We start from the raw sequence: 55,154 nt of genomic DNA, 5'->3' as shown, positions 1-55,154 counted from the left end.
GACCTTGCCGGCGGTAGCCACATCCTGCTCGAGGCAGAGCGGGACGAGGTGGCCGCCATGAGGCTGGAGGACCTGGAAGAAAGCGTGCGCAACGCCATGCGCCGCGCAGAGCCGCGCATCCGCATCGGCGACGTTTCGACTGCCGACGGCCAGCTCAGCTTCCTGCTCGACGATGTCGCCGACGTGGACCGCGCGCGCGCCGAGATCGAAGACATCATGAACGGCACCGGTCCGGTCCGCGAATGGGACTTGCAGGTCGTCGACGGGCAACGTTTCGTCCTGACCCAGACCGCGGCTGGTCTCGACAACGCGGTCGATGCCGCGATGGAAGGCGCGCTGCGCACCGTGGGTATTCGTATCGACGGTCTCGGTACACGCGAGCCGACGATCTTGCGCCAGGGCGACACCCGCATTGTGGTGCAGGTGCCCGGCCTGCAGGATCCGGAACAGTTGAAGGAACTGCTCGGCAAGACCGCCAAGCTGGAATTCAAGCTCGTCGAACGCCAGGCTAGCGCCGAAGAAGTGGCGCGCGGTTTCGTCGCAGGCGGCGAAGTCTATCCCTATGCCGAAGGCGAGGGCTTCCCCAACGGGGTGGTCGTCCAGCGGATCGGCGGGATCGACGGCGAAACGCTCACCGGGGCGCAGCAGAATTTCGATGCGCAGACGAACGAACCGGTCGTCTCGATTACTTTCAATCCCGACGGCGGTCGCCGCTTTGCGCGGATGACCACGCAGTACACGGGTCGCCAGTTCGCGATCATCCTTGATGACGAGGTGATCTCGGCTCCCGTCATGCGCGATCCGATCCAGAACGGTCAGTCACAGATTTCGGGCGGCTTTACGGTCGAAAGCGCGAACAACCTCGCAATCCAGCTGCGCTCCGGCGCGCTGCCCGTTGATCTCAGCGTGGTCGAAGAACGTACCGTCGGACCTGACCTTGGCGCCGATTCGATCAAGTCGGGCATGATCGCCATCGTGATCGGCACGCTACTGGTCATGGGCCTCATGATCTTGACCTATGGCCGTTTCGGTATCTTTGCGACGATGGCGCTGGTCATCAACGTGTTGATGTTGCTGGGCATCATGGCAGCGCTCAACATGACGCTGACCTTGCCCGGAATCGCGGGCTTCGTCCTGACCATCGGTGCGGCTGTCGACGCCAACGTGCTGATCAACGAGCGCATTCGCGAAGAGCGAAAGCGGGGGAGGCGCGTCATCGCCGCGGTGGAAAACGGCTACAAGGAAGCCAGCCGCGCCATCTATGACGCGAACATCACCAACTTCATCGCAGGCGTACTGCTGTTCAGCTTCGGCTCCGGACCGATCAAGGGCTTCGCCGTGGTCCTCGTCGTCGGCCTGTTCACCAGCGTCTTTACCGCCCTGCCGCTGACCCGCATGTGGGTCGCCGGATGGCTGCGCAAGACGCGCCCATCCGACATCAATCTTTGAGGAAACGGACGATGAAACTTCTCAAGCTCGTCCCCGACGACACCAACATCAAGTTCCTCAAGTGGCGCATACCCTTCTTCGTCGTCAGCATCCTGCTGATCGCGGCGAGCTGGGCGCTCGTGGCGACCAAGGGCCTCAACTACGGCGTCGACTTTGCCGGCGGTCTGGAAGTGCGGGCGACCTTCACCGAACGGAGCGAAGCCCCGGTGGCGCAGCTGCGCGACGACGTGGAAGGGCTCGGCTACGGGTCACCGGTCGTCCAGCGTTTCGGCGAAGACAACCAGGTCTCGATCCGCGTGCGCCTGCCCGACGAGATCGCTGCCGACAAGGACGCCGCGCAGGCTGCGGCCAACGCGGTGGTCGATGAACTGCAGGGCAATTACCCGGACTTCCGCCTCGACGGGAACGACAACGTTTCGGGTAAGGTCTCGGGCGAATTCCGCAAGGATGCGGTCTTTGCGCTGGTGGCCGCGATGCTGGCCGTCGCGCTCTACATCTGGATCCGGTTCGAATGGCAATTCGGGGTCGGCGCATTGTTCGCGCTGTTCCACGACGTCAGCCTGACCCTGGGGATGTTTGCGCTGTTCCAGCTGGAATTCAGTCTGCAGATCATCGCGGCCATTCTCGCCATCATCGGCTATTCACTGAACGATACGATCGTCGTCTACGACCGCATCCGCGAGAATCTGAAGAAGTATCGCAAGATGCCCGTGCCCGAGCTTCTCGACCTGTCGGTCAACGAAACCTTGGCGCGTACCGTAATGACCTCGCTGACGCTGCTGGTGGCGCTGCTGCCGCTGCTGCTGGTGGGCCCGGCCAGCCTATTCGGACTGACTGCCGCGATCACGCTGGGTCTTTTCGTGGGTACCTACAGCTCGGTCTACATGGCCTCGCCGCTGCTTATCTGGATGGGCGTCAATTCCGACAGCTTCGTTCCTGAAGAGACGATTGCGGACAAGCAGGAACGCATCGCTCGGGGCGAGGTCTAGGCCCCGACAAGGCGATCGTAATGCGCGCCTAGCGCCTCGCCGTTCGCCTCCCAGCTATAAACATCGACACAGGCGGCAACCTCCAGGGGTGGCCGCCTGTTTTGCAAGACCAGCCTGATCCCTTCGCGAACCGCATCGGTACGCCGAGCGACGATGACTCCCGCGGCGGAAGTATTCACCACTTCGCGCGCACCGCCTGCGTCGGTGATGACGAGGGGCGTACCGCAGGCCAGTGCCTCGATCCACGCATTGGCGAGCCCTTCGCTGGCAGATGGCAGGGCCATCACGTCGGCGGCGGACAGTATGATCGGCAACAGATCGTGATCCACGCTGCCGAGGAGGTGGACGCGATCGGCCACGCCCTCCGATCTTGCAAGGGCGCGCAGGCTCGCCTCGTCCTCTCCCTTGCCGACCAGCAGGAGGCGGGCGTCAGGCAGGTCCGTAAGAGCCTTTATGACCAGCGCCTGCCCCTTGCGTTCGATGAGCGCCCCGACGGTGGCGATGAGCTGGTCGTCTTCGCCGATTTCGATGCCGAGCTCGTCGCCGAGGCGATTACGCAATTGGGTATGGCCGAGCGGCCGGAACCGGTCACGGTCGAGGCCCGTGCGATGGATCGCGATCTTGGAGCGGTCCATGCCCAGCGCAGCCATGTCGTCCGCCAGTGCTTCGGAAACGCTGAGCAGACCGGCAGCCTGTTGGGCAGCAGTTTTAAGAGCGTGCGCGCCATAGCTGCGGCCGCCCCAATAATGGATATCCGCCCCCCGCGCCTTGATCGAGAGGGGAAGGCTGAGCTCTGCTGCGATGCGCGATGCGGCCGGCCCGTCCGGATAGAAAAACTGCGCATCGATCAGGTCGAACGGCTGCTCTTCGTGCAGTTTCTTCGCGAGAGGCATTACGGCCTTGGCGATCAGGCGGGGATTGAGACGTCCGCCGACCTTGGGAAGCAGGCGAAATGTCGGTCGATGGACGGCAACACCGTTTTCCACCCCATCGACGGCGGCTTCCTTCGCCTCGCGATATCGTCCAAGCGCCAAGGGTGGCAGGCCGATAGGGTTGATGACGACAGGCTCCCAGTCGGTATGCCTTCCGAGTGCCTCGATAGAGCGTGCGACGAAGGTTCCGAACCTCGGCGCCGATGCATTGGGCCACAATGTCGACAGGACCAGTGCCCGCCGGGCTTTGCCAGAGGTCACAGTCGGCGGACCAGCATTTCGGCGACACCGATCCAGGGCGGGCTGTCCACCACCTGCTGCTTTTCGCCGTGGCCAGGCGGCAAGATACCCACGAGGCTGCCCTGCCGATCGATCAGCCGTCCGAAGGAGAAGCGCCCGGCCTTGCGCGGGACGAGGACGTCGCGGTTGACCGCGCGCCCGGCATCTTCCGGATCGATCTGGCGCAGCCACAGCTGGTCTCCGGGACGATATTCCCCGTGGGGGTAATCGATGGTCAGTACCATCAGGGCGCCGTCGGCGCCGAGGTCGGTGGCCAGAAGCGCGTCGCGAGTAGTATCGAGGGCTTCAGGACCATCCTTGCCGAGCGTGGCGACGACCTGCGGGTGGGCGGCCTTTTCGGAGCGGACCAGAACTTCGGGCTCGACCCCGAGTGCTGCGGCAATCCGTTCCATCCATTTCAGCGAGAGATTCCGCATCCCCGTTTCCAGCCGCCCGACAGTCTGTGGCGTGGTGGGCGGGTCGCAAGCCTCTGCCAGATCGGCCAGCGTCCAGCCTTTTTGCTTGCGAATGTCGCGGATGCGGTTGATCACCGGATCTCTCCCAATAACCGAAATGGTTTTTCATCTTTCCTACACTAACCGAAAATATGCAAGCGGTCTCTCCACAGGCATGGAGAAGAATAGTGCGCAAGCAACTGGTTGAACGCGAACTCACCGATCAGGGGCCTAGCGTAAAGGGCTCGATAAAAGGGAGGAAGCGAACCGTTACGGTAAACGTGGCGGAATCGCCGCTCTCATGGCTGCACGCTCGCGGGCATCTCGACGACCGCCTGTTCGATGCAGGCGAGCGGCTTCGTGCGGACTACGAACGCTCTCAGGTCGCGCCCGGTATCACCATGCGCTGGGATCCGGTCCGCTTGGACGGGGGCGGCGGTGACGGCATGACGCCGAGCGAACGCCAGATCGCGGCGCGAACCCGGTTCGACGGTGCGATGGCTCAGGCAGGCAGGGGTCTGAAAGATGTGCTGTGGCACGTGGTCTGCAATTGCGAGAGCCTGTCTCATGCCGAGAGGGGTCTCGGATGGCCTGCAAGGAGCGGCAAGCTGGTGCTCCGGCTTGCGCTGGACCGGGTGGCCGACTTCTATCGGATCCGGTGAGAGACCAGGTCACGCAATTGCGGGAGGACCTCGTTTTCGAACCACGGGTTCTTGCGCATCCAGAGCGTCGATCGCCATGCGGGGTGGGGTAGGGGAAGGAAATCCGGCAAATAGTGCCCGAAGTTTCGTACCCGCTCCGTCATCGACAGCTTGCGCGCCTGCGGCAGGTAATAGGCCTGCGCATAGGTGCCGACGAGTAAGGTCAGACGGTTTTCGGGAAGGACGTCCAGCACGCTTTCGTGCCATTGCGGCGCGCATTCCGGTCGGGGCGGCTTGTCGCCCCCGCTGGCTTTGCCTGGATAACAGAACCCCATGGGCACAAGCGCGACCTGCGCGGGATCGTACATCTGATCCTTCGTCAGTCCGGTCCATTCGCGCAGCCGGTCGCCGCTCGCGTCGTCCCACGGAATGCCGCTTTCGTGGACTTTCGATCCGGGTGCCTGGCCGATGATGAGCAGGCGCGCATCGGGCGAAAAGCTGACGACGGCGCGTACCCCGTGGGGCAGGTGCTCTTCGCATAGCCTGCAGGCGGCAATCCGTGATGCAAGCGCTTCTGCGCTCAAAGTGCCTCTGCCATTTCCGCCAGCATCAGCCAGCGTTCTTCTGCCGCATCCTTTTCGGTGCGAGCATTCTCGATCCCTTCGCTGATCGTGGCGAATTTCTTGGGATCCTTGGTGTAGAGATCGGGGTCGGAAAGGATCGTCTCGCCCTTGGCGATCGCTGTTTCCAGTTCCTCGATACGTGCAGGCAACAGCTCCAGATCGCGCTGGTCCTTGTAGGATAACTTTGTCGGCTTCGCTTTGGCTTGTTCGGCAGGTTTCGCAGCGGGCTTGTCCTGCCGCTTCTCCTTGCGCTCGACAGGTGCGCGGCGTTTCTTTTCCCAGTCTTCGTACCCGCCGGCCACGACATCGACCTTGCCCGTGCCGTCGAGGCCGAGCGTGATGGTGACGGTGCGATCGAGGAAGTCGCGATCATGGCTGACGATCAGCACGGTGCCTTCGTAATCCGCGATGACTTCCTGCAAGAGGTCGAGCGTTTCGAGGTCGAGATCGTTGGTCGGTTCGTCGAGGACGAGGAGATTTGAGGCCTTCGCGAATTCACGCGCCAACAACAGCCGCGAACGCTCGCCGCCGGAAAGGACCGACACCTTCATGTCCACGATCTTCGGGTCGAACAGGAACTCCTTGAGATAGCCCTGAACGTGCTTGCGCACGCCGCGCACATCGATCCAGTCGCCGCCTTCCGCCAGCACGTGGCGAACGGTCTTGTCGTCGGTCAGCAGTTGGCGCTGCTGGTCGATCATCACGCCTGTCAGCGTCTTGGCGATTTCCACCGTGCCGCTGTCGGGTTCCAGTTCGCCGGTCAGCATTTTCAGCAGTGTCGTCTTGCCAGCGCCGTTCGATCCGACGATGCCGATCCGGTCGCCTCGCTGGATGCGCAGGTTGAACGGCTTGATGATCGTGCGGTCGCCGTAGGCCTTGGTGATCCCTTCAGCGACGATGACCGACTTCGACTTGAAATCTTCTTCCGTCGCGAGCTTCAGCTTTGCGGTGCCTGCACTGGCGATCATCGAGGCACGCTGGGCGCGCATCTGCCACAGTTTCTCCAGGCGGCCCTGATTGCGTTTACGCCGTGCGGTGACGCCGCGTTCGAGCCAGTGCGCTTCGAGCTTCAGCTTCGCGTCGAGCTTTTCCGCTGCGCGCGCTTCTTCGGCGTAGACCTGTTCTTCCCAGGCCTCGTAGCCGCCGAAGCCGACTTCCTTACGGCGCAAATTGCCGCGGTCGAGCCAGATGGTCGCGCGGGTCAGGCGTTTGAGGAATGTTCGGTCGTGGCTGATGACCAGGAAGGCGCCGCGATAGCGGTCCAGCCAGCCTTCGAGGAATTCGATGGCGGCGAGGTCGAGATGATTAGTCGGTTCGTCCATCAACAGCAGGTCGGGGTCTTGGGCCAGCGCACGGGCAATCGCTGCACGGCGCTTTTCGCCGCCGCTTGCGCCGTCGGTGGCGCGGCTCATGTCGATGCCGAGCTGGCCGGCGATGGCTTCGACCTCGTGTTCCTGCGGGGCATGCGTGCCGTCCAGCGCCCACTGCATCAAGGTGGCGTGGCCGGAAAGGTCGGGATCCTGTTCAAGCAGTACAATCCGCGTGCCGGGCTTGATCTTGCGAGTGCCCGCATCGGTTTCCAGCTGGCCGTCGATCATGCGAAACAGGGTGGTCTTGCCCACGCCGTTGCGGCCGATCAGCGCCATCCTGTCGCGGGGCCCGATATGCAGGTCCAGCGGGTCGTGATCCGGCCCGCCGAACAGCCACTTGCCGCCCTGTTGCAGGGCCATGCCTTCGAGGCTGAGGATAGGGGGCTGTGCCATAACGCAGCGCGAGGTAGTCGCGCGGCCCCCAAGCTGCAAGCGCCTATGGTGTGGCTTTGCGCGAACCCCTCTGCATTTCCACCATTGCAGCGACGCTTTCGAGAAGCTTTGGCGCGTCGTAGATAATCCCGTCCTTGATTGTCCAACGCACGCCGCCGACCTGCTCGATATTGCCGGTTTCGTAATTAAGCTTGGTGTGGCCGGTGCCATAGAGCAGCTTGAGGTTGTCGAGAGGGTTGCCCGGTACGATGACGAGATCGGCCAGCTTGCCGACCTGGATCGTGCCCATCGGCGCATCTTCACCACGCGGATCGTAAATCTCCTGCGCCCCGGCAGTTGTGGCTGCTCGGATGACTTCGAGCGGGCTGAGGCCGGCTTCGCGCAGCATTTCAAGCTCACCGATATAGGCGAAGCCCCATGTCTGATAGATGTAGCCCGGATCGCTGCCGGCAGTCACGCGTCCGCCGCGGCGGTGGAATTCGGCCGTCAGGTCGAACCAGTAACGGTAGAACTTGCGCCAGGCGACCTCGTCTTCCGTGCTCCAGTCCTTGTAATAGCTGCCGTGATTGGTGGCGCTCGGCGCATAAAAATCCATCAGCGAGGGAAGGCTGTAGCGCGCGTGCCAGTCGCGGTTCTTCGCAGCCATGACATCGCGGCTGGCTGAATAGATGTTGAAGGTCGGGCTAAGGGTCACGCCGCTTTCGATGAGGAAGTCGATATAGGCGTCCCATTCCTCGCTATGCGGCTCGACGACCTGGTCGGCGAGGCGGGCTACCCACGCGAAACGCGATTGCTCGTCGAAATAATTGTAGCCCTTCGGATAGCGCGGCAGCGCATTGTCATCGAGCAGGCTTTCGAAGTGACCGTAGAAGTGCGTGATCCCGTCGAGACCAAGTTCGACAGCTTTGCGAGCGTTGACGCGCTGTACACCCGGCTGGGCGAGGTGGGCGACCGTTCCGAGGCCCTGTTTTTCGGCCTCGTCGAGAGCTGCGCCCAGCACGTCGGGCATCGCGGAATTGAAGAACTTGATCCCCCAGAACCCCTGCGCCTTGGCCCAGCGAACCCATTCGCGCGCTTCGGCAGGCGTTGTCGGAGCGCTGCGGCCCCATTTGTCGCCGAACACGGCGTAGGGGAACAGGCGCGGGGCGACGATCGCATTCGCTTCGCTGCGCTGGCGGTCGGTCAGATCCGGCTGGCCTGGCCCGAAGTAAAAGCTCACCCCGCGCACGCTGGTCACGCCGTGCGCAAGCCAGAGGCGATAGCCGTAGGAGGGCTGCGCAGCCTTGGACGGATCGCCATTGTGCCCATGCGCGTCGACGAAACCGGGCATGACCGTCATGCCGGTGGCATCGACCACGCGGTCGGCCGCCGCCTTCACATCTGCTGGTGCGCCGCCGCCATGGATGGCTGCGATGCGATTGCCTTCGATCACGATATCGACAGGTCCCATCGGCGGCGCGCCGGAGCCTTCGATCATGGTGGCGCCCGACACGATGAGTGTCCCGAACGGCCCTTCCGCTTCGCCCGGCTGGATATCGGGCACCGGCTCCATCTGCGCCGATAGCCCGCTCCCGAGCGTCGCCGCTGCCATCGCGATGAGATATTTGCCAAGCCGCATTCCGGTCCCCCTCAACATGTACTCTGCGCTAACGTCATCGGACGAAGATGAAAAGAAGGGAACCTGCGCGTTCAGCCGTTGGTAAAGGTGGGGAGCCGAAAAACGCGTCTCAACAAAAGGAGTTACGCCATGATCCGCCACACCGTCCCAGCTCTTGCAGCGCTCGCCATGGCCGGAACAGCCCAGGCCGCCGAAGTTCAGATCGCCTCGACCGGCCCCGTCGTGGAGCTCAGTATTTCGGAGCAGATCGAAGCGGAGCCCGACATCGTCAATGTCGGTGCGGGCGTGGTGACCAATGCACCCACCGCAGTCGAAGCCCTGCGGCAGAATTCGGTCGAGATGCGCAAGGTAATCGAACGGATCAAGGCGCTCGGCGTGGCGGAGCGGGACATCCAGACCTCGGGTATCAATCTCAACGCGCGCTACGATTACGACCAGCGCCAGCAGCGGCAGGTGTTCCGTGGCTACCAGGCGATGAACCAGGTGAGCGTGAAGCTGCGTGATATCGACGAGACCGGCAAGGTGCTGGATGCACTGGTCGTAGCTGGGGCCACCAATCTGGACGGTCCGCGCTTCAGCCTCGAAGACGACACCGATGCCAAGGCGCGTGCGCGCGCCACGGCGATGCAGCGTGGCCGCGAACAGGCGCTTGAATACGCGCAGCTTGCCGGCTTCACCGGAATCCGCCTGCTCGAGGTGAACGAGACGATTACCGGTCGCTCGCCGGGCCCCTATCCGGTCGTACGCACGGCCTCTTTGGAAGCCGCTGCAGACCAGTCGGCGCCCGTCCAACCCGGCCTCGTCAGCACCGGCGTCAATGTAACGGTCAAATACGAGATGACGCGCTGAACGATTGTGAACGTCCACATTCACGACTTGTTCAATGGCTCGGGAGTAGTCACTACAGCATCATGAAACGCCTGCTTGCATCCTTCCTCGCTTTCGGTCTCGTCGCCGGTCCGCTGCTGGCGACCCCGGCAGAGGCACAGCGTCGCACCGACCAGGGCGAAGCGCGCAAGGAAATGCGGGCAGGCAACATCATGCGCGCACGCGAAATCGAAAATCGCATCGTCCCTTCGATGGGCGACGCGGAATACCTCGGTTTCGACTACGATTCGACCGCGATGGCCTACCGCCTGAAGTTCATCAAGAACGGCAAGGTGAAGTTCGTCGACGTCGACGCGCGCACCGGCCGGGTCCTGCGCCGCAGCCGCTGAGGCGGTCCGGCACCGGGCACAAGAAACTCCGTTCATCTTGACGCGTTCATCTACATGAACGACACGCATTACGCAGATAACAAGGACGGAAATTCATGCGGATCCTGATTGTCGAGGACGAACCCACGCTCGGCCAGCAGCTCAAGAGCACTCTCGAGCAGAATGGCTATGCGGTCGATTTGTCGACCGATGGCGAAGACGGGCATTTCCTCGGTTCCACCGAAGATTACGACGCTGTCATCCTCGACCTCGGCTTGCCTGAGATCGACGGCCTGACGGTGCTCGGTATGTGGCGCAAGGAGGGGCGCAAATTCCCCGTCCTCGTGCTTACTGCGCGCGACAGCTGGTCGGACAAGGTGGCTGGCCTCGACGCAGGCGCTGACGACTACCTCGCCAAGCCATTCCAGACCGAAGAGCTGATCGCCCGCCTTCGCGCGCTCATTCGCCGTGCGTCGGGCAATACCTCCAGCGAACTGACCGCAGGACAGGTACGCCTGGACACCCGTTCGGGCCGCGTCACCCTGGCTGGCGAGCCGGTCAAGCTGACCGCGCAGGAATACAAGCTGTTGAGCTACCTCATGCACCACAAGGGCAAGGTGGTCAGCCGCACCGAGCTGATCGAGCACATCTACGATCAGGATTTTGACCGCGATTCCAACACGATCGAGGTCTTCGTTACGCGCATCCGCAAGAAGCTGGGTGCAGAGGTAATCACGACTATCCGTGGACTTGGGTACAGCCTCGACGACCCCGCTGACGCGCCCCGAGCCTGAGGACACTCCGGCTGGCGAGGCGCGTCGCGCGGCGGACATTCCGCCCGGTGACGCGTCTGCGCTGCCCGAAGACCCCGTGACATTGCCGGAAGGCAAGCCGCCCCAGCGCAGCCTTGCCAAGCGCATGATGGTCATTGCGGCCGTCTGGATCGGGTTGCTGCTGGTGGGCGGCGGATTTGCGCTGGACCGCACTCTTACTCGGCTGGTGCAGAACAATTTCGACGACCAGCTGGAATATGTGCTGACCGCGCTGATTTCCTCGGCCGAGATCGACAATAATGGCGAGGTCTGGACCTATCGCTCGCTCGGCGACCAGCGCTTCCTCGAACCCTATAGCGGCGTATACTGGCAGATCAGCGGCGACGGGCGCGAGACCTTTCCCAGTCGCAGCCTGTGGGATCGCACGCTGACGGTCGATGGATCGCATCGCGACGACGATCCGCATTTCTACGATTCCTACCAGTTCGACGGCGAACCGCTTCGCGTGGCGGAGCGCAATGTCGAACTACCCGACAGCGATGTGGTGTGGACCTTCACCGTCGCGTCCGCGCGCGAAGAACTCGACTTCCAGATCGCGCGGATCCGTTCGATCCTGATCTGGAGCTTTGCCGCACTCGGCTTGGGGTTGCTGATCATGGCGATCCTGCAAAGCTATTACGGCTTGTCGCCGCTCCGCCGCGTGCGTGCCGCGATCCAGTCCATGCGTTCGGAAGGCGCGAACCGGATTACCGAGCCACTGCCGCTGGAGGTCGAGCCCCTGGTGCAAGAGATCAACGGGCTGCTGGCGCATAGCGAGAAGCAGGCAGAAGAAGCCCGCATGCACGCGGGCAATCTCGCCCACGCCCTCAAGACCCCGCTGACCGTGCTGACCAATGCCGCGACCGCACACGACCCCAAGCTGTCGGACCTCGTGTGCCGCGAAACCAAAACCATGCAGCGCCATGTCGAACACCACCTTGCACGGGCGAGGGCGGTCGGGCGGCGCGCGAGCGGCCATGCGCGCGCCGATGTCTGGCCCAGCGCGGAAAGCGTGCTGCGCGCGGTCACACGTATCTACGAGAATACGCGCTTCGACCTCGACGGGAACAAGCTGGCCGCCGTTTCGATCGAGCGGCAGGACCTCGACGAAATCTTGGGCAATCTGATCGAGAACGCAGCCAAGTATGGCGGCGGCAGCGTTTTCGTGACCATCGATGCCGCACGCGATGAAGAGCTATGCACCATCTGGGTCGAGGATGACGGCACAGGCATTCCCGAAAGCGAACGCGCCCGTATTTTCGATCGCGGCGCACGGCTGGACACAGGCAAGCCGGGCACCGGCCTTGGCCTCGCCATTGTGAGGGACGTGGCAGAAATTTACGGCGGCTCGGTCGAACTCGACGAAAGCGAGGATCTCGGAGGGCTGCTGGTAAAGCTCAGCCTTCCCCGGGCGGGTTAACTACCACGCGCCTTTTCATGGTGGCGGATGACCTCGTCGATGATGAAGCGCAGGAATTTCTCGCTGAATTCCGGATCGAGTTCGCTTTCCTCGGCCAGCCGGCGCAACCGCGCGATTTGTTCCTTTTCACGGTTCGGGTCGGCAGGCGGCAGCGTCACCTTCGCCTTGTACTCTCCAACCGCCTGCGTGATGCGAAAGCGTTCTGCGAGCATATGGACGATAGCCGCATCGATATTGTCGATACTCTTGCGATAGCCGGCCAGGACCTTGTCGTCCCCCGGTTGAGGTTGCACCGTTTGCGTCATCACTTGCCAAGCTATCATCAATTGCTCTCTTGCCAAGAAAGCAAGTGCAGCGCATGGCCAAGCTGCAATGACAGCCGACGTCGTACCCCTCCCGCGCAAGGGCCCGCAGCCCTCGATCGATCCCATGCTCGCGCTCACCGCTTCGGGCATGAACCAGGTCAACCAGGTCATCCTCGACCGGATGCAGAGCGAGGTGCCGCTTATCCCCGCGCTGGCCGGCCACCTTATCTCGGGCGGCGGCAAGCGCCTGCGGCCCATGCTGACGCTCGCCGGGGCGGAATTGGTGGGTTACAGCGGCACGCGCCAATACAAGCTCGCCGCGGCGGTCGAGTTCATCCACACCGCCACTTTGCTGCATGACGATGTCGTCGATGGCAGCGATTTGAGGCGCGGCAAGGCGGCGGCCAATATCATCTACGGCAATCCCGCGACCGTGCTGGTCGGCGATTTCCTCTTCAGCCGCTCGTTCGAGCTGATGACCGAGGACGGCAGCCTCAAGGTGCTGAAAATCCTGTCCGGTGCCAGTGCGATCATCGCGGAAGGTGAGGTCGACCAGCTGACCGCCCAACGCAAGATCGACACGAGCGAGGAACGTTACCTCCACATTATCCGCGCCAAGACCGCCGCCCTTTTCGCTGCAGCAAGCCGGATTGCCGCCGTCGTCGCCGAATGCGGCGAGGAAGAGGAGCGGGCTCTCGACGAATACGGACGCAACCTCGGGGTTGCCTTTCAGCTCGTCGACGACGCGCTCGACTACGACGCCGACGCCGCGCAAATGGGCAAGGACCAGGGCGACGATTTCCGCGAAGGCAAGATGACCCTGCCGGTCATTCTCGCTTATGCACGCGGCAACGAGGAGGAGCGTGCATTCTGGAAATCGGCCATTGCCGGTTTCCGCTCGGGCGATGAAGACTTGGCCGAAGCGATCCGCCTGATTGGCAAATACAACGCTGTCGCCGACACCAAGGCGCGCGCACGCCACTTCGCCCAGCGCGCAATCGACGCGCTGTCGATCTTCCCCGACGGCAAGGCCCGCCAGGCGATGGCGCAGGCAGCATTGTTCGCGGTCGCCCGCGGACATTAAGCTTTCCGCCAGCGTATTGAAGAACTACTGCGCCTCGATGAGGCGATAGCTTTTCTCGTGCCATAAGGGATAACCGCTTACTTCGTAATCTGTACGAATCTGCACGGAATCGCGCGCCCATTGAACAGACACGTCTACGGGGTAGGGCTGCGGCCCTTGCAGTCTGCAACTCCATACGGACTTGAAAGAATTTCCGTCCAATTCAATCGGTGTGTCATCGCAATTGTCAGAGAAAACCTTGCTCAGCACGAAGCGTCGCAAATCTTCCTCAGACGATATATCGATAAAAGCTTCCGACGGTGGCAATTCGACATCCATCTCTGTCGATTGCGAAGCATACGTGCCACGCTGTGGGAATTCTGGCCCGAAGACCGGACCGCCCTCTGCTGAACATGACGCAAGCGCGATGCTCGACATAGCCAAACCAAGATATTTCACCATCGCGATACAGACCCTTCAAAATTCGCCCGTTGGATTAATCCACAGATCGCAAATTTTTCTTAATTTCAGGACTGTTTGTCCGCACAATTGAGACGCTCGATGGGCAGCTATAGAAAATCCGTGCCGTCCGATCTATCCCCACGCAAAGCCGGCTTCAGAAAATTCAGTGTCTATACTCCCAATCTATGAAGTAATCCCGGATTTGCTTGCTTGCATGCGCGAGCGAACAGGCGCTGTCCTTATCGCGCCTCCGGGTGCCGGTAAGACCACGGCCGTCGCGCCTGCGCTGATTACCGAGGACTGGTGCACGGGCACCGTTATCCTGACATCGCCGCGCCGTGTCGCCGCTCGCGCTGCTGCCGAGCGCATGGCCGAGATGCTGGGCGAAAAGCCTGGCGAGACGATTGGTTATCTCACCCGGCTCGACAGCAAGCGAGGCACAAGAACACGCGTCCTCGTCGTAACCGAAGCGATCTTCGTAAACATGCTGGTGCAGGACCCCGAACTGGTGGGCGTCTCAGCAATCCTGTTCGACGAGGCACATGAGCGTCACCTCGACAGCGACCTCGGTCTCGCCTTGGCACTGGAAAGCCGCGCAGTGCTGCGCGAAGACCTGCGTGTCCTCATCATGTCGGCGACCATAGACGGCACGCGGTTCGCGGATTTGCTGGGTGAGAATGCGCCGGTCATCGAAAGCGAAGGCCGCGCTCACCCCTTGCGCATCGAATGGCTTGGGTCTTCGCCGCAAATGCGGGTGGAGGACGCCATGACGTCGGCCATCGCACAGGCATGGCGTGACGAAGAAGGCGATATCCTCGCCTTCCTGCCCGGTGTCGGAGAAATCGAGCGCACGCGCGAGCGGGTGGAAGCGCGATTGCCCGATGCCGTGGTCCTGCCGCTTCACGGACAGGTGCAAGGTGCGGACCAGCGCGCTGCGATCCGCCGCGATCCCCAGGGGCGCCGCCGCATCGTGCTCGCCACCGCGATTGCGGAGACCTCGCTGACGCTCGACGGCGTTTGCGTGGTCGTCGATGCGGGGCTTTCGCGCCGCGCCGAATTCGACCGTGCAGCGGGCACGACGCATCTGGTGACGCACCGCGCTAGCCAGGCGGCCGCAGCGCAGCGTGCAGGTCGTGCGGCACGGCAGGGGCCGGGTGTCGCTTATCGCTTGTGGGAGGAGGGCGGCCATGCCGGCCGCCCCGCATTCGATCCTCCCGAGATGGAGACGGCCGACCTCGCGCCGCTGGTCCTGACACTTGCGAAATGGGGCACGAACGAGCCAGCCGAATTGCGGTGGCTCGACAAGCCGTCCGGGCCGTCAGTTGCAGCGGCGCGTACCACTTTGCAGGCCCTCGGCGCGCTCGATGACGCCGGGCGAATTACGGCATTGGGCGAGAAGCTTGCCCTGCTGCCGATGGATCCGGCTTCCGCTGCCATGGTCCTGTTCGGAGCGGCGCACAGCTCTGCGGATCGTGCGGCCAAGCTGGCTCTGCTACTTCAGGAACGGGGACTCGGCGGTCGCGGCGAGGATCTGGAGGCACGCCTGCAACGCTGGGACAGCGATCGCGGCCAGCGGGCTGAGGCCAGCCGCAAGCTTGCCAGGCGCTGGGCGGCGCAGGCAAAGGACCTTGCGGAACAGGTTAACAGCGACAATCCGCCCGCCGCTATCATGCTGGCTGCAGGGCGGCCGGAGTTCGTCGCGAAAAAGCGCGATGCGAGCGGCGAAAGCTGGATTTCGGCTGGGGGCAGGGGTTTTTCCCTCGACCCCACGTCGCCACTGGCCAGCGCGTCTTATCTCGTAATCGGCGATGCGCAGGGACAGGCAAAGGCCGCCCGGATTACGTCGGCAATCGCTCTCGACGAGAGCGACCTCGAACGCTGGCTGGGTGAGCGTATCGAAAGGCGGTCGGTCCTGCGATGGGCCGGCCATCGCATCGAGGCTCGGCTCGAAAGGAGGCTCGGAGCAATCACTTTAGCAAGCGGTCCCGACCCTTCGCCAGATGACCAGGCGATTGTGGACAGGCTTGTGGATAAGGTGCGGGAAAACCCGGCAAAGCTGGTCCCGCAGGCGCTGTCCGCCCGGGCTTCTTTTGTCGGGATCAAGGCATTCGAGCCCGAAAACCTGGGCGAGAATATTGACTTGTGGCTGGCGCCTCTGCTGGCCGGTCGGCGCGATCTCGATGTGCCGAGGGGGCGACTGGTCGACGCTCTCCTGAACTTGCTCGACTGGGATGAACGCCAGAAGCTCGACCGGGACGCACCGCAGGAATTCTCTTCGCCTGCCGGGACCACGCATCCGATCGATTACACAGGCGACGATGCGCCGAGCGTGGAAGTCCGCGTACAGGCATTGTTCGGGCTGGAGCGGCATCCGATGATCGGCAAGACGCCGCTTCTCCTGAAGCTCACCAGCCCTGCCGGACGCCCGATCCAGTCGACTCGCGACCTGCCGGGATTCTGGCGCGGTAGCTGGGAAGATGTGCGCAAGGACATGAAGGGCCGCTATCCCAAGCATCGCTGGCCCGAGGAACCGTGGACCGAAAAGCCGAGTTTGAAGACGAAGAACGCCTTCCATAAATCGGGAGGTTGAATTATGGGGCGCTCACTATGGCAGCGAGAATCTACCAACGTCCGCAAAGCGCGATGCAATCCGGCAAGGCCCGCACCGACGAGTGGGTGCTTGAATTCGAACAGTCTGAAGCGCGCAAGGCCGACCCGCTGATGGGCTGGACGGGCAGCGGCGACACGCAGGTCCAGGTGCAGCTCAAATTCCCGAGCAAGGACGAAGCGAAGGCCTATGCCGAAAAGTACGGCATTCCTGCCCGCGTTCACGCCACCCCGCCGCACAATCTGAAGCTGCAGGCCTACGCCGATAATTTTCGGTGATTGATTTCTGACCCCGGCATCGCCATATGGCGCGCCGGGAGTCGGGTGGACGTTTGCGTTCGCTCACCGGGTCAGGTCCGGAAGGAAGCAGCCCAGGTGAATTGCGACGGGTCGCTCGGCTCCTTTATTTTCCCACACCCTTCATGACATTCGGCGCGTCTGCGCCTACCTAATCCTGCATGGGTGATTCACCGGACAACACTGACGGTCTTCCGTGGGAAGCCGAGGCTGAAGAAGCGGACACGCCGAGCGCTGCCGAGCTCGAGGCTGCTGGCCAGAACTCGATGTTCGGGGAGGATCCTGAACCGAAAACCGAACCCGTCGCTGAGCACGCAGCGCCGCCCGTCGAACCGACGCCTGCCGCTCAGGCCGAAGTGAAACCGGCTCCTTCCATCCCTGCGCCAGCAACTGCGCAGCCGTATCGCGTTCTCGCGCGCAAATACCGACCGCAGACCTTTGCCGAACTCATCGGGCAGGACGCGATGGTCCGAACGCTGGCGAACGCCATTGCACGCGACAGGCTGGCGCATGCCTTCCTGATGACCGGCGTGCGCGGGGTCGGGAAGACTTCGACCGCCCGCCTGATTGCCAAGGCACTCAACTGCATCGGCCCGGATGGCGAGGGTGGTCCGACGATCAGCCCTTGCGGCGTTTGCGAACCTTGCACGGCGATCGCCGAAGGCCGCCACATCGACGTGATTGAGATGGACGCCGCCAGCCATACCGGCGTCGACGACGTGCGCGAAATCATCGAAGCGGTTCGCTATGCGGCCGTATCGGCGCGCTACAAGATCTACATAATCGACGAAGTTCACATGTTGTCGCGCAATGCGTTCAACGCCTTGCTCAAGACGCTGGAAGAACCGCCGGCGCACGTGAAATTCCTCTTCGCCACGACCGAAGTCGACAAGCTGCCCGTCACGGTCCTCAGCCGCACGCAGCGTTTCGACCTGCGCCGCATCCCTGGCGAGTTGCTCGAAGCCCATTTCGCGGAGATATGCCGCAAGGAAGGGGTCGAGGCAGAAGACGAAGCGCTGCATATCATCGCCAACGCTGCCGAAGGATCGGTGCGTGACGGTCTGTCCATCCTCGACCAGGCGATTGCCCATGCCGACATGGAAACCGGCGGGAAGGTCTCTGCAGAGCGCGTTCGCGACATGCTCGGCCTTGCCGATCGCGGGGCGCAGCGGCGCTTGTTCGCCCACCTTCTCGAAGGCGATTCCAAAGCTGCGCTGAAGGCCGTCGATGACCAGTACGCGCTCGGGGTCGAGCCTCTTTCGCTGATGCGCGCGCTCATGGATCTTACTCACCGGATCGCGCTGGCGCAGGTGGCCGGGGAGGCCGACGCCCCGACCGCCGAAGAGCGCGAGCAACTGGACGATTGGGCAAAGCGCCTCGAAGTCGGCCAGGTCCATCGCCTCTGGCAATTGTTGCTCAAGGGTCATGACGAGGTGCGCCAGGCGCCCGATCCACTCGTTTCCGCGCGTATGGCCTTGTTGCGCGTTCTCCATGCGTCGAATCTGCCCGATCCGGGAAAGCTGGCGAAGAAACTGGAGGAACTGGCCGAACGCGGACCGGCGCCTGCGGCAACGACCGAAAACTCCTCGGCAGGCGAGGCCCCATCCGCTTCGCTCGACTGGGAGACGCTCGTCGACAAGGTCGACAACGCCGGTCACTTGCAGGCCGCGAGCATCATGCGCCTGCAGGTACGCCCGATCCTGGTGGAGCAGGGCAGGTTGGTCTATCATCGCTCCGACAAGTTCAGCGATGCGATCGAGCCGGTGCTGAAGGACGCGCTTTACGCAATCAGCGGTGAACGCTGGACGCTGGAAGGCGGCGATCCGGCCAAGGCTCGCCCTTCGCTGGTCGAAGTCGAGAAGGCGGAGCGTGAGGAAGCCAAGGCCAAGCTGCGCGAACATCCGCTGGTGAAAGCCACATTCGCGGCATTTCCCGATGCCGAACTTATCGAAGACGGCGCCGAGCTTCCTCCGCAACGGCGCGAAATACCCTGGAGTCGAAACGCATGAAATCGATGGAAGAAATGATCGCCGCAGCCCAGAAGGCCGCCGAGACGATCCAGACGCAGATGGGCGAGGCGCAGGCCAAGCTCGACACGATCGAAGTCGAAGGCGCTGCCGGCGGCGGCCTCGTGAAGGTTCGCGCCTCAGCGCGTGGCCGCATTATCGGTGTCGAGATCGACGACAGCCTGATGAAGCCGGAAGAAAAGCAGATGGTCGAAGACCTCGTGGCCGCTGCTTTCAACGACGCGCGCGACAAGGCTGACCGCAAGTCGGCCGAGGAAATGCAGAAGATCCAGGGTGGTATGGGACTTCCGCCGGGCTTCAACCTTCCGGGAATGTAAGCCGGGCGCGGCGAGCGCACACCAATCCCCAACATGTTGCGCCCTCCACGTTGCGAAGCGTGGGGGGCGCACCCATATTCAGGGTCAAGGACGGTCCCGCTCACTTACCGGACCGCAAACGGACGCATGAATATGACAGAGAGTTTCCCCCTTCTTCCCCTGCGCGACATTGTCGTTTTTCCCGGCATGGTCGTTCCGCTTTTCGTTGGCCGCGACAAATCGGTCGCCGCGCTCGAAGTGGCGATGGAAGGATCGAAGGACATCTTCCTCCTCTCGCAGCTCGATCCGGGCTGTGACGACCCCGAAGGCAGTGACCTTTACGACCTCGGCGTTGTGGCGCAGGTCCTTCAGCTGCTGAAACTGCCCGACGGCACCGTGCGCGTGCTGGTCGAAGGCCAGGAACGCGCCAAGCTCGAAGCGCTTCGCCCCGAAGGCGAGCATGTCGTGGCCGATGTCACGATCATCGAAGAGCCGACGGCTGCCGGCAGCGAAGTCACGGCAATGATGCGCCAGGTCGTCGACCAGTTCGGCGAATACGCCAAGCTCAACAAGAAAGTGGGCGAAGACGCCGCCGAACAGCTGCGCGAAATCGACGATGCTGGCGAACTCGCCGACACGATTGCCGCCGCCATAAATGCCAAGGTGTCGGACAAGCAATCACTGCTGATCGAACCCGATCCGCTCAAGCGGCTCGAAATGGTCATGTCCTTCATGGAAGGCGAGCTTTCCGTCCTTCAGGTTGAACGCCGCATTCGCGGGCGCGTGAAGCGCCAGATGGAGAAGACCCAGCGCGAATATTATCTCAACGAACAATTGAAGGCGATCCAGAACGAGTTGGGCGGTGACGACGAAGACGGCGGCAATGAAATTGCCGAGCTGACCGAGAAGATCGGCAAAACCAAGCTGTCGAAGGAGGCCAAGGCCAAGGCGGAGGCCGAGCTCAAGAAGCTCAAGGCCATGCAGCCGATGAGCGCCGAGGCGACCGTCATCCGCAACTATCTCGACGTGTTGCTCGGCCTCCCATGGGGCAAGAAGAGCAAGGTCAAGAAGGACATCGGCAAGGCACAGGAAATCCTCGATGCGGACCACTATGGCCTCGAAAAGGTCAAGGACCGGATCATCGAATATCTCGCCGTTCAAGCCCGGACCAACAAGCTGAAGGGGCCGATCCTGTGCCTCGTCGGCCCTCCCGGCGTCGGCAAGACCAGCCTCGGCAAGTCGATCGCGAAAGCGACCGGCCGCGAATTCGTGCGCCAGTCGCTGGGCGGCGTGCGCGACGAGGCCGAAATCCGCGGTCACCGCCGGACATATATCGGCTCGCTCCCGGGCAAGATCGTCACCAATCTCAAGAAGGCCGGCAAGAGCAATCCGCTCTTCCTGCTCGACGAGATCGACAAGCTTGGCCAGGATTTCCGCGGCGATCCCGCCTCGGCCCTGCTCGAAGTGCTGGACCCGGAACAGAACAACAAGTTCCAGGACCATTACCTGGAGCTCGATCTCGACCTGTCAGACATCATGTTCGTGACCACTGCGAACAGCCTCAACCTGCCGCAGCCCCTGCTGGACCGCATGGAGATCATCCGGCTGGAAGGGTACACCGAGGACGAGAAGGTCGAAATCGCATCGCGTCACCTCCTGCCAAAGCAGGTGAAGGATCATGGCCTCAAGCCCGAAGAATTCGAGCTGACCGACGATGCGCTGCGTGACCTCATCCGGTATTACACCCGCGAGGCAGGCGTGCGTACGCTCGAGCGTGAGCTGGCGCGTCTGGCGCGCAAGAGCTTGCGCAAAATCCTCGAAGGCAAGGCGACCGAAGTCACCATAACGCCCGACAATCTCAGCGATTTCGCTGGCGTGCGCAAGTTCAAGCACGGCATGAGCGAGGACGAACCGCAAGTCGGTGCAGTGACCGGCTTGGCGTGGACCGAAGTGGGCGGCGAACTGCTGACCATCGAAAGCGTGACGACGCCGGGCAAGGGCGAAATCAAGACCACCGGCAAGCTGGGCGAAGTGATGAACGAAAGCGTCGCCGCCGCTTTCAGCTTCGTGAAGGCGCGGGCACCTGCCTATGGCATCAAGCCCAGCATCTTCCAGCGCAAGAACATCCACATCCACCTTCCCGAAGGCGCGGTGCCGAAGGACGGTCCGAGCGCGGGTGTCGGCATGGTCACTTCGATCGTCTCGACACTGTCGGGTGTCCCGGTGCGCGCCGATGTGGCGATGACCGGCGAAGTGACCTTGCGGGGCCGGGTGCTGCCAATCGGCGGGCTGAAGGAAAAACTTCTCGCAGCCCTGCGCGGCGGCATCAAGAAGGTGCTGATCCCGGAAGAGAACGTGAAGGATCTCGCCGAGATTCCCGACAATGTTAAAGAGGGATTGGAGATTGTGGCTGTCAGCCACGTCGACGAGGTTCTGGAGCAGGCGCTGACCGCAATCCCGGCAGCGATCGAATGGACCGAGGCGGACGACCTCGCGAGCCAGCCAGTTCACCCGGCAGCCGGAGGCGCCGCGGCCCCTACGGCACACTAACAAAAGTTACATTGCACTGCAGCGAATCGCGAAGGCGCCCGGACCCTTGTTCGGGCGCCTTTCCCCTTCTGGGACACATTGGACCAACGGTTCGTCGCAGAAATCGAATTTGTGGCGCAAAATTGGCGCTTTTTCGCGGATTTTGCCTTTGACAGCGCGACTAAAAGCCTCTCAATTCGCTCGCCTTCGGTGACGTGATTCACCGGCACTATTTCAAAACACCAAATGAGGGGGTTTCCATCAAAATGAACAAGAACGACCTGATCAGCGCGGTTGCCGATTCGAGCGGCCTTTCGAAGAGCGACGCAGCAGGCGCCGTCGAAGGCGTTTTCGACGCGATCACCAAATCGCTCTCGAACGGTGACGAAGTCCGCCTGGTCGGCTTCGGCACGTTCTCGGTCGCAAAGCGCAAGGCTTCGACCGGTCGCAACCCCCGCACCGGCGAACCGATGACGATCAAGGCTTCCAACCAGCCGAAGTTCAAGGCTGGCAAGGGTCTCAAGGACGCGGTCAACTAAGACCGCTCCGTCACTGCGCCGTACTAGTGCGGCTGGCAGTCATGGAAAAGAAAACGCCGCAGCCCGCTTGATGCGTGGCTGCGGCGTTTTTCTTTGGCCTTAAGCCCTCGCGAGCTCAGTCGAAGGAGATAAGTGCAGTCGGCGCCTGCTCGGTGCGCTGGTCGATTTCCCACACCAGCGCCTGGCCGAGAGCGGTATCCACGGGCCCCTCGTCGGTGTTGTTGGCAAGGATGCGCCCATCGGTAACGATGGTGAAGGTGCCATTGGGCATTAGGATGTTCGGCATTTCGCCTTCCTTGCCTTCCTCGTTCGCCTTGCCCAGCGATGCCAGGCCCATCATCCCGGTCATCATGCCCTGCATGGGGTTGCCTCCGCCCTGCGACGCAAAGCCCGGGGCATCGACCCGCACCTGCTTGCCGTCGCGCAGCATCATCGTGACGAACATGTTCGCCATGGGCATCTTCTCGACCATCGGGAAGGCGAAGTCGTGGGTCATGCGGCCAGATATGCTGAAGTCGACGTCGAAAATGCCATCGCCCTTATATTCGACCGTTTCCCAGCCGCGCTGCCGTGCCAGCTGGTCAGCGAGCTTCTGCGCCGCTTCCGGATCGGAAGGGTCGAATCCGCCCAGCATCTGTTTCGCCTGCTCGGCCTCGCGTTCTGCCTTCGCGCGCCGTTCGCTTGCGCCAGCCTGCCACTCGGCCCGCTGTTCGCTCACTTCAGCCAGCGTGCATTCGCGATCCTCGAAGGTATCTTCGTCGAAGCATTCCGCTTCGAATTTCTCCTCCGACTTTGCCCCCATCTCGGCGAGCTTGCTCAGCGCAAGCATCTGGATTTCGCCATCGTAGCTGTAGGCAAAGGTTCCGTCCTTCATCAGGTGCATTTCGCTGGTGAAGGTGCCTGGCGATAAAAGGCAGCCGCTCAGTGCTAGCGAGCTGGCCGCCAAAAGAGCGGCTGTGCGAATCGGTTTATTCATGAATTCCCCCCGGTCGAGTTCGTCGGTCCGTCAGTTGCGCGTTGCTACGGCGTACAATGCCACGGCAGCTGCGTTGGAAACGTTAAGGCTTTCGATTTCCGAAGAGATCGGCAATTTCGCGAGAGCATCGCAGTGGCCTTCGATATTCTGCCGCATCCCTTCGCCTTCAGCGCCCAAGACGATGGCCACAGGGCCGGCTGGCAGTGCTTCAGTAAGAGTTGCTTCCGCATGACCGGTCAGGCCGATCCGCCAATAGCCTGCCTCGGCAATCTCATCGAGCGCGCGAGCGAGGTTCACGACCCGGATCCACGGCAGCGTTTCCAGCGCGCCGGAGGCGGTCTTGCCGATGACGCCGCCTTCGGGCGGGGCATGGCGGTCCTGCGTTACGATCGCCGCAGCACCGAACGCCTTGGCGGAGCGCATGATCGCTCCGACATTGTGCGGGTCGGTTACTTGGTCGAGTACGACGATGGGCCGCGCAGGGTCGGCGTCGAGGACTTCGTCGAGAAATTTGTCCTCCAGCGCCGCGCATTCAAGCACAAGACCCTGATGTGGGGCGTCCTTTGCAACCAGCCGCGCGAGATCCTGTACGTCGGCAAATTCGACGGGAAAATCTGGCGGCAGCTCTCCGTCGAGGGATTCGATCCCTTCGCGCGTTGCCCACAGCTTGCGATGAACCCGGTCCGGGTTCTTCAGCGCAGCCTCGACCGCGTGGCGTCCCCATAAGCGGACCTGGCCCGCACTGGCCCTGCCACTGCCGCGCCCACCCTTCATGCGGCCGGCCCGGCCTCTCAATGCGCGTTTACGTTCGCCCTTTGCCATCTTTTCCATCCTGTATTTCGGCTTGGGCTGCGCTCCTGCCAGTGAGGGCATTGACAGGCAAGCATCGCTTCGCCAAAGGGGCGCCTCTCGGCGAGGGACCCCAAGCGGTTTCCTACGTTATATCTCAAAGACGAGATCAGGCGAGCCCGTGTGGACAGGTGGCCGAGTGGTTAAAGGCAGCAGACTGTAAATCTGCCCGCGCAAGCGTACGCTGGTTCGAATCCAGCCCTGTCCACCACCGGCTCCCTTCCCATCGATTTCATACCGCAACTCTCTTGCGAGCGTGCTTTGCCCGGCCTAGGCACGCGGGCATGACTCAGCATACGCAGATGACCGGTCGACCCGTCATTTCCTCGACCGGATTGTTCACCCCCGCCGAAAGCATCACCAACGAAGAGCTGGTCGCCAGCTTCAACGAGTATGTGCGCCGCCACAACGAAGCGAACGCCGACGCGATCGCTTCTGGTGAAATGGAGCCATTGACCGAAAGTTCGGTCGAGTTCATCGAGAAGGCCAGCGGCATCAAGGCACGTCACGTGATGGCAAAAGAGCCGGTGCTCGATCCCGACGTGATGGCGCCGCGCTGGCCGCAGCGTTCGAACGACGAAATTTCGATCCTGGCGGAAATCGGCGTCAAGGCGGCGCGCGACGCGCTCGAGCGGGCAGGGCGCAAGCCCGAAGACGTCGACGCGGTCCTGTGCGCTGCCTCCAACATGGAGCGGCCCTATCCTGCGATGGCGATCGAAATCCAGCAGGCGCTGGGCATCGACGGTTTCGGCTTCGACATGAATGTCGCTTGTTCTTCGGCGACCTTCGGCATCCAGACCGCTGCTGATTACATCCGCGCAGGTAATGCAAAGAGCGTGCTGGTCGTCAGCCCCGAAATCACCAGCGGCCACCTGAACTGGCGCGACCGCGACAGCCATTTCATTTTCGGCGACGTCGCGACGGCCGTGCTGGTCGAAGATGCCGCCATCGCCCCGGCCCGGCATTGGGATATCCTTGCCACCAAGCTGAAGACGGTGTTCTCCAACAACATCCGCAACAATTTCGGTTTCCTCAATCGCGCCTATCCCGAGGATGCCGGCGGGCCGGACAAGCTGTTCGTCCAGGAAGGCCGCAAGGTCTTCAAGGAGGTCGTGCCGATGGTTGCACAGATGATCGTAGACGAAGCCGAGCGGATCGACATCGATCCCACCACGCTGCGCCGCCTGTGGCTTCACCAGGCGAATACGGGCATGAACCGCCTGATTGCACATCGCGTCCTGGGCCACGAGGCGAACGAGGATGAGAGCCCGACAGTGCTCGACACTTACGGCAACACATCCAGCGCCGGGTCGATCATCGCCTTCCATCTGCACAGCGAAGACCTGAAAGAGGGCGATACGGGACTTATCTGCAGCTTTGGTGCAGGTTACTCTGCCGGTACCGTTTTCGTGCGCAAGGCAGGGTAGGCGGGTTGTGAGCGGCGCAATCAGCGCCTAGGCCCTCGTTCATGGCAGGTGACCTACTAGACAGCCAGGGGCGCGGCGAAGCCCAATGGGGCCTGCCCGCAATCCATCCGGAAGGCCGGAAGTTCGGCATCGCAGCGCTCGGCATCTCTTTGCTGTTCGCCCTGTTCGCATGGGAAACGCTGGCATGGCCGATGGCCTTCCTTTCGCTCGGCATATTCGCATTCTTCCGGGATCCCGAGCGGGTAGTGCCGCAGGATCCGAACGCCATCGTGTCGCCGGCCGACGGCCGCATAGTTCAGATCGCCGAGGTCAATCCACCGCGAGAACTGGTGGTGGACGATGGCCACGGCATTCCCTGTCTGAGCGACGAGCCATCCGTGCGCGTGTCAATCTTCATGTCCGTTTTCGATGTCCACATCAACCGGACACCCATCGCCGGGATGGTCCAGCGGCTGGTTTATGTTCCGGGCCAGTTCCTCAACGCCGAACTCGACAAGGCGAGCGAAGAGAATGAGCGGCAGCACATCCTTGTGGAGCGCAGCGACGGTGTTTGCGTAGGCTTCACCCAGATCGCCGGGCTGGTTGCGCGTCGGATCGTTCCCTTCGTGAAACCGGGCGACACGCTGGGCGTTGGTCAGAGAGTGGGGCTTATCCGTTTCGGCAGCCGCGTCGACGTTTACCTTCCTAAGGGTACCGCGTCGCGGGTGATGCTCGGCCAGAAGGTCGTCGCGGGGGAAACCGTCCTCGCCGAGATCGGTTCGCAGCGCCTGCTTGAAGGAGTGTCGCAGTGAATCATCCAGAAGAAGCCGACCCGCACCGTCAGTATGAAGAACGTGCGCGCCTGGGGCCGAAAGCCGCCGAGGACGAAAAGCCGGTGATCGGAAAATCGCGCGGACTTTCGCTCAGGGCAATGGCTCCCAATGCAATCACGGCTGCGGCACTGTGTTCGGGGCTTACCGGTATTCGCTTCGCAATTTCCGAACAGTGGGCTGCGGCGGCAATCGCGATCATAGTTGCGGGCCTGCTGGACGGGATGGACGGCCGTATTGCGCGGGCTCTGAACGCCCAGTCACGTTTCGGCGCAGAACTCGACAGCCTGGCGGACTCGCTGAGCTTCGGAACTGCGCCAGCGATCATCATTTACTTGTGGTCGTTGTCGGCAGAACCGCGGCTTGGATGGTTCGCAGCGCTTGCGCTGGCAATCTGCTGCGCCTTGCGACTGGCGCGCTTCAACGCCCAGATCGACTTGCAGGAACAACCGCACAAGTCGCTCGGCTTCCTGACCGGTGTGCCTGCCCCAATGGGAGCGGGCCTCGCGTTCCTACCGTTCTTCATCTGGTCGGCAACCGACCTGGATGTATTCCGCGCGCCGATCCTGGTCGGTCCGTGGCTGTTGGCTGTCGCCGTGCTCATGATATCGAGCATGGCTACCCCGAGCTGGACTTCGCTAAGGCCGCGTCGTGGGATCAGGTTGTGGGTGCTGGCCTTCGTCGGCCTGCTATTCGCCGCGTTGCTTGTCGAGCCGTGGTGGACGCTCAGCGCGATCGGCGTGGGCTACCTCCTGCTGCTGCCTTACACGCTGATGCGGTATTCCAAGATCAGGCGGCGCAACGCACCGACTGGCGCGTAACCGGACGGTTGCGGCCCGGGCGGGTAAAGCCGCCGTGGGTGATCGACGGACGCATCCCACTCTCACAGGTTTCGATTTCGGTCGGCAGCTTCAGACGATGCCGCAGCTGGCCGAAAGCGGACCACCAACGCAGTCCGCCATCGGCGAGCACAGCGACGGCCGCAATGGCAGCGGCTGCGAAAACGGTAGTGAGGAACAGTGCGAACATCCGATCATCTCCTTCCCGTGTCCTGTCGACAAACCTGTTGACAGACCGGGCAATTCTACGGGAAAACCCCTAATGCCCGCCGGTAGTTCCGGCGATGAGAACAATGTTCCCGTTTTGTTCTCCCCTGTCAAGCGCTTTTAGCGCCAGGATTCCCCTTTTTTGCGATGAAACGAGTCTGGCTTTCGTTGGAAAAGCCCGCTAAAGGCCCGCCGTTCGCTTGAGATTCGGCCAATTCGGGCCGGTTGAACGGGCGGGCAAATCCACATGGAAGGCGCTCATACCGGTGCCCGGCGCGGGACATACCGCACCACGGGTTCCAGTCTTCCAGAGGTACAACCGGAAAGGAAATGACCATGGCGGCTCCTACCGTCACCATGCAGCAACTGATTGAGGCCGGCGCACACTTCGGCCACCAGACCCACCGTTGGAACCCGCGCATGAAGCCGTATATCTTCGGCGCGCGCAACGGCATCCACATCATCGACCTGTCGCAGTCCGTGCCGCTCTTCGCGCGCGCACTCGACTTCATCAGCCAGACCGCACGTTCGGGCGGCAAGGTTCTGTTCGTCGGCACCAAGCGCCAGGCGCAGGATCCGATCCGCGAAGCTGCGCTCGCTTCGGGTCAGCACTTCGTCAACCATCGCTGGCTGGGCGGCATGCTCACCAACTGGAAGACGATCTCGGGCTCCATCAAGGAACTCAAGACGCTGGAAGAAACGCTCTCGGGCGACACCAGCGGCTTGACCAAGAAGGAAGTGCTGAACCTTACGCGCAAGAAGGACAAGCTCGAGCTTTCGCTCGGCGGCATCCGCGACATGGGCGGCATTCCGGACGTGATGTTCGTGATCGACGCCAACAAGGAAGACCTCGCCATCAAGGAAGCCAACGTGCTTGGCATTCCGGTGGTCGCAGTGCTCGACACCAACGTCGATCCGAACGGCATCGCGTTCCCGATCCCGGGCAATGACGACGCTGCTCGCGCCATCAAGCTCTATTGCGATGCGGTTGCCGAAGCTGCCCGCACCGGCAAGGGCGAAGGCGTGACGGATTCCGGTGCCGATGTCGGCGCTATGGAAAATCCGCCGGAAGAAGCCGCGGCTTAAGACCGTTGCCGTGAGGCGGGGGCGCCACGCTACCGTCACACAAGCGAACTATGCGCCGGGCCGCTGAACACAGCAGGCCCGGTGCCTACGCATTAAAGATACCAAGAAGGAAACTATCATGGCTGCATTCACTGCCGCTGACGTGAAAGCCCTGCGCGAGAAGACCGGCGCGGGCATGATGGACGCCAAGAAGGCTCTCGAAGCTGCAAACGGCGACATCGAAGCCGCTGTCGACGCTCTGCGCGCCAAGGGCCTCGCCACCGCCCAGAAGAAGTCGAGCCGTACCGCTGCAGAAGGCCTCGTCGGCATCGCCGTCGAAGGCACGAAGGGCGTTGCTGTCGAAGTGAACTCGGAAACCGACTTCGTTGCGAAGAACGACCAGTTCCAGGACTTCGTTCGCAAGACCACCGAAGTTGCGCTGACCGCCGACGGTGACGATGTCGACACGCTCAAGAACGCTGCCTACCCGACCGGTGGGACCGTTGCCGAAAAGCTGACCAACAACGTTGCCACCATCGGCGAAAACCAGCAGATCCGCCGCATGAAGACCGTTTCGGTCACCAACGGCGTCATCGTGCCCTACATGCACAACGCTGTCGCGCCCGACCTCGGCAAGATCGGTGTCCTCGTCGCTCTCGAGAGCGAAGGCGAGAAGGCCAAGCTCGAAGAACTCGGCAAGAAGCTCGGCATGCACATCGCAGCTGCGTTCCCGCAGGCCCTGACTGCAGACGGCCTCGACGCCGAAGTGATCGAGCGTGAACGCGCGATCGCCAAGGAAAAGGCTGCCGAAAGCGGCAAGCCCGAAAACGTCCAGGAAAAGATGGTCGAAGGCGCGGTCAACAAATACGCGAAAGAAAACGCGCTGCTGAGCCAGGTCTATGTCATCGACAACAAGACCCCGATCGCACAGGTCGTCGAACAGGCGGCCAAGGACGTCGGCGCGAAGGTCGAACTGGTGGATTACGTCCGCTTCCAGCTCGGCGAAGGCATCGAGAAGGAAGAAACCGACTTCGCAGCCGAAGTGGCTGCTGCCGTCGGCGGCTGATCTCAGGCAAACGATTTGAACAGGCGGCCGCCGGACGATTGGTCCGGCGGCCGCTTTACTTTGTGCGGTCGGTCAACCGAACCAGCGGCGCCTGTTCTCTGAAAGGCGTAATTTGAAGCCGGTCGCGAAGAGGACCAGCAATCCTGCACCTATCGTGGCATAGGCTACAGGTGCTGCAATCTGGCCGCCCGCCGAGTGGATCGCGAACAGCGCCCACAGGAATACCAGCGCATAGACCGGGTTCCCGCGACCTCGCCAAATCGCGAGTGCGGCGATGATCCCGCCGACCAGCACTATTCCCCCTGCCACGATAGCTTCGGGCCAGGCTTGGCCGACACCGTAGTTTTGCAAAGCCGCAGCGATATTGACGATGGTCGCCGCGGTCAGCCATGCGGCCAGGGCGCTCAGGGGCAGCATGACCGTCCAGCGTTCTGCGGTGGTGAACTCACGGTCGAGGCCGACGAACGAACGGTAGATAAAGAGCAGGCAGACGAGCACTGTCGATATGATGATTACGGAAACCGCATCGAGTTCATTCAGCTGCGTGTAGAGAGCCCACAGGCCATTTCCGAAGAATACTGCGGCCGCAAACCAGCCGATCCTTTGCAGAAGCGCATTGGATTTCTGGGACGGTAGAGCCTGGTAGACTGCAAAGACCATCGAACCGAAATAGAGTGGGCCCCAGATTGCAAATGCCCATCCCGCAGGCGTGATCAGCGTGCGTTCCGCATCGGAGCGGCTGCCGATCGGCTCTCCCACTCCCAAGCTGGGCAGGAAGGTAGAGCCGATCTGCGCGATCACGGCCACGATGATGGCAATTCGCTGCCAAGCGCTGCGCTGCGACATGGAATTTCGAGATTGAATGGTCATCAACGGGTAACGAAAGGTTGGCGGCACTGTTCCATGGCGATCACCGGCGCCTAGCCTTTCCCTTTGCGAGTCCGGCGCATCATGGCTAAGGAGCCGCAAACCCCACAAACAGAGATCGCTTCGCATGACCCTCCCCAAAATGAACCGCGTCCTCCTGAAGCTGTCGGGCGAGGTTTTGATGGGGGATCAGCAGTTCGGCATCGATCCGGCCTTCGTCCTTGAACTTGCCAAGGAAGTGAAGGCCGCCAAGGATACCGGCCTCGAAATCTGCCTAGTCATCGGCGGCGGCAATATATTTCGCGGAATGGCCGGGGCAGCACAGGGCATGGATCGCGCCCAGGCGGATTACATGGGCATGCTCGCGACGGTCATGAATGCACTTGCGATGCAGAGCGCGCTCGAACAGCTTGGCGTGCAAACCCGTGTACAAAGCGCTGTCCAGATGGACCAGGTATGCGAACCCGTCATTCGCCGCCGCGCAGAGCGTCACCTCGAGAAAGGTCGCATTGTGATCTTCGCTGCAGGTGTCGGCGCGCCTTATTTCACTACGGACAGCGGAGCCGCCTTGCGCGCCGCCGAGATGAATTGCGATGCCTTGCTGAAAGGTACGAGCGTTGACGGGATATACGACAGCGATCCAAAGAAAAATCCCGATGCGACGCGTTATGAAACCGTAAGTTACGGCAAGGTTCTTGCAGATGATCTCAAGGTCATGGATGCCAGCGCCGTCGCCTTGTGCCGTGACAACGACATTCCCATCGTGGTCTTCTCGATCCGCGAAAAGGGCAATGTGGCAAAGGTTCTTTCGGGCAACGGTGTACAGACCGTTGTGACCGACCACACCGCATAAAAGAAACGACAAGAGACGAGGAAGCCATCATGGCCAAATACGACAAAGCCGATATCGAACGCCGCATGCAGGGTGCGATCGACAGCCTCAAGGGCGACCTTTCGGGACTGCGCACCGGCCGTGCGAACACCAGCCTTCTCGATCCCGTCGTGGTCGAGGTCTACGGCTCGATGATGCCGCTGAACCAGGTTGCGACCGTATCCGCACCCGAACCGCGTATGCTGAGCGTGCAGGTGTGGGACAAGGCCAACGTAACTGCCGTAGAGAAGGGCATTGCGAAGGCTAACCTTGGTCTCAACCCGATGATCGATGGGCAGAACGTTCGCCTGCCGATGCCCGATCTTACCGAAGAACGCCGCAAGGATCTCGCCAAGCTCGCAGGTCAGTATGCAGAGCAGTCCAAGATCGCCATCCGCAACGTGCGCCGCGACGGCATGGAAGCGCTCAAGGAAGACGAGAAGAAGAAGGAAATCTCCGAGGACGAGCGCAAGCGCTTCGAGGATGAGGTCCAAAAGCTGACCGACAAATACGTTGGCGAGGCCGACCAGGCGGCCCAGGCCAAGGAAAAGGAAATCATGACGCAGTGAGGGCCGTAAGGTCTGCTGCCTCTCGGATGAGAACCTATGGCTGACAGCCACGACAAGATCGCGCGCCATGTCGCCATTATCATGGACGGCAATGGTCGCTGGGCCAAGCGCAAGCACCTGCCGCGGGTCATGGGCCACCGCAAAGGCGTCGAGGCCGTGCGCGAGCTCGTGCGCAGCCTCAAGAATACCGAAATCGAGTGCCTGACGCTCTACGCCTTCAGCAGCGAGAACTGGAAGCGGCCCGAGGAAGAGGTCGACGACCTCATGAACTTGATGCGCAAGTTCATAAAGTCGGACTTGCCCGAGTTCATCGCGAATGACGTGAGGCTGAAGATTGTCGGCGACTGGCAGGCACTTGCACCCGACATCGTAGAATTGCTCGAGGATGCGCTCGACAAGACTGCGCACGGATCACGGACCTTGGCGGTCGCACTAAACTACGGGGCCCACGCGGAAATTGCCCGGGCCGCACGCAAGGCTGCAGAGGCAGGCGAAATCGATGAAGAGAGCATCGCTGCCAATCTGTTCACGGCAGACTTGCCGCCTCTCGACCTGCTGATCCGCACCAGCGGAGAGGTTCGCCTTTCCAATTTTCTCTTGTGGCAGGCGGCCTATGCGGAAATGCTGTTCACGGATGTGTTATGGCCCGACTTCACTCCTGCGCACCTGATGGATGCGCTGGACCAGTTTGCGGGACGGGAGAGACGCTTTGGCGGACGGTGATCCAGAAACAAGGAAGAATGCGGACCTGCCCAAGCGCCTGATATCGGCTGCGGTGATGGTTGCGGTTGCGGTCGCGGCGCTGATCGCCGGAGATCCGTGGCTCGACTGGTTTATCGCCGCGGTCGTGCTCGCAACTTTCTTGGAATTCATTCTGCTGGTCGTGAAAGCGACCACGAACGTATCCTACAGGTTGGCTGCGATCCTCGCCGGCGCGATATATATCGGCCTAGCCGGATTTGTCCTCACACGCATGCCGCCCGGCCTGGTGGTCGGCATTGTCGGCACTGTCATCGCCATCGATACCTTCGCCTATTTCTTCGGGCGTTCGATCGGCGGGCCCAAGATCGCTCCTTCGATCAGTCCTTCCAAAACATGGGCGGGCCTCCTCGGCGGGGTCGTCGGGGCTAGTCTCTGGCTGGCTTTATTTATCTATACCTCGGCTCGCCAGGTCAGCGGATCGACGACGATGGGCTTCGACATGAACGAGGTCGGCACGATCGCCCTCATGGGCCTGGCACTGGCTGTCGCCGCGCAGGCAGGCGATTTCCTTGAAAGTTGGCTCAAGCGCAAAGCCGGGGTGAAAGACAGCTCGCGCCTCATTCCAGGCCACGGCGGTGTGTTCGACCGGACCGATGGCATGATCCCCGTAGCTCTCATTGCCGGTTTCGTGCTCGGCTCTGCTGCATGACGAGGTCGATCTCGATACTCGGCGCGACCGGATCGGTCGGCGCGTCGACACTCGATCTTGTTCGTCGCAATCGAGACCAGTGGCGCGTCGTGGCGCTTACCGCCCATTCCAACGTCGAAGCACTCGCCAGGCTGGCACGGGAATTCGGTGCGGACGTCGCGGTGATTGCCCAGGAAAACCTTCTTGGCGCTCTCAAGGAAGCGCTCGCCGGATCAGGTATCGAGGCAGCGGCGGGCAGGTCGGCCCTGTGCGAAGCATCTGCGCGTCCGGCCGATATCGTCATGGCCGCAATCGTGGGCTGCGCAGGATTGGGCCCGGTCATGGCTGCCATCGAGCAAGGCACTACTGTGGCGCTGGCAAACAAGGAAGCGCTGGTTTCCGCTGGCGAGGTGATGACCGCAGCCGTCGAGAAGCACGGCGCTACGCTCCTTCCGGTCGACAGCGAGCACAACGCCATCTTCCAGTGCCTACAGGGCGGCAAGCTTGCCGAGGTCCGCACGATCACGCTCACGGCCAGCGGCGGACCCCTGCGCACCTGGAGCCAGGCCCAGCTCGACGCAGCGACACCCGAACAGGCCATCGCCCACCCCAATTGGGACATGGGCGCCAAGATCAGCGTGGACAGCGCCACGATGTTCAACAAGGGCCTCGAACTTATCGAGGCACATCATCTATTCCCCGTCGGCCTCGACAAGATCAGGATCGTCGTCCACCCGCAGAGCGTCATCCACTCGATGGTCGAATACCGCGACGGATCGACACTGGCGCAGCTTGGCCCGTCCGACATGAGAGTCCCGATCGCCTCGTGCCTCGCGCACCCCGCGCGCATGGACACGCCGATGGATCCCCTCGACCTCGCCGCCATCGGCGAACTTACCTTCCATGCACCGGATGAAGAACGTTTCCCCGCTACTCGCCTGGCGAGAGAAGCTGCAGAAGCTGGCGGCGCTGCGCCGGGTATCCTCAATGCCGCAAACGAGGTGGCAGTGGCCGCTTTCCTGGCAGGTAACATCCCGTTCAGCCGCATTGCGCTAATGGTGGAGCGCGCCCTTTCGGAAACAGAGCTTCCATCGCCGCCGCAGACCCTCGAAGAGGTGCTGCGCGTCGACGAGGACGCAAGACAGCGCGCGAGCGCCATGCTGGAGATTTGCTGAGTTGGACGGTTCGATACCTTTCTGGATGTATATCATCGGCTTCCCGCTGCTGCTGGGGCCGCTGGTTACGCTGCACGAACTCGGACACTATCTCGTGGGGCGCTGGTTCGGCGTTCACGCGGAAGCCTTTGCCGTTGGCTTCGGCAAGGAAATCGCGGGCTTTACCGACAAGCGCGGAACCCGTTGGAAACTGTGCGCGCTGCCGCTTGGCGGCTACGTCCAGTTCAAAGGCGACATGAATCCGGCCAGCGTACCGGATAAGGAAGCCATTGCGCAGGCCACCGCAGAAGAGCGGGAGGGCAGTTTCCACCACGCCAGCCTATGGAAACGTTCGCTGATCGTCTTTGCCGGGCCGGCCATGAATATCCTCGTGACGCTGGCGATTTTCACGAGCTTTTTCATGATCTTCGGCAAACCGGTTTCGCCTGATCCGGCGATGGAAACCACGATCACCGCCTTCGCCGAAGATTCTGCCGCGCAGGAAGCCGGGCTGGAGATCGGCGATCGTATCATGCGCGTCGAGGGCAAGGAGGTCACCAGCTTCTTCGATCTTCGCGAAGCGATCATCATGTATCCTGGTCGCACGCTGGATATCGAAGTGCTCAGGAATGGCGATCTGCGCAACTTCGACGTCGTACCGCGCACGATCAAGGCGGAGGACAGGTTCGGGAACGTCTCGACGATCGGTCAGATCGGCATTCCACCTGCCGTTACCGAACGCCAGTTCGAAGGTGTCGGCCCCGGTGAGGCTGTCAGCCTTAGCTTCGTCCAGACGGGCAAGCTGGTGGACATGATGGTGACCGGTATCAAGCAGATCGTGGTCGGCGAACGCTCGGTCAAGGAACTGGGCGGACCGGTTACGATCGGCAAGTTTGCAGGCGAACAGCTGAGCCTCGGAGCGCTCGCATTCTTCAACCTGGCAGCTCTGATCTCGCTTAACTTGGCATTCATCAACCTACTGCCAATCCCGGCTCTCGACGGCGGGCACCTGGCGTTTTACGCGGCGGAAGCGATCCGTCGGAAACCGCTTGGCCCCCGTAGTACGGAGGTGGCCTATCGGGCCGGCGTGGCAATTGTGCTCGCGTTGATGATTTTCGTCACCTTCATTGATATCGCCAAACTCCCGTTCTTCGGGAATTAGGCGGGGAAAGGGTCGGGTGAAGGCGCGTCTGCGGCGTCACACGGCTTGATCGCGCGGCGCGCATGGGGCAGGGGGCCTCCAGGCGCTTCGCAAGGCGTCTTTTGTACTTTTGAGGACGGGAACTCCCTTGTCGATGACTGATTTTGCGAACGCCGCAAGCGAGACGAAACCATTTGGCGCGCGGCTCGTCGCCGGATTGATGGCCGGTTCGGTGCTGGCAGGCATGCCTGCCGTGGCTCTGGCACAGGATGCCGGAACAGAAGAAGCCGAACAGCCGGCCGAATCCGTAATCCAGCAGGATGTCGTGCGTTCGATCGCAGTTGCCGGAGCGCAGCGCCTCGAACCGCAGACGATCCTGTCCTACATCCGCCTTCGTCCGGGCGACGAATACACCCAGGCGGCGGGTGACCAGGTCCTCAAGGACCTCTACGCGACCGAGCTGTTTTCGAACGTCAGCGTAACGAACACGGCCGGCAATGTGGTCATCACCGTGACCGAAAACCCTGTCATCAACCGCATTATTCTGGAAGGGAACGAGCGGATCAAGAATGACAAGATCATTCCCGAGATCCGCCTCGCGCCGCGCCAGATCTTTACGCGTTCCAAGGTACGCGCCGACGTTGCCCGCATTATCGAGCTCTACAAGCGCCAGGGCCGCTTCGCCGCGACGGTCGAGCCGCAGCTGGTCCAGCTGAGCCAGAACCGCGTCGATATCGTCTTCGAGATCGAGGAGGGTCCGAAGTCGAAGATTCGCCAGATCAACATCATCGGCAACGAAGCCTTCTCCGACAGCGATCTGCGCGGCGAGATGGTGACCAAGCAATCGCGCATTTGGACCTTCTTCAGCTCGAACACGAGCTATGACCCCGATCGTCTGGCGTTCGACCAGCAGCAGCTGCGTACGTTCTACCTGACGCAGGGTTATGCCGATTTCCGTGTCGTCTCCGCAGTTGCCGAGCTGACCCCGGACAAGGAAGACTTCATCATCACCTTCGTCGTCGAAGAGGGTGAGCGCTACAAGTTCGGCGACGTTAAGGTCGAAAGCGAACTTCGAGATTTCGACAGCGAGTCCATGACCGCACGCCTGCCGATGCAGACTGGCGACTGGTACGATGCGGAACGGGTCGAGGACACGGTCGAGCAGATGACCGAGCTGGCCGGCACGTTCGGCTACGCTTTCGCCGAGGTTGCACCGCAGTTCAAACGTAACCCCGAAACGCTGACGATGGACGTCAACTTCGTCCTTCGCGAAGCTGATCGCACCTATGTCGAGCGGATCGACGTAAATGGAAACACGCTGACGCAGGACAAGGTCGTGCGCCGCGAATTCCGTGTCGCGGAAGGCGATGCTTTCAACTCGCTCGCCATTCGGCGTTCGGAAGCCCGCATCAAGTCGCTCGGCTACTTCCAGGAAAACTTCGAGATCACGCAGGTCGAGGGCAGCGCGCCCGACCGTATCGTCCTCGAAGCGAATATCGAAGAACAGCCCACCGGGGAACTCCAGCTTTCGGCCGGCTTCTCCTCGATCCAGAGCTTCATCCTGTCGGGTTCGATCCGCCAGCGTAACTTCCGCGGCCGCGGCCAGACCGTCGGTCTCAGCGTGAACTACTCGCGTTTCTCGAAGTCGGCGCAGATTAGCTTTTCGGAACCCTACGTGTTCGATCGCAACATCTCGCTGGGTGCGGACATCTATCACCGCGAGTACGACAACGATTTCTTCGCGACCGATTTCAATCGCTACAAGCAGGCCCAGACCGGCTTCACAATGCGTGCCGGTGTTCCCCTTTCGGAATACATGTCGCTTATCGGCAGCTACACGCTCCAGTACGAAGACGTTTCCATCGGCGACGGCTTCTTCGAGGATACGGATGGCGACGGCGTGGCCGAATGTCTCCAGTCGCGCTTCATCTGCGAAGCCGTGGGGGAACGAACCGTTTCGATCCTCGGCGCGACGCTGAACTATAACTCGCTCGACAGCCGTGTTCGCCCGACTCGCGGCGAAACGATCAGCGTGACCGGCGAATTCGCCGGGCTCGGCGGCAATGTGAAGTATCTTCGCATGCGCTCGCAGATGGGCAAGTGGTTCAATCTCGGCAGCGGTCTCATCTTCTCGCTCAACGCGGAAGGCGGCTGGATTCGCGCGCTCAGCCAGAATGATACTCCAGGCTTCGACGATGTACGTCTGACCGACCGTTTCTTCCTCGGAGAACCGCAATTCCGCGGCTTCGATATCCGTGGCGTCGGACCTCGTGTGGTTCGCTTGCGCTATCTCGACGACGATGGCGATCCGACCACGGATCGTGTCCTCGAAACCATCGACCAGTTCCGCGAGACCAAGAACCGCGCTTTCGACGATGCGCTGGGCGGCAAGGCTTATTACCTCGCCCGTGCAGAGCTCGAAATTCCGCTGGGATCGGGTGCGCGCGAAATGGGCATCCGGCCTTCGCTCTGGCTCGACGTTGGTTCGCTCTTCGCGATCGATCGTCCGCAACTGGATGATTTCCCGAACAGCTTCCAGTCGCGCTCTGGTGGCGAACCGATATTCTTCGGCCCGCTCTACGACGCCGACGGCAATCCGCAACTTGACGCTGACGGTGATCCGATTTCCGGCAGCACATTCGATGCCGTGGACGCCGATGGAAACGCAAACACCCCTGTCCTCGACCCGAATGGCTTCTACCGCGAAGTCCTGTTTGGCGACAGCATCAGCCCGCGCATTACCGCGGGTATCGGTATCAACTGGAACTCGCCCTTCGGCCCGTTCAGGATCGATCTATCCCAGACGATTAAGAAACAAGAGGGTGACGATACCAAGACCATTTCCTTCAATGTAGGAACGCAATTCTAATGAAACTGATTACCAAGTCGCTCGCCGCTGCGAGCCTCGCCACCGCTGCAATGGCGGCCACTCCGGCAGCCGCGCAGGTGAACGGCAACATCGGGATCGTAAGTGTCCCTGCCGCCGTGGCGCAGGCCAACGCACGCACGACTGCCTACCAGCAGATTTCGACTACTTATGCGTCGCAGATCCAGCAGATCCAGCAGAAGCAGCAGCAGATGCAGACGCTCCTGGAGCAGCTCGACACCAACAACGACGGTCAGCTCGACCAGGCGGAGCAGGTGGCGGCGCAGAGCGCTCCTCAGGCTCAGCAGCTCCAGACTCTCGAAACCGAGACTGCGCAGCTTTCGAACCAGATCGACGGTGCACGCATCTACGCGGTCGAGCAGATCCTTCTGCAGTACAACGCGGCGCTTCAGACCGTGGTACAGCAGGATAACCTCCAGCTCGTTCTTTCGCCCGACGCAGTGCAGTTTTCCGCGCCTGCCGCGAATGTGACCCAGAAGGTCGTCGCCGCCCTGAACACACGCGTCCCTTCGGTCCAGATCACGCCTCCGCAGGGCTGGCAGCCGGCGCAGCAGTCGGTTGCACTGTATCAGCAGATCCAGCAGATCCTGATGGTCGCCGCAGCCCGTCAGCAGCAGGCAGCCGCGCAGCAGCAGACCCAGCAGCCGGCCGCGACCGGACGCTGATAGCCGAACAGGGAGCAGGGGAATGAGCGAGACCGGTTTCGACGTAGTCGAGGTGCTGAAGCGCCTGCCGCACCGCTACCCCCTGCTTCTGGTCGACCGGGTGCAGGAGCTGGTCGTCGATGAACGCATCCATGCGATCAAGGCGGTCAGTTTCAACGAAGACTTCTTCCAGGGGCATTTTCCCGGTGCACCGATCATGCCGGGCGTCCTCCAGATCGAAGCGCTCGCGCAGTCAGCCGGTGTCCTCGCGGTGGAAAGCCTGGGCCTCGCCGGTTCCGGCAAGCTCGTCTACTTCATGGCGATCGAGAACGCGAAGTTCCGTGCTCCGGTCACGCCGGGCGTGCTGCTCGACCTCAAGGCCAGCTTTGTCCAGAAACGCTCGCGTGTCTGCAAGTTTGCCGGCGAAGCCAGCGTGGATGGCAAGGTGACCTGTGAAGTCAGCTTCACCGCGATGATCGCGGACGCACCCGAATAGACTTGCAAATCTTTGCGCGCGGCGCTAACCGCGCGCCTTCTCCAAACACAGCTGGACCGGTCGGAACCGTTCCGAAGCTAGAAGGACGTTTATCATGAAGGCCGAAGGTCACCCCGCTTACCACATGATCACGGTCAAGATGACCGATGGCACCGAATTCCAGACGCGCTCCACCTGGGGCAGCGAAGGCGAAACCCTGACGCTGGAAATCGACCCGACGAGCCACCCGGCATGGACCGGCGGCAAGCAGCAGCTTCAGGAAGGCGGCCGCGTCGCAGCCTTCAACAAGCGCTTCGGCGGCATCAGCCTCAAGAAGTAAGCTTTCGGGTATCACCGAATTCGAAGGGCGGTCCTGCGGGGCCGCCCTTTTTCGTTTGGGTCACGCAGCGCAATCGATGCAGCGCGTCGCGATCGGGCGCGCTTGCAGGCGGGCATCGGCGATCGGCTTGCCGCAATTGGCGCAAGTGCCATAGGTGCCTTTTTCTATCCTCAGCAGTGCATTCCGCACCTGTCCGATTTCCGCGCGCAAGACTTCGTCGACCCCTTCCAGAGCCTCGTCGTCGGCAAGGTCGATTGCCTGTTCGCCAAAGTCGGCATCCAGAGGGTGCCGCAGATCATCCTCGATCACCTCTGCACGACCGAGCAGATCGGCAAGGCGCTGTTGAAGCTGTTGTTGCAAGGCGCTGTAATCGTTCATCGGTGGGTTCTCCCTTTGTTGAAAAGAGAGTTAGCAAGCGCCGGGGCGACCGTATTTGATCCTGATCAATCTTCGTAGCGTTCGAAATGCATGACCCCGACATAGTTGTAATCGCCGCTATCGGCCGGGTGGTTCTGCCCATCGAAGACCGGGATTTCGGGCAGGTCGTAGATCGTCATGCCGTCGATGCAGGCGAGGTTCAATCCGTAGTGATCGGGTTCCGATCGCAGCTGGTGGAAGGGATGAATGCCGCATTTGGAACAGAAGCGGTGTTGCGCCTGGCCACTTCCAAAGCTGTAAAGGGTGAGGGCCTCTTCTCCTCTGGTGATGGTGCAATCGGCCATCGGTACGTCGACCATGACCACGCCCTTCATCGCGCAAATGGTGCAATTGCAGCGCCTGATTACCGGCGCTTCCGGCATGGTGAAGCGAAACCCCACGGTCCCGCAGTGGCAGCCGCCTTCGTAAACTTTTCCGCCTTCGATCACATTACCAACCCCACGGCTTCTCGCGATACCACTTCGTAATGACGTACTTCACACCGCGCCGCACCTTCATCCCGTGGTGAATGGTGTTCGGGTTTTCCGAGCCATCCGGACGCATGTTGTTCCAGCACACCAGCTTGCCGGTTTCCGGCTGGAAGTTCTTCTTGATGGCTTTGAAACGCGTCGCGCCTCCGGCCTCGACATCGTTGAGGTAGACCATGAAAGTCCACGTGCGCTGGCCCGCGACGGAGCAATATTTTTCCCAGTCCTGTCCGCCCCGATTGAAGTAGTCGCAATGCGGTTTGAATTCTTGGCCCACATCGTAGCGTTGGCCTTGCAAGGGTTCGCCGTGCGCAGGATCAATGCCGTTGAGCGCGCCGAACAGGGCTTCCATCTCGCGCACTGCGGGTTCCTCCGCCTCGAGATCGCAGGTCTCGCTGGTGCGGAAATAGCGATCGTCTCCGGCATCGGCGAGCGTGGAGGGGCGGCGATCCTTCTCGATCAACTTGATCAGCGTAGCGCACAAGGATTGGCTCACGAAATTCCGTAGCTGGAACAGTTCGAGCTTGTCCGACGGTACACGTTGCACGCCCGGCCGGGAAAGCACGAGGTCCGCAGAGGATTCGCCTGGTCCAATCATCGGATTGCACGATAGTCGCGAGTGCGGCCGCTGCAAGGGGTGGTAAGATAGTTGCGTGAGAGGCCTTGTCCGCGCTTTTTTCCCTTCCCATCGGCCGCACATTGTGCAACAGGCACGCGCCGTTGCGGAAGGCGGGTTGACGCCCGCTCGCCCGCGATTATGTGCCGCCTACCCGGCTGCGTTCCGGGGGCGTGTGGCGATCGTAGCTCAGTTGGTTAGAGCGCCGGTTTGTGGTACCGGAGGTCGCGGGTTCGAACCCCGTCGATCGCCCCATTTTCTCCCCTTCGCGCAGCATCTTGAACTCCTGCAAGGGGCATAGCGATGACGGCATTCTGGACCGAAACGGACTTTGACGATCACGAGCTGGTGCAGCTCGTTCGCGACCGGAAGAGCGGCCTGACTGCGATTATCGCGCTTCATTCCACGCACCTGGGCCCCGGCGCCGGCGGCACCCGATTCTGGCATTACGCGGAACCCGAAGCGGCAATGCGCGATGCGCTGCGGCTTTCGCGCGGGATGAGCTACAAGAACGCCATGGCAGGTCTGCCGATGGGTGGTGGCAAGGCCGTCATTCTAGCGGATAGCGACAAGACCAAGACGCCCGAAATGCTCGCTGCATTCGCTGACGCGGTTGACGCGCTCGGTGGACAGTATGTGACCGCCGAAGACGTCGGTATTTCGGAAGCGGACATGGCAGCCGTCGCCCAGCGTACCCAGTACGTGTCGGGCCTGCCGGTCGAGGGCGAAGACGCGGCAGGCGGCGATCCCGGCCCCTTTACCGCCCTCGGCATATTCCTCGGCATCAAGGCTGCCGTGAAGCACAAGCTTGGCAAGGACAGCATGAACGGCGTGCATGTCGCTCTCCAGGGTGTCGGCAGTGTCGGTGGCGGCGTCGCGAGGCTGCTGGCCAAGGAAGGCGCGAAGCTCACCCTTTCGGATATCAACGAAGATCGCTGCCGGGCGCTGGCGACCGAACTCGATGCCGAATGCGTAGCGAGCGACGCGATCATGTCGGTTCCGTGCGACGTATTCAGCCCCAATGCCCTCGGCGCGATTCTCGATGATGAGGGTATCGGCCGACTCGATTGCAAGATCGTGGCTGGCGGCGCGAACAACCAACTCAAGCGTCCTGAACACGGTCCGATGCTGGCGAAGCGGGGCATTCTCTATGCACCCGACTATGTCATCAATGCAGGCGGGATCATCTCCGTGACGCTCGAATATCTGTGCCGCCAGGAGGAAGCGCCGTGCGACATCAACGAGGTGCGCAAGCGTATTGCGCTGATCCCCGGACGGCTGGAGGAAATCTGGCAGGAAAGCGACAAGACCGGCGAATCGCCCGATCAGGTCGCCGACCGCCTGGCGCAGGCTCTCATCGGACGCGGATAAGCGTGATCTTCACTTGCGGGTCAGGCCTGCGCCTGTAAAAGCGCGGACGACGGCTTTCGATCATGCACGGCTTTGCCAATCCCAAACGGTTTCTCTCTCTCGCTCAGTGGCTGACGCCGCTGTTGCTTGCGGGCGGCCTTTTGCTGACGACAATCGCGCTGTTCTGGGGAGTAACATCGGTTCCTCCCGATCGCCTGATGGGCGAGACCGTCCGAATTCTTTTCATCCATGTACCGACGGCGTGGCTTGGCATGGGCGGGTGGAGCGCGATTGCGATTTCCAGTCTCGTGTTTCTCGTGTGGCGTCACCCGCTGGCTGCAATTGCGGCGCGTGCTGCGGCTGTCCCTGGCCTGGTTTTCACTGTCATCTGCCTCGCGACCGGTTCGATCTGGGGTCGCCCGACCTGGGGGACCTGGTGGGTCTGGGACGGGCGGCTGACCAGCATGCTGGTGCTGGCCTTCCTGTACCTGGCTTATATCGCGCTGGCGCAGGCGTCCGAGCGTGAAGGGGTATCGGCACGCATCCCTGCGATTTTCGGCCTATTGGGTGCGATCAATATACCGATCATCAATCGCAGCGTCGTGTGGTGGAACTCGTTGCACCAGCCGCCCAGCATAACGATGGGCAAGAGCGCGATCGACGCGGTTTTTCTGCAGCCGCTCCTGCTGGCTGTGCTCGGTTTTTCGCTGATCTTCGGCGGAGTAGTGCTCGCGCGGATGCGTGCGCTGCTGGCCGATATCCAGGCCGAAGCCCGCTTGCGGCGGCGCGCGCTGGAGGCTGACTGATATGCGTGAAGCTCTGGATCAGTGGGATTTCGTGGTCGCGGCCTATGTGGTGGCAGTGGCTGGCACGCTCGGCATGATTGCATGGAGCTGGATAGCCATGAAGCGTGCGGAAAAGCGGCGCGAAAGCGTGCGCTCGGCGACGAGAAAAGCGCGATGAAGGCCAAGCATCAACGATTGGTCCTGATCGTCCTCGCATTGATCGCCCTGATCGGTGCAGGCTTGCTGGCAAGCTATGCCCTGCGCAATCAGGCCAGCTATTTCTACCTGCCGGAGCAGATGGCGGAAAACCCGCCCGAGCCGGGGCAGGCAGTCCGACTTGGCGGCATGGTGGAACCGGGTTCGCTGGAAAAGCTGCCTGACGGCATCACCGTGACCTTTGCCGTTACCGGACGCGAGAATTCCCGCATTCCGGTGCGCTTTGCAGGGATCCTCCCCGATTTGTTCGTTGAAGGATCGGGTGTGGTCGCAGAAGGCCGTCTCGACGCCGGCGGTACCTTCGTTGCGGATAATCTTCTCGCCAAGCACGACGAGAATTACGTGCCGCGCGAACTGGAAGGCATGAGCGAGCATCAGGCTGCCGAGATGGCAGAAGAAACCACGGTGGGCCTGGAATGATTGCAGAGCTGGGTCATGCGGCGCTGTGGATGGCAGCGGCCTTGGCAGTGCTGCAACTGGGGGCCGGTGCCCTCGGTATCCGTGTCGGAGAAGGCGCGGGTATCGCGGTCCTCTCACGCCCTGCTGCGATTCTTCAGGGCGCGTTGGCAGCGTTCGCTTTCGGGGCGTTGCTCTGGGTCTTCGCGATAACCGACCTTTCGGTGAAGCTGGTTGCCGCCAATTCCCATTCGATGAAGCCGATGGTTTTCAAGCTCTCCGGAGCCTGGGGGAATCACGAAGGCTCGATGCTGCTGTGGGTTACGGTCATGGCGCTTGCAGGTGCGCTGATTGCCGCGGTCGAACGCCGACTTCCGGAGCGCACGATGCAGGCGACGTTGGCTGCGCAAGGGTTTGTCGCGCTGGGTTTCTATGCCTTCCTGCTGCTCAGTTCGAATCCGTTGGAACGCTTGCCGATCCCGGCGGCCGAAGGGCAGGGCTTAAACCCCTTGTTGCAGGACATCGGTCTCGCCTTCCATCCTCCGACCCTCTATTTCGGCTATGTCGGGCTATCGGTAGCTTTCAGCTTCGCAGTCGGAGCCATGCTGACCCGGTCTGTCACGCCCGACTTCGCCCGCGCAATGCGTCCCTGGGTGCTGGGTGCGTGGGTGCTGCTGACTTTGGGCATAACTGCAGGAAGTTACTGGGCTTATTACGAACTTGGCTGGGGCGGCTGGTGGTTCTGGGACCCGGTCGAGAATGCGTCCCTTATGCCCTGGCTGGCGGCTACCGCGCTGCTTCATTCGGTTAGCGTGCTGGCAAGCCGTGATGCCTTGCGGGTGTGGACCATCATGCTGGGCGTGATTGCTTTCTCGATGAGCATGCTGGGCACTTTCCTGGTGCGTTCAGGCGTGCTGACGAGCGTTCATGCCTTCGCCGTCGATCCCGAACGTGGCAGCTTCATCCTGGCGCTGCTCGCAATCTATATCGGAGGAGCCCTGCTGCTGTTTGCGCTGCGCGCTAATTCGATCAGTGAAGGCGAACGATTCAGCGTTGCCAGCCGCGAGGGTGCGCTGGTGTTCAACAATGTGATGCTCAGCGCGATCCTGGCAGTGGTTCTGCTGGGCACGCTATACCCCCTTCTGACCGAGGCTTTCGACGTGCGCGTATCGGTCGGACCGCCCTATTTCAATCCGGTGTCGGCGATCTTCGCCTTGCCGATGCTTGCGGTCATGGCGGTGGGTCCGCTGCTGCGGTGGCGGCGCGACAGCTTCGGACGGATTTCAAAGGAGCTGGCGTTGATCGCCGCCCTCATCGTCGCCGGCCTGATTTTCTTCGCGCTGTTCGAAGGTGTGGCAATCCTCCCGCTGATGGGTCTGGCGCTGGCAATCGCCCTGGGTGTGGCAAGTTTCTTGCCGCTGCGGGGCAGAAATATCCGTCGCCTCCCGATTTCTGTCTGGGGAATGATCGTAGCGCATTTCGGCATCGCCGTTGCCTTGTTCGGAATGGCCAGCGAAAGTGCATTCTCGAACGAGAAGCTGGCGGCTCTCGAGGTCGGTCAATCCACGCAAGTGGGACCGTGGGAAGTGAAGCTCGACAGCATTGCGCCCGTTGCTGGACCTAACTGGACGGCGATCGAAGGGCGCATGCTTGCCAGCTACAAGGGCGGCGCACCTGCCGAGATCGCGCCCCAATCCCGGAATTTCTGGGCTCCGCCCCAGCAAACCACTGAAAGTGTCCTGCTAACGCGCTGGAACGGGCAGCTATATGCCGTGATGGGCAGCGAAGCTGACGATGGCAGGTGGCAATTGCGCCTGTGGTGGAAGCCGTTCGTGACGTTGATCTGGTACGGCGGGATGCTGATGGCGCTGGGCGGGGTGCTCGCCATCATCGGCCGTGTCCGCCGCGATCTTAAACGCCGGTCTATCCGCAGGAAGATCGACGGCAGGCGAGCGGATATGGAGGACCTCCGATGAACTGGCGTGTCTGGATCCCGCTCATGCTTTTTGCGCTTTTCCTTGGCGTGGCGGCCTATCAGCTGACCCAGCCTAAGGACGATTTCGTGGCCAGCGGCATGATCGGGCAGGAATTACCCTATTTCGAGCTGCCGCCTGCACATCCCGAGAACCCCGGCGTTACCACAGCCGACCTCAAGGAAGGCAAGCCGCGCCTGCTCAACATCTGGGCCAGCTGGTGCCTGCCATGCATAGCCGAGGCGCCGCAGCTCGAAGCGCTGAAAAACCAGGGGGCCGAGATTGTCGGTATCGCCATTCGTGACGATCCGGAGGACGTGGCGCAATTCCTTGCACGCCACGGCAATCCATATAGCCGCATCGGACGCGACGACCTTTCAGAAGTGCAGTTGAGTATCGGATCTTCGGGTGTGCCGGAAACCTTCGTGATCGATGGCAAAGGGATCATCACTTACCAGCACATCGGCGATATTCGTGCTGACGACGTGCCCGTCCTGCTCGAGAAGCTGCGGGAAGCCGGCGCGTGAGACTGCTTGCGGCATTCCTCTTGGCGGTAGTCGCTGCTCCGGCACTGGCGCAGGGCAGCGCGCCTCCTGCCCCTTACGCCTATCGGCAATTGGACGATCCCGCTCAGGAAGCTGCGGCGCAGGAGCTGATGGAAACGCTGCGCTGCCTGAAGTGCCAGTCCCAATCGATCGCGGACAGCGATGCGCCGATGGCCGGTGACATGCGGCACCAGGTTCGTATCCGCATTGCGGCAGGTGAGCAGCCGGAAGAGGTCCGCACCTGGCTCATGCAACGCTATGGCGATTATGTCAGCTATGCTCCTGTCGTAAGTGCGCGGACGTGGCCGTTGTTCGTCTTGCCGGTCGTATTCCTGCTGGCCATCGCCGCCGTTCTGTGGCGCAGATTCGGGAAGGCCAAGGCATGACGTGGCTCCCGATCATTCTCCTAGCGCTTGCCGCATTCATTGCTGCCGTGATCTTGCTGCGCTTGCCGCGCACCATGTGGACGTTGCTGGGTGCAACTCTGGTTTTCGGTCTTGCCGGTTATGCGATGCAGGGTTCCCCGGGCCAAGATAGCTCACCGAAGGCAGCGGCCGGTTCCGAAACGCAGAGCGGCGAACTGCTGGTCTCTGCCCGGCGAGAATTCTTCGGGGCAGGACAATTGCCGAGTCGCTGGATCATGACGGGTGATGGTTTCGCCCGCCGCGGTGATTATGCGCAGGCAAGCGGCCTCTACGCCAACGCCATCAGCGAGAATCCCTCAGATACGGAGGCATGGCTGGCAACTGGCATTGCGCTTGTCGAACACGCCGAAGGCAATCTGACGCCGGCCGCTATCAACGCGTTCGAACGTGCCGCCGAATTGCAGCCGGAAAATGGCGGAGCGCGCTATTTCCTCGGTCTTTCCTGGCTTCGTGGCGGCGAACCTGCCCGAACGCGCGAGCTTTGGGTAGAAGCGCTTGAGGCGGCGCCCGAAGATGCCGAATGGCGGGGAGACCTCCAGATGAGGCTCGAACGGCTCGATGCGCTCTTGGAAATGGCAGCGATGCCAACCGACCCCATTCAGTAACACCCTTACCTGCGCCATTGCGGGTGTCGCGGGGCGGTGCTAAGCGCCGCGACCTTGCGAAGGGTACAGATACTTCGCGGATAGGCGAATGACATGATGCAGCCGGAAACCCACCTTTGAGCACAGATAACACAGCTCCAGTCGAAAGGGCTGAGGCCGACGGTGCGCGTCGCGAAGGTCCTGGCCAGGCCCATGGGCACGGTCACGGTGCTTCGAAGACCGCTCTGGCGGTCGGCGCCATCGGTATCGTCTTCGGCGATATCGGCACCAGCCCGCTTTACGCGTTCCGCGAAACCTTCAATGGCGCAGCTAATATCGCCATCGACCGGATGCATGTTCTCGGCGTAGTCAGCCTGATCTTCTGGTCGATGCTGATCGTCGTTGCGATCCAGTACGTCACGATCCTGATGCGCGCGGACAACAAGGGGCAGGGCGGCAGCCTCGCGCTCGTGGCCTTGCTCAGCCGTCATATCGGAAAGTCGCGCTGGGGCTGGCTCGTGGTCCTTTTGGGCGTCTTCGCAACGTCGCTGTTCTACGGCGATTCCATGATTACCCCGGCGATTTCCGTCCTTTCCGCTGTCGAAGGCCTGACGGTGGTCGATCACCGGCTGGATCCGCTGGTCATACCGATCGCCCTTGTCCTGCTGGTCTGCCTGTTCCTGTTGCAAAGCCGGGGGACGGCGAAAGTGGGTGCGCTCTTCGCGCCGGTCATGATCGTCTATTTCGTGACCATTGCCGGGCTGGGATTGAACCAGATCTGGCAGAACCCCGACATCCTGTGGGCCTTGAACCCCTATTACGCCTTCATGTTCTTCGTCACCGACGGTGTGGTGGCATTCCTTGCGCTGGGCGCCGTCGTGCTCGCGGTGACCGGTTCCGAAGCGCTCTATTCGGACATGGGCCATTTCGGCCGCGGACCGATGCGCCTGAGCTGGTTCGGCTTCGTGATGCCGTGCCTGTTGCTGAACTATTTCGGTCAGGGCGCGATGATCGCAGGGCTCCCGCCGGAGCAGGCGGCCATTGCCGCAGCGAACCCCTTCTTCCTGCTGGCGAGCGAGGAATATCGCCTGCCGCTGGTTATCCTGGCAACGATGGCGACATTCATCGCCAGCCAGGCGGTTATCTCCGGCGCCTTCTCGATTACCCACCAGGCCATGCAGCTGGGCTTCATGCCGCGCATGTCGATCCGCCACACCAGCGAGACAGAGGCCGGACAGATCTACATCCCGGTCATCAACTGGGCGCTGATGGTGGCGGTCATCATCCTTGTCCTTACCTTCCAGAACTCGTCCAGCCTCGCCAGCGCTTACGGTATCGCGGTGACGGGTGCGGTGACGATCGACACGCTGCTGATGGGCGTGCTGTTCGTCGGCGTGTGGAAGTGGAAGTGGTGGTACGCTCTGCCCGTGGTGACCTTCTTCCTGATCGTCGACGGCGCCTATTTCGCGGCCAATCTCGTCAAGATTCCGGATGGCGGCTGGTTCCCGCTGGTCGTCGGTCTCGTGGCCTTTACGCTGCTCACCACATGGTCGCGCGGACGCAAGCTGATGCGCGAACGGATGAGCGAAACGGCGTTGCCGATCGAAATCTTCGCCAAGAGTGCCAAGAACAGTGCCACTCGTGTGCCCGGCACGGCGATCTTCATGGCCAGCCAGACGGCAGGCGTGCCATCCGCCCTGCTGCATAATATCAAGCACAACAAGGTACTGCACGAGCGGGTCGTGATCCTCACGGTCCTTATCGACGACACTCCCTATGTGGACGCCAGCGAACGCTGCGAAATGGTCGATCTCGGTGACGGCTTCTACCGCGCTGTGCTGCACTACGGCTTCATGCAGGAAACCGACGTTCCACAGGGCCTGAAGGAGATGGAGCGTTGTGGCGGCGAGTTCGACATGATGCACACCAGCTTCTTCCTGTCGCGCCAGACACTGTTGCCGAGCGACAAGCCCGGCATGCCGATCTGGCGCGAGAAGATCTTCGCCTGGATGCTGCGGAACGCTGCGACGGCGATGGACTTCTTCAGGCTGCCGACGAACCGCGTGGTCGAACTTGGCAGCCAGGTCGAGATTTGATCTAGGCGAAAGGCAGGCGGGTGACAAAGGCGACACCCTGTCAACTTCCGGATTTGGCTTTACTATACTGAATTGGAAGCGAAATTCTCGCGTCCGAGCGGGTGACAGTTCGCTGCGTCGCTACTTCGGGATCGGTCGGTGATGCCATTGGGCATCCCTGCCGCACGGCACCCGCGGTAGGAAAGCGTTTCCCCGATCACCCGGTGGGCGGTTCGTCCTGCATGACCTCGTCCGTATCCTCGAACGAGAGGCCGTGGCGCAGCAGCATCGGGATCTGCGTGAAGGTGAACAGGAAGGTCAGCGGCAGGAAGACCCACAACTTCGCCCACAGCCATCCCTCGAAGCTCATGGTGCGCACCAGCACTTCGTTCAGACCGGCAAGTGCGAAGAAGAAGAAACCCCAGTTGCGCGAGAGTTTCAGCCACCCTTCGTGAGTGACGCCTTCGAATGCCGCTTCGAGCAGGACCTGGAGCCACGCCCGGTTACGCAGCCAGCCGATGATCAGGACCACACCGAACAGCAAATAGATTGCCGTTGGCTTGAACTGGATGAAGCGTTCGTCCTGGAGCCAGATGGTCAATGCGCCGAAGCCGACGATCAGCGTCGTCGACAGGATCAGCATCGGGCTGACCTTGCCGAACTTCCATTTGCTGAAGGCAAGGGCGACGACGGCGGCCACCATGAAGGCGATCGTGCCGTAAATGACCGCTGCAATCTCGCCGAAAGTCGATGTCTCTGGCGGTTCGTAGAGCTTGTAGACGCCGAGGAAGACCAACAGCGGGCCATAGTCGACCAGCGTGTGCAGCCAGCCGGTCTTCTGTTTGGGCTTCGCTTCGCTCATCAGGCAATCCCCGCAATGACGCGCGCCACCAGGTCCGGATCGAAGGGGCGCAGATCGTCGATCTTCTCGCCGACGCCGATCGCGTGGATCGGCAGGCCGTACTGTTCCGCCGCCTGCACCAGCACGCCGCCGCGCGCGGTTCCGTCGAGCTTCGTCATGACGAGGCCGGTGACGCCCGCCACTTCCTTGAAAACGTCGATCTGGCTGAGCGCATTCTGGCCGTTGGTGGCGTCGAGCACCAGCACCACGTCATGCGGCGCTTCGGGGTTGAGGCGGCCGAGGACTTTGCGGATCTTGGCCAGCTCGTCCATCAGCTCGCGCTTGTTCTGGAGGCGGCCTGCGGTGTCGACGATCAGCACGTCGGTGCCGATTTCGGTGCCCTTCTTGACCGCGTCGAACACGATCGAGGCGGGATCGCCGCCTTCAGGGCCGCGCACGATGGGCACGCCCACGCGGTCTGCCCAGGTCTGGAGCTGGCCGATGGCCGCCGCGCGGAAGGTGTCTCCGGCGGCGAGCATGACGTTGTAATCGTCCTCGACGAAAAGGTGCGCGAGCTTGGCGATGGTGGTCGTCTTCCCGCTGCCGTTCACGCCGATCACGAGCAGGACCTGAGGGCGCGGGAAGGCGGTGATCTCAAGCGGCTTTGCGACCGGTCGCAGGATCGCGGCGATTTCCTCGGCGACCGCTTCCTTCAGTTCCTGCGCGCTGATTTCGAGGCCGAAGCGCTTGTCCCGCAGCTTCTCCCGGATGCGTGCAGCAGCGCTCGGGCCGAGGTCGGACATGATGAGCGCATCCTCGACATCGTCGAGCGTCGCATCGTCGAGCTTCGCCTTGCTGACGACTTCGGTCAGGTTTTCGGACAGGCGTTCCGACGTCTTCTTGAAGCCGCCGAACAGGCGCTCGGTCCAGCTGGGTTTGCTCATGCCAGGAGGTCGTCCTCGAATTTGGTGGGGGTGATCGTGACGATCTGCCCCGGCTCGGTACCGGCGGGCAGGTCCACCCGTGCGAAGTTCTCCGCATAGCCAGTGCCGTCGCGTTCCGCGAGGACATTGAGCGGCTTATCGACGAGCGTTGCCAGCCAGTCTGCACGGGTCTTTGCCACTGCCTCGCGCAATTCGGCTGCGCGCTGCTTGATCGTGGCGCGATCCAGTTGCGGCATACGCGCCGCCGGCGTGCCGGGGCGGGGCGAGTAGGGGAAGATGTGGCCGTGCACGATGCCGAGGTCGCGAATGATCGAGAGGTTGGCTTCGTGGTGCTCTCCGGTCTCGGTCGGAAAACCCGCGATAAGGTCGGCACCCACTGCAAGCTCGGGCCGGCGATCCTTCAGACGGCGGACCAGACCAACCGCATCGGCGCGGCTGTGACGGCGTTTCATCCGCTTGAGGATGAGGTCATGCCCATGCTGCATGGAAAGATGGAGATGCGGCATCAGCCGAGGCTCGCTGGCGAAGAGCTCGAACAGGGTTTCGTCGATCTCGATCCCGTCAAGCGAGGACATCCTGAGGCGATGCAATTCGGGAAAGGCATTGAGCACAGCGCGCACCATCGCGCCGAGGTGCGGTTTGCCCGGAAGGTCGTGGCCCCATGACGTAACGTCGACGCCCGTTAATACCACTTCGGCGGCGCCTTGGTCCACATGCAGGCCGACCTCGCGGATCACTGCGTCGACGGACATCGAGCGGCTGGCACCGCGCCCTTGGGGGATCACGCAAAAGGTGCAGGCGTGGTCGCAGCCGTTCTGCACGGCCACGAAGGCGCGTGTGCGGCGCTTGGGGACGGGCGGAGCTTCCGCCGGCACGTTCCATGCGCGCGGGTCGAGCTTTGCGTCATTGGCGATGAGGCCATCGACCTCGGGCATGGCGGCCAGTTCGTCGCGCTCGATCTCGGCGGCGCATCCGGTAACCAGCAGCCGGGCATCAGGATTGGCGCGGCGCGCGCGGCGGATGGCCTGCCGTGTCTGGCGCACCGCTTCGCTGGTGACCGCGCAGCTGTTGACCACAACGAGATTCTCCTCGCCCGCCAGCATGGTGCGCATCCGCTCGCTTTCGGAGATGTTGAGGCGGCAGCCCAGCGACACGATTTGCGGCAGTTTGGCGGGCGCGTTCATGCGTAGTCGTTCCACTCGAAGGAACCGCGGAAGCTTTCGCTTGCAGGGCCGGTCATGCGAATGGTTTCGCCCTCGCTCCAGCCGATCTGCAGGTCACCGCCGGGCAAAGCCACGGTCACGTCTCGGTCGACGAGCCGTCGGCGCATGGCGTGGACAGCGGTTGCACAGGCACCGGTTCCGCATGCCTTGGTCAGGCCTGCGCCGCGCTCCCACACGCGCAGCCGGATCCGGCTGCGGCCCTCGATTGTCGCGACGTTCACATTCACGCGTTCGGGAAACAGGGGATCGGTCTCGATTTCAGGACCGAGCTGATCGAGCGGGATCGCATCGCAATCGTCCGCGAAGAAAATGATGTGCGGGTTGCCGACGTTCACGGCGCCGGGGTCTTCCAGCATTTCCCACCCGACCGGCATGGAGAGCGTGTCCATGGGATAGGCGAGAGGGATGGCGTCCCATTCGAAATGCGGCGCGCCCATGTCGACGCTGGCGCCGCCATCTCGCGGCGATGCGGCAAGCATGCCGCCAGCGGTTTCGATTTGCGCATCGCTTCCGTGAAGCATGGCCACCGCGCGTGTCGCGTTGCCGCAGGCCCCGACTTCACTGCCATCGTGGTTGAATATCCGCATCCGGAAATCCGCGCTGTCGCTGAGCTGTAGCAGGATCAGCTGGTCGCATCCGATACCGGTGTGCCGATCCGCGATGCCGCGCGCGATACTTTCGTTAAGATCGGGCAGGGCATTTTCGCGCGCATCGAGCACGACGAAATCATTGCCTAAGCCATGCATCTTGATGAAGGGAATGCGCATCTTGGCGCGCATCTATGCCTTCAGGCGGCCAGCGTAAAGTATCAGCCGACGCGCTTGTCGCTCTCGGCCTTGTCATCCCGCTTCTTGCGTTCGGCGTCGAGGTCGAGGACTTCGTCGCTTGGCGAGGCCAGCAACTGCTGTAGGGATAGGCGCTCCAGCACCTTGGCTGCAGGCTCGGGGCGGCCGTAATGGTAACCCTGGCCCTTCATGCGACCCATGCCCTTGAGAACCTCGTGGATGGCCTCGTTCTCGATGCCCTCGGCCGTGATCGGCAGTTTCAGGCCATCGCTCATAGCCACGATCGCATCGACCAGGGCCGTGTTGTTTTCGTCTGCCCGCAACTCGCTGATGAAGGTGCGGTCGATCTTGAGGCGGTCGAAAGGAAGGCTGCGCAGCTGCGAAAGGCTGGAATAGCCGGTACCGAAATCGTCGAGGCTGACATGTACGCCCTGGTTGCGCAGGGACGTGATCATCGAGCGCACCATGCCGATGTTTTCGTGCAGGCAGGTCTCGGTAATCTCGATATCCAGGCGGTGTGGCGGGAAACGGTGCTTCACCAGGAGCTTGAGCACCTTTTGCGCAAACCACGGATCGCGCATTTGAACGGGAGAGATGTTGACCGACAGGGTCAGTGCGTCGTCCCACTGCTTTGCATCCTCGAACGCCTGCGCAATGAGCTTTTCGGAGAGTTCGCCGATCACCCCGATTTCTTCTGCGATCGGGATAAAAATGTCCGGCCCCACCACGCCTAGTTCCGGCGATTCCCAGCGAGCGAGCATTTCGAAACCGACCAGCTTGTCGGTTTCTAGGTCGATCTGCTGTTCGTAGTACGGCACGAATTCACCGTTCGCGATCCCGGCGCGAATGCCCGATTCCAGCTTGTTGCGGAACCGCAGCTCATTTTCCATCGGTGCTTCGAACCAGTAGAAGCGGTTCTTGCCCTGCTTCTTGGCGTGATACATGGCGATGTCCGCCTTGTGCATCAGGGCCTGCGCCCCGTTGCGGCTTTCTTCGAGTGCGTCGAGATGGACGGAACTGGCGATGCCGATGGACACAGTCACGTCGAGAGCGATTTCGTCGTGCTGCACGGAAGTCGCCACGCGATCGACCATGCGTGTCGCCAGGTGCTCGATCCGGTCGGGTGCGGATGCGTGATAAGGCACCACACAAAGGAATTCATCGCCGCCGATGCGGGCCAGGACGCCTCCAGCAGGAAGTACCCGTTCTAGCCGTTCGGCCGTCGCCCTCAGGACGGCATCGCCGGCGGCATGGCCATTGAGGTCGTTCACCTGCTTGAAGTTGTCGAGATCGACCGCAATCGCGGCCAGTGCGCGTTCGGAGTTGCATTCCGTTTCCAGCAGGACGGCAAGGCGCGTCGCGAAACTGCGGCGATTGAGACAGCCGGTAAGATCGTCGATCTCGGCAAGACGCCGGGCTTCTTCTTCCGATCGGCGGCGCTCACCCAGTTCGACGTTCAGCGCCTTGTACCGCCTCCAGCCAAGGAGAATGAGCGCAATGTTGAGTATCAGCGCATTGGTCAGCACCACGTCGGGCCCACCAACCGCCCCGCTCCAGGTCTTGATGATGTTGGGCAGGGCGACGCCGGCCGTGCCGACGAACAGGATCATCGC

At 61.9% G+C, this 55,154-nt stretch carries 57 protein-coding genes, 2 tRNA genes and 1 other RNA gene (2 of these 60 running past the window's edge); 41 read left to right on the top strand and 19 right to left on the bottom strand.

Translation table 11 applies throughout. The features are described from left to right. Both secD and secF read left to right on the top strand, forming a co-directional pair. A protein-coding gene (gene secD, locus CVE41_RS02820; protein ID WP_100259286.1) for a protein translocase subunit SecD crosses the window boundary here: on the top strand, nt 1-1,449 show its 3' portion. The gene continues 144 nt to the left of window position 1, outside the view; only the last 1,449 of its 1,593 coding nucleotides appear in the window; its start codon lies off the left edge, out of view; it ends in the stop codon at nt 1,447-1,449. 11 nt (nt 1,450-1,460) lie between these two features. Beyond that, a complete protein-coding gene (gene secF, locus CVE41_RS02815) occupies nt 1,461-2,438 on the top strand; it encodes a protein translocase subunit SecF (protein ID WP_100259285.1) in 978 nt (325 codons plus the stop codon). Here the strand turns inward: secF and CVE41_RS02810 are convergent. After that, a complete protein-coding gene (locus CVE41_RS02810) occupies nt 2,435-3,631 on the bottom strand; it encodes a glycosyltransferase (RefSeq protein WP_100259284.1) in 1,197 nt (398 codons plus the stop codon). The two genes, secF and CVE41_RS02810, sit on opposite strands and share 4 nt — an antisense overlap. After that, nucleotides 3,628-4,200, bottom strand: coding sequence for a helix-turn-helix transcriptional regulator (locus CVE41_RS02805; protein ID WP_100259283.1), 573 nt, complete (start codon nt 4,198-4,200; stop codon nt 3,628-3,630). The genes CVE41_RS02810 and CVE41_RS02805 overlap by 4 nt, the downstream gene beginning before the upstream one ends. Nucleotides 4,201-4,292: 92 nt before the next feature. Between CVE41_RS02805 and CVE41_RS02800 the strand changes: the two genes are divergently transcribed. Then, entirely contained in the window at nt 4,293-4,766 is a 474-nt protein-coding gene (locus tag CVE41_RS02800) for a DUF6456 domain-containing protein (RefSeq protein ID WP_100259282.1), read from the top strand. On the opposite strand, the gene CVE41_RS02795 is transcribed toward CVE41_RS02800, so the two are convergent. From CVE41_RS02795 to CVE41_RS02785, 3 genes are read right to left on the bottom strand one after another with little or no spacing between them, the layout of a single operon-like run. Continuing rightward, on the bottom strand, nt 4,751-5,329 hold the full coding sequence (locus CVE41_RS02795) for a uracil-DNA glycosylase family protein (protein WP_232725770.1): 579 nt from the start codon (nt 5,327-5,329) through the stop codon (nt 4,751-4,753). The genes CVE41_RS02800 and CVE41_RS02795 overlap by 16 nt on opposite strands. After that, nucleotides 5,326-7,131, bottom strand: coding sequence for an ABC-F family ATP-binding cassette domain-containing protein (locus tag CVE41_RS02790; RefSeq protein ID WP_100259281.1), 1,806 nt, complete (start codon nt 7,129-7,131; stop codon nt 5,326-5,328). Before CVE41_RS02790 ends, CVE41_RS02795 begins: the two co-directional genes overlap by 4 nt. Nucleotides 7,132-7,174: 43 nt before the next feature. Further along, nucleotides 7,175-8,749: an amidohydrolase family protein gene (locus CVE41_RS02785; RefSeq protein ID WP_100259280.1), complete on the bottom strand. Its 1,575-nt coding sequence runs from the start codon at nt 8,747-8,749 to the stop codon at nt 7,175-7,177. A gap of 129 nt (nt 8,750-8,878) precedes the next feature. Between CVE41_RS02785 and CVE41_RS02780 the strand changes: the two genes are divergently transcribed. From CVE41_RS02780 to CVE41_RS02765, 4 genes are all read left to right on the top strand, one after another. Next, nucleotides 8,879-9,598 (top strand): SIMPL domain-containing protein, encoded by a 720-nt coding sequence (locus CVE41_RS02780; protein WP_100259279.1) that lies wholly within the window; start codon nt 8,879-8,881, stop codon nt 9,596-9,598. A gap of 62 nt (nt 9,599-9,660) precedes the next feature. Beyond that, entirely contained in the window at nt 9,661-9,966 is a 306-nt protein-coding gene (locus CVE41_RS02775) for a PepSY domain-containing protein (RefSeq protein ID WP_100259278.1), read from the top strand. A 95-nt stretch (nt 9,967-10,061) separates the two neighbouring features. After that, nucleotides 10,062-10,739 carry a response regulator transcription factor gene (locus tag CVE41_RS02770; RefSeq protein WP_090481318.1) on the top strand — a complete coding sequence of 226 codons (678 nt, stop codon included), beginning with the start codon at nt 10,062-10,064 and terminating at the stop codon, nt 10,737-10,739. Further along, nucleotides 10,690-12,177, top strand: a complete 1,488-nt coding sequence (locus CVE41_RS02765) for a sensor histidine kinase (RefSeq protein WP_408633956.1) — start codon at nt 10,690-10,692, stop codon at nt 12,175-12,177. The genes CVE41_RS02770 and CVE41_RS02765 overlap by 50 nt, the downstream gene beginning before the upstream one ends. Here the strand turns inward: CVE41_RS02765 and CVE41_RS02760 are convergent. Further along, nucleotides 12,174-12,482, bottom strand: coding sequence for a chorismate mutase (locus tag CVE41_RS02760; protein WP_100259277.1), 309 nt, complete (start codon nt 12,480-12,482; stop codon nt 12,174-12,176). The genes CVE41_RS02765 and CVE41_RS02760 overlap by 4 nt on opposite strands. 67 nt (nt 12,483-12,549) lie before the next feature. On the opposite strand from CVE41_RS02760, the gene CVE41_RS02755 reads away from it, so the two are divergent. Continuing rightward, complete coding sequence (locus tag CVE41_RS02755; protein WP_100259276.1) at nt 12,550-13,566, top strand: polyprenyl synthetase family protein; 1,017 nt, start codon at nt 12,550-12,552, stop codon at nt 13,564-13,566. A 24-nt stretch (nt 13,567-13,590) separates the two neighbouring features. Here CVE41_RS02755 and CVE41_RS02750 read toward each other — a convergent pair whose 3' ends face one another. After that, nucleotides 13,591-14,007, bottom strand: a complete 417-nt coding sequence (locus tag CVE41_RS02750; RefSeq protein ID WP_100259275.1) for a hypothetical protein — start codon at nt 14,005-14,007, stop codon at nt 13,591-13,593. A 214-nt stretch (nt 14,008-14,221) separates the two neighbouring features. On the opposite strand from CVE41_RS02750, the gene hrpB reads away from it, so the two are divergent. From hrpB to CVE41_RS02715, 7 genes are all read left to right on the top strand, one after another. Continuing rightward, nucleotides 14,222-16,597: an ATP-dependent helicase HrpB gene (gene hrpB / locus CVE41_RS02745; protein WP_232725769.1), complete on the top strand. Its 2,376-nt coding sequence runs from the start codon at nt 14,222-14,224 to the stop codon at nt 16,595-16,597. A gap of 17 nt (nt 16,598-16,614) precedes the next feature. Beyond that, a complete protein-coding gene (locus tag CVE41_RS02740; RefSeq protein WP_090481332.1) occupies nt 16,615-16,893 on the top strand; it encodes an ETC complex I subunit in 279 nt (92 codons plus the stop codon). A gap of 34 nt (nt 16,894-16,927) precedes the next feature. Further along, nucleotides 16,928-17,022: signal recognition particle sRNA small type (gene ffs, locus CVE41_RS02735), an RNA gene on the top strand. Nucleotides 17,023-17,072: 50 nt separating this feature from the next. Continuing rightward, a complete protein-coding gene (locus tag CVE41_RS02730) occupies nt 17,073-18,920 on the top strand; it encodes a DNA polymerase III subunit gamma/tau (protein ID WP_100259273.1) in 1,848 nt (615 codons plus the stop codon). Continuing rightward, on the top strand, nt 18,917-19,255 hold the full coding sequence (locus CVE41_RS02725; protein ID WP_100259272.1) for a YbaB/EbfC family nucleoid-associated protein: 339 nt from the start codon (nt 18,917-18,919) through the stop codon (nt 19,253-19,255). The genes CVE41_RS02730 and CVE41_RS02725 overlap by 4 nt, the downstream gene beginning before the upstream one ends. 132 nt (nt 19,256-19,387) lie before the next feature. Then, entirely contained in the window at nt 19,388-21,784 is a 2,397-nt protein-coding gene (gene lon, locus CVE41_RS02720; RefSeq protein WP_100261336.1) for an endopeptidase La, read from the top strand. Between the two features lie 245 nt (nt 21,785-22,029). After that, a complete protein-coding gene (locus CVE41_RS02715; protein WP_090481341.1) occupies nt 22,030-22,302 on the top strand; it encodes an HU family DNA-binding protein in 273 nt (90 codons plus the stop codon). Nucleotides 22,303-22,417: 115 nt separating this feature from the next. On the opposite strand, the gene CVE41_RS02710 is transcribed toward CVE41_RS02715, so the two are convergent. Both CVE41_RS02710 and rlmB read right to left on the bottom strand, forming a co-directional pair. Next, nucleotides 22,418-23,278 carry a hypothetical protein gene (locus tag CVE41_RS02710; protein WP_100259271.1) on the bottom strand — a complete coding sequence of 287 codons (861 nt, stop codon included), beginning with the start codon at nt 23,276-23,278 and terminating at the stop codon, nt 22,418-22,420. A 30-nt stretch (nt 23,279-23,308) separates the two neighbouring features. Continuing rightward, nucleotides 23,309-24,100: a 23S rRNA (guanosine(2251)-2'-O)-methyltransferase RlmB gene (gene rlmB, locus CVE41_RS02705; RefSeq protein ID WP_100261335.1), complete on the bottom strand. Its 792-nt coding sequence runs from the start codon at nt 24,098-24,100 to the stop codon at nt 23,309-23,311. A gap of 152 nt (nt 24,101-24,252) precedes the next feature. On the opposite strand from rlmB, the gene CVE41_RS02700 reads away from it, so the two are divergent. The 4 genes from CVE41_RS02700 (at nt 24,253) to CVE41_RS02685 (ending at nt 27,184) form a co-directional block, all read left to right on the top strand. Next, nucleotides 24,253-24,338 (top strand) — tRNA-Tyr (locus tag CVE41_RS02700). Between the two features lie 73 nt (nt 24,339-24,411). Then, a complete protein-coding gene (locus tag CVE41_RS02695; protein WP_198507704.1) occupies nt 24,412-25,554 on the top strand; it encodes a beta-ketoacyl-ACP synthase III in 1,143 nt (380 codons plus the stop codon). A gap of 41 nt (nt 25,555-25,595) precedes the next feature. Further along, the gene (locus CVE41_RS02690; protein ID WP_100259270.1) at nt 25,596-26,345 is read left to right on the top strand and encodes a phosphatidylserine decarboxylase; all 750 of its coding nucleotides are present in this window, start codon (nt 25,596-25,598) and stop codon (nt 26,343-26,345) included. Beyond that, nucleotides 26,342-27,184, top strand: a complete 843-nt coding sequence (locus tag CVE41_RS02685) for a CDP-alcohol phosphatidyltransferase family protein (protein ID WP_408633955.1) — start codon at nt 26,342-26,344, stop codon at nt 27,182-27,184. The genes CVE41_RS02690 and CVE41_RS02685 overlap by 4 nt, the downstream gene beginning before the upstream one ends. Here CVE41_RS02685 and CVE41_RS02680 read toward each other — a convergent pair. Then, a complete protein-coding gene (locus tag CVE41_RS02680; RefSeq protein WP_100259269.1) occupies nt 27,153-27,392 on the bottom strand; it encodes a hypothetical protein in 240 nt (79 codons plus the stop codon). The genes CVE41_RS02685 and CVE41_RS02680 overlap by 32 nt on opposite strands. 353 nt (nt 27,393-27,745) lie before the next feature. Here CVE41_RS02680 and rpsB point away from each other — a divergent pair, with 353 nt between their 5' ends. Next, complete coding sequence (gene rpsB, locus CVE41_RS02675) at nt 27,746-28,495, top strand: 30S ribosomal protein S2 (protein ID WP_100259268.1); 750 nt, start codon at nt 27,746-27,748, stop codon at nt 28,493-28,495. Between the two features lie 118 nt (nt 28,496-28,613). Next, on the top strand, nt 28,614-29,540 hold the full coding sequence (gene tsf, locus CVE41_RS02670) for a translation elongation factor Ts (RefSeq protein WP_100259267.1): 927 nt from the start codon (nt 28,614-28,616) through the stop codon (nt 29,538-29,540). Nucleotides 29,541-29,612: 72 nt separating this feature from the next. On the opposite strand, the gene CVE41_RS02665 is transcribed toward tsf, so the two are convergent. Beyond that, nucleotides 29,613-30,386 (bottom strand): hypothetical protein, encoded by a 774-nt coding sequence (locus CVE41_RS02665; protein WP_100259266.1) that lies wholly within the window; start codon nt 30,384-30,386, stop codon nt 29,613-29,615. Nucleotides 30,387-30,534: 148 nt separating this feature from the next. On the opposite strand from CVE41_RS02665, the gene pyrH reads away from it, so the two are divergent. The 10 genes from pyrH to rpmE all read left to right on the top strand — a co-directional run bounded on the left by pyrH (nt 30,535) and on the right by rpmE (nt 39,878). After that, complete coding sequence (gene pyrH, locus CVE41_RS02660) at nt 30,535-31,260, top strand: UMP kinase (protein WP_090481386.1); 726 nt, start codon at nt 30,535-30,537, stop codon at nt 31,258-31,260. A 29-nt stretch (nt 31,261-31,289) separates the two neighbouring features. Next, nucleotides 31,290-31,847 carry a ribosome recycling factor gene (gene frr, locus CVE41_RS02655; RefSeq protein WP_100259265.1) on the top strand — a complete coding sequence of 186 codons (558 nt, stop codon included), beginning with the start codon at nt 31,290-31,292 and terminating at the stop codon, nt 31,845-31,847. Between the two features lie 36 nt (nt 31,848-31,883). Further along, complete coding sequence (uppS, locus tag CVE41_RS02650) at nt 31,884-32,570, top strand: polyprenyl diphosphate synthase (RefSeq protein ID WP_100259264.1); 687 nt, start codon at nt 31,884-31,886, stop codon at nt 32,568-32,570. Next, nucleotides 32,557-33,258 carry a phosphatidate cytidylyltransferase gene (locus CVE41_RS02645; RefSeq protein WP_232725768.1) on the top strand — a complete coding sequence of 234 codons (702 nt, stop codon included), beginning with the start codon at nt 32,557-32,559 and terminating at the stop codon, nt 33,256-33,258. Before uppS ends, CVE41_RS02645 begins: the two co-directional genes overlap by 14 nt. After that, on the top strand, nt 33,255-34,412 hold the full coding sequence (gene dxr / locus CVE41_RS02640; RefSeq protein WP_100259262.1) for a 1-deoxy-D-xylulose-5-phosphate reductoisomerase: 1,158 nt from the start codon (nt 33,255-33,257) through the stop codon (nt 34,410-34,412). The genes CVE41_RS02645 and dxr overlap by 4 nt, the downstream gene beginning before the upstream one ends. 25 nt (nt 34,413-34,437) lie before the next feature. Beyond that, entirely contained in the window at nt 34,438-35,553 is a 1,116-nt protein-coding gene (gene rseP / locus CVE41_RS02635; protein ID WP_100259261.1) for an RIP metalloprotease RseP, read from the top strand. Nucleotides 35,554-35,686: 133 nt separating this feature from the next. Then, a complete protein-coding gene (gene bamA, locus CVE41_RS02630; protein ID WP_100259260.1) occupies nt 35,687-38,401 on the top strand; it encodes an outer membrane protein assembly factor BamA in 2,715 nt (904 codons plus the stop codon). Further along, nucleotides 38,401-39,084: an OmpH family outer membrane protein gene (locus CVE41_RS02625; RefSeq protein ID WP_100259259.1), complete on the top strand. Its 684-nt coding sequence runs from the start codon at nt 38,401-38,403 to the stop codon at nt 39,082-39,084. The genes bamA and CVE41_RS02625 overlap by 1 nt, the downstream gene beginning before the upstream one ends. Before the next feature lie 22 nt (nt 39,085-39,106). Further along, the gene (fabZ, locus tag CVE41_RS02620) at nt 39,107-39,559 is read left to right on the top strand and encodes a 3-hydroxyacyl-ACP dehydratase FabZ (protein WP_100259258.1); all 453 of its coding nucleotides are present in this window, start codon (nt 39,107-39,109) and stop codon (nt 39,557-39,559) included. Between the two features lie 94 nt (nt 39,560-39,653). Next, a complete protein-coding gene (rpmE, locus tag CVE41_RS02615) occupies nt 39,654-39,878 on the top strand; it encodes a 50S ribosomal protein L31 (RefSeq protein ID WP_100259257.1) in 225 nt (74 codons plus the stop codon). 60 nt (nt 39,879-39,938) lie between these two features. On the opposite strand, the gene CVE41_RS02610 is transcribed toward rpmE, so the two are convergent. The 3 genes from CVE41_RS02610 to CVE41_RS02600 form a co-directional block, all read right to left on the bottom strand. Further along, the gene (locus CVE41_RS02610; protein ID WP_100259256.1) at nt 39,939-40,256 is read right to left on the bottom strand and encodes a TraR/DksA family transcriptional regulator; all 318 of its coding nucleotides are present in this window, start codon (nt 40,254-40,256) and stop codon (nt 39,939-39,941) included. A 65-nt stretch (nt 40,257-40,321) separates the two neighbouring features. Continuing rightward, nucleotides 40,322-40,744 carry a GFA family protein gene (locus tag CVE41_RS02605; protein WP_232725767.1) on the bottom strand — a complete coding sequence of 141 codons (423 nt, stop codon included), beginning with the start codon at nt 40,742-40,744 and terminating at the stop codon, nt 40,322-40,324. 1 nt (nt 40,745) lies between these two features. Then, on the bottom strand, nt 40,746-41,381 hold the full coding sequence (locus CVE41_RS02600) for a prolyl hydroxylase family protein (RefSeq protein WP_100259255.1): 636 nt from the start codon (nt 41,379-41,381) through the stop codon (nt 40,746-40,748). A gap of 196 nt (nt 41,382-41,577) precedes the next feature. On the opposite strand from CVE41_RS02600, the gene CVE41_RS02595 reads away from it, so the two are divergent. From CVE41_RS02595 to CVE41_RS02555, 10 genes are all read left to right on the top strand, one after another. Continuing rightward, a tRNA-His gene (locus CVE41_RS02595) sits at nt 41,578-41,654 on the top strand. A gap of 48 nt (nt 41,655-41,702) precedes the next feature. Next, the gene (locus CVE41_RS02590) at nt 41,703-42,770 is read left to right on the top strand and encodes a Leu/Phe/Val dehydrogenase (protein ID WP_100259254.1); all 1,068 of its coding nucleotides are present in this window, start codon (nt 41,703-41,705) and stop codon (nt 42,768-42,770) included. A gap of 62 nt (nt 42,771-42,832) precedes the next feature. After that, on the top strand, nt 42,833-43,555 hold the full coding sequence (gene ccmC / locus CVE41_RS02585; RefSeq protein ID WP_100259253.1) for a heme ABC transporter permease CcmC: 723 nt from the start codon (nt 42,833-42,835) through the stop codon (nt 43,553-43,555). Between the two features lies 1 nt (nt 43,556). After that, a complete protein-coding gene (locus CVE41_RS14695) occupies nt 43,557-43,712 on the top strand; it encodes a hypothetical protein (RefSeq protein ID WP_198507703.1) in 156 nt (51 codons plus the stop codon). Next, nucleotides 43,709-44,170, top strand: coding sequence for a cytochrome c maturation protein CcmE (ccmE, locus tag CVE41_RS02580; RefSeq protein ID WP_100259252.1), 462 nt, complete (start codon nt 43,709-43,711; stop codon nt 44,168-44,170). The genes CVE41_RS14695 and ccmE overlap by 4 nt, the downstream gene beginning before the upstream one ends. Then, the gene (locus CVE41_RS02575; protein WP_100259251.1) at nt 44,167-46,122 is read left to right on the top strand and encodes a heme lyase CcmF/NrfE family subunit; all 1,956 of its coding nucleotides are present in this window, start codon (nt 44,167-44,169) and stop codon (nt 46,120-46,122) included. The genes ccmE and CVE41_RS02575 overlap by 4 nt, the downstream gene beginning before the upstream one ends. Then, complete coding sequence (locus tag CVE41_RS02570) at nt 46,119-46,646, top strand: DsbE family thiol:disulfide interchange protein (RefSeq protein WP_100259250.1); 528 nt, start codon at nt 46,119-46,121, stop codon at nt 46,644-46,646. The genes CVE41_RS02575 and CVE41_RS02570 overlap by 4 nt, the downstream gene beginning before the upstream one ends. Then, on the top strand, nt 46,643-47,050 hold the full coding sequence (locus CVE41_RS02565) for a cytochrome c-type biogenesis protein (RefSeq protein ID WP_100259249.1): 408 nt from the start codon (nt 46,643-46,645) through the stop codon (nt 47,048-47,050). The genes CVE41_RS02570 and CVE41_RS02565 overlap by 4 nt, the downstream gene beginning before the upstream one ends. After that, complete coding sequence (locus tag CVE41_RS02560) at nt 47,047-47,694, top strand: tetratricopeptide repeat protein (RefSeq protein WP_100259248.1); 648 nt, start codon at nt 47,047-47,049, stop codon at nt 47,692-47,694. The genes CVE41_RS02565 and CVE41_RS02560 overlap by 4 nt, the downstream gene beginning before the upstream one ends. A gap of 116 nt (nt 47,695-47,810) precedes the next feature. After that, nucleotides 47,811-49,769 (top strand): potassium transporter Kup, encoded by a 1,959-nt coding sequence (locus tag CVE41_RS02555; RefSeq protein WP_100259247.1) that lies wholly within the window; start codon nt 47,811-47,813, stop codon nt 49,767-49,769. A gap of 196 nt (nt 49,770-49,965) precedes the next feature. Here CVE41_RS02555 and CVE41_RS02550 read toward each other — a convergent pair whose 3' ends face one another. The 5 genes in view from CVE41_RS02550 to CVE41_RS02530 are tightly spaced (at most 41 nt apart) and all read right to left on the bottom strand, a layout consistent with a single transcriptional unit that may run on beyond the window. Further along, nucleotides 49,966-50,610, bottom strand: a complete 645-nt coding sequence (locus CVE41_RS02550) for an inner membrane-spanning protein YciB (protein WP_100259246.1) — start codon at nt 50,608-50,610, stop codon at nt 49,966-49,968. Further along, nucleotides 50,610-51,533, bottom strand: a complete 924-nt coding sequence (gene ftsY, locus CVE41_RS02545; protein WP_090481444.1) for a signal recognition particle-docking protein FtsY — start codon at nt 51,531-51,533, stop codon at nt 50,610-50,612. The genes CVE41_RS02550 and ftsY overlap by 1 nt, the downstream gene beginning before the upstream one ends. After that, nucleotides 51,530-52,717, bottom strand: coding sequence for a MiaB/RimO family radical SAM methylthiotransferase (locus tag CVE41_RS02540; RefSeq protein WP_100259245.1), 1,188 nt, complete (start codon nt 52,715-52,717; stop codon nt 51,530-51,532). The genes ftsY and CVE41_RS02540 overlap by 4 nt, the downstream gene beginning before the upstream one ends. Then, nucleotides 52,714-53,523 (bottom strand): diaminopimelate epimerase, encoded by an 810-nt coding sequence (gene dapF / locus CVE41_RS02535; protein ID WP_100261331.1) that lies wholly within the window; start codon nt 53,521-53,523, stop codon nt 52,714-52,716. Before dapF ends, CVE41_RS02540 begins: the two co-directional genes overlap by 4 nt. Nucleotides 53,524-53,564: 41 nt before the next feature. Then, nucleotides 53,565-55,154, bottom strand: the 3' portion of a protein-coding gene (locus tag CVE41_RS02530) for a putative bifunctional diguanylate cyclase/phosphodiesterase (RefSeq protein WP_232725766.1). 108 nt of this gene lie beyond the right edge of the window; only the last 1,590 of its 1,698 coding nucleotides appear in the window; its start codon lies off the right edge, out of view; it ends in the stop codon at nt 53,565-53,567.

Origin of the sequence: Qipengyuania seohaensis (assembly GCF_002795865.1) — a bacterium.
Classification (GTDB): domain Bacteria; phylum Pseudomonadota; class Alphaproteobacteria; order Sphingomonadales; family Sphingomonadaceae; genus Qipengyuania; species Qipengyuania seohaensis.
Note: the sequence above shows the minus strand (reverse complement) of the source record. Positions and strands in the feature narration are given on the sequence as shown.

Bases quoted from the DNA above. Each gene is read 5' to 3' on its own strand.
- CVE41_RS02680 (WP_100259269.1), bottom strand. From the start codon at position 27,392: ATGTTCGCACTGTTCCTCACTACCGTTTTCGCAGCCGCTGCCATTGCG.
- fabZ (WP_100259258.1), top strand. From the start codon at position 39,107: ATGAGCGAGACCGGTTTCGACGTAGTCGAGGTGCTGAAGCGCCTGCCG.
- CVE41_RS02775 (WP_100259278.1), top strand. From the start codon at position 9,661: ATGAAACGCCTGCTTGCATCCTTCCTCGCTTTCGGTCTCGTCGCCGGT.
- bamA (WP_100259260.1), top strand. From the start codon at position 35,687: ATGACTGATTTTGCGAACGCCGCAAGCGAGACGAAACCATTTGGCGCG.
- CVE41_RS02590 (WP_100259254.1), top strand. From the start codon at position 41,703: ATGACGGCATTCTGGACCGAAACGGACTTTGACGATCACGAGCTGGTG.
- CVE41_RS02750 (WP_100259275.1), bottom strand. From the start codon at position 14,007: ATGGTGAAATATCTTGGTTTGGCTATGTCGAGCATCGCGCTTGCGTCA.
- CVE41_RS02770 (WP_090481318.1), top strand. From the start codon at position 10,062: ATGCGGATCCTGATTGTCGAGGACGAACCCACGCTCGGCCAGCAGCTC.
- CVE41_RS02715 (WP_090481341.1), top strand. From the start codon at position 22,030: ATGAACAAGAACGACCTGATCAGCGCGGTTGCCGATTCGAGCGGCCTT.
- CVE41_RS02730 (WP_100259273.1), top strand. From the start codon at position 17,073: ATGGGTGATTCACCGGACAACACTGACGGTCTTCCGTGGGAAGCCGAG.
- CVE41_RS14695 (WP_198507703.1), top strand. From the start codon at position 43,557: ATGCGTGAAGCTCTGGATCAGTGGGATTTCGTGGTCGCGGCCTATGTG.
- rpsB (WP_100259268.1), top strand. From the start codon at position 27,746: ATGGCGGCTCCTACCGTCACCATGCAGCAACTGATTGAGGCCGGCGCA.
- CVE41_RS02665 (WP_100259266.1), bottom strand. From the start codon at position 30,386: ATGTCGCAGCGCAGCGCTTGGCAGCGAATTGCCATCATCGTGGCCGTG.
- uppS (WP_100259264.1), top strand. From the start codon at position 31,884: ATGGCTGACAGCCACGACAAGATCGCGCGCCATGTCGCCATTATCATG.
- rseP (WP_100259261.1), top strand. From the start codon at position 34,438: ATGTATATCATCGGCTTCCCGCTGCTGCTGGGGCCGCTGGTTACGCTG.
- lon (WP_100261336.1), top strand. From the start codon at position 19,388: ATGACAGAGAGTTTCCCCCTTCTTCCCCTGCGCGACATTGTCGTTTTT.
- CVE41_RS02560 (WP_100259248.1), top strand. From the start codon at position 47,047: ATGACGTGGCTCCCGATCATTCTCCTAGCGCTTGCCGCATTCATTGCT.
- CVE41_RS02690 (WP_100259270.1), top strand. From the start codon at position 25,596: ATGGCAGGTGACCTACTAGACAGCCAGGGGCGCGGCGAAGCCCAATGG.
- hrpB (WP_232725769.1), top strand. From the start codon at position 14,222: ATGCGCGAGCGAACAGGCGCTGTCCTTATCGCGCCTCCGGGTGCCGGT.
- CVE41_RS02755 (WP_100259276.1), top strand. From the start codon at position 12,550: ATGACAGCCGACGTCGTACCCCTCCCGCGCAAGGGCCCGCAGCCCTCG.
- CVE41_RS02790 (WP_100259281.1), bottom strand. From the start codon at position 7,131: ATGGCACAGCCCCCTATCCTCAGCCTCGAAGGCATGGCCCTGCAACAG.
- CVE41_RS02780 (WP_100259279.1), top strand. From the start codon at position 8,879: ATGATCCGCCACACCGTCCCAGCTCTTGCAGCGCTCGCCATGGCCGGA.
- ccmE (WP_100259252.1), top strand. From the start codon at position 43,709: ATGAAGGCCAAGCATCAACGATTGGTCCTGATCGTCCTCGCATTGATC.
- dapF (WP_100261331.1), bottom strand. From the start codon at position 53,523: ATGCGCATTCCCTTCATCAAGATGCATGGCTTAGGCAATGATTTCGTC.
- CVE41_RS02740 (WP_090481332.1), top strand. From the start codon at position 16,615: ATGGCAGCGAGAATCTACCAACGTCCGCAAAGCGCGATGCAATCCGGC.
- CVE41_RS02695 (WP_198507704.1), top strand. From the start codon at position 24,412: ATGACTCAGCATACGCAGATGACCGGTCGACCCGTCATTTCCTCGACC.
- CVE41_RS02710 (WP_100259271.1), bottom strand. From the start codon at position 23,278: ATGAATAAACCGATTCGCACAGCCGCTCTTTTGGCGGCCAGCTCGCTA.
- CVE41_RS02610 (WP_100259256.1), bottom strand. From the start codon at position 40,256: ATGAACGATTACAGCGCCTTGCAACAACAGCTTCAACAGCGCCTTGCC.
- CVE41_RS02570 (WP_100259250.1), top strand. From the start codon at position 46,119: ATGAACTGGCGTGTCTGGATCCCGCTCATGCTTTTTGCGCTTTTCCTT.
- CVE41_RS02600 (WP_100259255.1), bottom strand. From the start codon at position 41,381: ATGATTGGACCAGGCGAATCCTCTGCGGACCTCGTGCTTTCCCGGCCG.
- ccmC (WP_100259253.1), top strand. From the start codon at position 42,833: ATGCACGGCTTTGCCAATCCCAAACGGTTTCTCTCTCTCGCTCAGTGG.
- pyrH (WP_090481386.1), top strand. From the start codon at position 30,535: ATGACCCTCCCCAAAATGAACCGCGTCCTCCTGAAGCTGTCGGGCGAG.
- CVE41_RS02575 (WP_100259251.1), top strand. From the start codon at position 44,167: ATGATTGCAGAGCTGGGTCATGCGGCGCTGTGGATGGCAGCGGCCTTG.
- CVE41_RS02550 (WP_100259246.1), bottom strand. From the start codon at position 50,610: ATGAGCGAAGCGAAGCCCAAACAGAAGACCGGCTGGCTGCACACGCTG.
- CVE41_RS02725 (WP_100259272.1), top strand. From the start codon at position 18,917: ATGAAATCGATGGAAGAAATGATCGCCGCAGCCCAGAAGGCCGCCGAG.
- frr (WP_100259265.1), top strand. From the start codon at position 31,290: ATGGCCAAATACGACAAAGCCGATATCGAACGCCGCATGCAGGGTGCG.
- ftsY (WP_090481444.1), bottom strand. From the start codon at position 51,533: ATGAGCAAACCCAGCTGGACCGAGCGCCTGTTCGGCGGCTTCAAGAAG.
- CVE41_RS02625 (WP_100259259.1), top strand. From the start codon at position 38,401: ATGAAACTGATTACCAAGTCGCTCGCCGCTGCGAGCCTCGCCACCGCT.
- rpmE (WP_100259257.1), top strand. From the start codon at position 39,654: ATGAAGGCCGAAGGTCACCCCGCTTACCACATGATCACGGTCAAGATG.
- CVE41_RS02785 (WP_100259280.1), bottom strand. From the start codon at position 8,749: ATGCGGCTTGGCAAATATCTCATCGCGATGGCAGCGGCGACGCTCGGG.
- tsf (WP_100259267.1), top strand. From the start codon at position 28,614: ATGGCTGCATTCACTGCCGCTGACGTGAAAGCCCTGCGCGAGAAGACC.
- secF (WP_100259285.1), top strand. From the start codon at position 1,461: ATGAAACTTCTCAAGCTCGTCCCCGACGACACCAACATCAAGTTCCTC.
- dxr (WP_100259262.1), top strand. From the start codon at position 33,255: ATGACGAGGTCGATCTCGATACTCGGCGCGACCGGATCGGTCGGCGCG.
- CVE41_RS02760 (WP_100259277.1), bottom strand. From the start codon at position 12,482: ATGACGCAAACGGTGCAACCTCAACCGGGGGACGACAAGGTCCTGGCC.
- rlmB (WP_100261335.1), bottom strand. From the start codon at position 24,100: ATGGCAAAGGGCGAACGTAAACGCGCATTGAGAGGCCGGGCCGGCCGC.
- CVE41_RS02540 (WP_100259245.1), bottom strand. From the start codon at position 52,717: ATGAACGCGCCCGCCAAACTGCCGCAAATCGTGTCGCTGGGCTGCCGC.